The organism is Lacihabitans sp. CS3-21 (genome assembly GCF_024343675.1).
In the GTDB taxonomy this organism is placed as follows: domain Bacteria; phylum Bacteroidota; class Bacteroidia; order Cytophagales; family Spirosomataceae; genus Leadbetterella.
Genome location: NZ_RJUD01000104.1, coordinates 1 through 57,671, shown reverse-complemented (window position 1 = coordinate 57,671; position 57,671 = coordinate 1). Strand labels below are relative to the sequence as shown.

Annotated in this window: 48 protein-coding genes and 2 rRNA genes (1 of these 50 running past the window's edge); 20 read left to right on the top strand and 30 right to left on the bottom strand. The window is 36.8% G+C overall.

The window, feature by feature from the left end; all coding sequences use genetic code 11:
• The 4 genes from EGI24_RS17915 to EGI24_RS17900 form a co-directional block, all read left to right on the top strand.
• Positions 1-310, top strand: the final stretch of a protein-coding gene (locus EGI24_RS17915) for a glycosyl hydrolase family 95 catalytic domain-containing protein (RefSeq protein WP_255049926.1). It extends 2,078 nt beyond the left edge of the window; only the last 310 of its 2,388 coding nucleotides appear in the window; the start codon falls outside the window, past its left edge; the stop codon is at positions 308-310.
• A 10-nt stretch (positions 311-320) separates the two neighbouring features.
• Entirely contained in the window at positions 321-902 is a 582-nt protein-coding gene (locus EGI24_RS17910; protein WP_255049925.1) for a YqjF family protein, read from the top strand.
• Between the two features lie 184 nt (positions 903-1,086).
• A complete protein-coding gene (locus EGI24_RS17905) occupies positions 1,087-2,679 on the top strand; it encodes a DUF1800 family protein (protein WP_255049924.1) in 1,593 nt (530 codons plus the stop codon).
• Positions 2,680-2,682: 3 nt separating this feature from the next.
• A complete protein-coding gene (locus tag EGI24_RS17900) occupies positions 2,683-4,233 on the top strand; it encodes a DUF1501 domain-containing protein (protein WP_255049923.1) in 1,551 nt (516 codons plus the stop codon).
• 66 nt (positions 4,234-4,299) lie between these two features.
• Here the strand turns inward: EGI24_RS17900 and EGI24_RS17895 are convergent, their stop codons facing one another.
• The 3 genes from EGI24_RS17895 to rnr all read right to left on the bottom strand — a co-directional run bounded on the left by EGI24_RS17895 (position 4,300) and on the right by rnr (position 9,093).
• Complete coding sequence (locus EGI24_RS17895) at positions 4,300-5,817, bottom strand: glycoside hydrolase (RefSeq protein ID WP_255049922.1); 1,518 nt, start codon at positions 5,815-5,817, stop codon at positions 4,300-4,302.
• A 47-nt stretch (positions 5,818-5,864) separates the two neighbouring features.
• Positions 5,865-6,644 (bottom strand): hypothetical protein, encoded by a 780-nt coding sequence (locus EGI24_RS17890; protein WP_255049921.1) that lies wholly within the window; start codon positions 6,642-6,644, stop codon positions 5,865-5,867.
• Between the two features lie 172 nt (positions 6,645-6,816).
• A complete protein-coding gene (gene rnr / locus EGI24_RS17885) occupies positions 6,817-9,093 on the bottom strand; it encodes a ribonuclease R (RefSeq protein ID WP_255049920.1) in 2,277 nt (758 codons plus the stop codon).
• Positions 9,094-9,177: 84 nt separating this feature from the next.
• Between rnr and EGI24_RS17880 the strand changes: the two genes are divergently transcribed.
• Both EGI24_RS17880 and EGI24_RS17875 read left to right on the top strand, forming a co-directional pair.
• Positions 9,178-11,490 (top strand): DUF5916 domain-containing protein, encoded by a 2,313-nt coding sequence (locus EGI24_RS17880; protein WP_255049919.1) that lies wholly within the window; start codon positions 9,178-9,180, stop codon positions 11,488-11,490.
• A gap of 12 nt (positions 11,491-11,502) precedes the next feature.
• Complete coding sequence (locus tag EGI24_RS17875) at positions 11,503-13,149, top strand: M28 family peptidase (protein WP_255049918.1); 1,647 nt, start codon at positions 11,503-11,505, stop codon at positions 13,147-13,149.
• Positions 13,150-13,241: 92 nt separating this feature from the next.
• On the opposite strand, the gene EGI24_RS17870 is transcribed toward EGI24_RS17875, so the two are convergent.
• From EGI24_RS17870 to EGI24_RS17850, 5 genes are all read right to left on the bottom strand, one after another.
• Positions 13,242-14,729 carry an alpha-amylase family glycosyl hydrolase gene (locus tag EGI24_RS17870; protein ID WP_255049917.1) on the bottom strand — a complete coding sequence of 496 codons (1,488 nt, stop codon included), beginning with the start codon at positions 14,727-14,729 and terminating at the stop codon, positions 13,242-13,244.
• A gap of 199 nt (positions 14,730-14,928) precedes the next feature.
• Entirely contained in the window at positions 14,929-15,153 is a 225-nt protein-coding gene (locus tag EGI24_RS17865) for a hypothetical protein (protein WP_255049916.1), read from the bottom strand.
• A complete protein-coding gene (locus EGI24_RS17860; RefSeq protein ID WP_409035489.1) occupies positions 15,153-15,542 on the bottom strand; it encodes a rhodanese-like domain-containing protein in 390 nt (129 codons plus the stop codon). Before EGI24_RS17860 ends, EGI24_RS17865 begins: the two co-directional genes overlap by 1 nt.
• Positions 15,539-15,730, bottom strand: a complete 192-nt coding sequence (locus tag EGI24_RS17855; RefSeq protein ID WP_255049914.1) for a DUF6132 family protein — start codon at positions 15,728-15,730, stop codon at positions 15,539-15,541. Before EGI24_RS17855 ends, EGI24_RS17860 begins: the two co-directional genes overlap by 4 nt.
• On the bottom strand, positions 15,727-15,972 hold the full coding sequence (locus tag EGI24_RS17850; RefSeq protein ID WP_255049913.1) for a hypothetical protein: 246 nt from the start codon (positions 15,970-15,972) through the stop codon (positions 15,727-15,729). The genes EGI24_RS17855 and EGI24_RS17850 overlap by 4 nt, the downstream gene beginning before the upstream one ends.
• Before the next feature lie 203 nt (positions 15,973-16,175).
• Between EGI24_RS17850 and EGI24_RS17845 the strand changes: the two genes are divergently transcribed.
• The 4 genes from EGI24_RS17845 to EGI24_RS17830 are packed head-to-tail and all read left to right on the top strand — an operon-like array spanning position 16,176 to position 19,723.
• On the top strand, positions 16,176-16,619 hold the full coding sequence (locus EGI24_RS17845; RefSeq protein ID WP_255049912.1) for an META domain-containing protein: 444 nt from the start codon (positions 16,176-16,178) through the stop codon (positions 16,617-16,619).
• Between the two features lies 1 nt (position 16,620).
• On the top strand, positions 16,621-17,823 hold the full coding sequence (locus EGI24_RS17840; protein ID WP_255049911.1) for a serpin family protein: 1,203 nt from the start codon (positions 16,621-16,623) through the stop codon (positions 17,821-17,823).
• Positions 17,820-19,088 (top strand): LVIVD repeat-containing protein, encoded by a 1,269-nt coding sequence (locus tag EGI24_RS17835; protein WP_255049910.1) that lies wholly within the window; start codon positions 17,820-17,822, stop codon positions 19,086-19,088. The genes EGI24_RS17840 and EGI24_RS17835 overlap by 4 nt, the downstream gene beginning before the upstream one ends.
• Entirely contained in the window at positions 19,085-19,723 is a 639-nt protein-coding gene (locus EGI24_RS17830) for a hypothetical protein (protein ID WP_255049908.1), read from the top strand. Before EGI24_RS17835 ends, EGI24_RS17830 begins: the two co-directional genes overlap by 4 nt.
• 4 nt (positions 19,724-19,727) lie before the next feature.
• Here the strand turns inward: EGI24_RS17830 and deoC are convergent, their stop codons facing one another.
• The 3 genes from deoC to ispE form a co-directional block, all read right to left on the bottom strand.
• Positions 19,728-20,483: a deoxyribose-phosphate aldolase gene (gene deoC / locus EGI24_RS17825; RefSeq protein ID WP_255049907.1), complete on the bottom strand. Its 756-nt coding sequence runs from the start codon at positions 20,481-20,483 to the stop codon at positions 19,728-19,730.
• 84 nt (positions 20,484-20,567) lie between these two features.
• A complete protein-coding gene (locus EGI24_RS17820) occupies positions 20,568-23,744 on the bottom strand; it encodes an NPCBM/NEW2 domain-containing protein (protein WP_255049906.1) in 3,177 nt (1,058 codons plus the stop codon).
• Between the two features lie 220 nt (positions 23,745-23,964).
• Positions 23,965-24,786 carry a 4-(cytidine 5'-diphospho)-2-C-methyl-D-erythritol kinase gene (gene ispE, locus EGI24_RS17815; protein ID WP_255049905.1) on the bottom strand — a complete coding sequence of 274 codons (822 nt, stop codon included), beginning with the start codon at positions 24,784-24,786 and terminating at the stop codon, positions 23,965-23,967.
• A gap of 276 nt (positions 24,787-25,062) precedes the next feature.
• Here ispE and rpsJ point away from each other — a divergent pair, with 276 nt between their 5' ends.
• The 3 genes from rpsJ (at position 25,063) to EGI24_RS17800 (ending at position 27,443) form a co-directional block, all read left to right on the top strand.
• Positions 25,063-25,368: a 30S ribosomal protein S10 gene (gene rpsJ / locus EGI24_RS17810; protein ID WP_255036142.1), complete on the top strand. Its 306-nt coding sequence runs from the start codon at positions 25,063-25,065 to the stop codon at positions 25,366-25,368.
• 149 nt (positions 25,369-25,517) lie between these two features.
• Positions 25,518-26,162 carry a uracil phosphoribosyltransferase gene (upp, locus tag EGI24_RS17805; RefSeq protein WP_255049904.1) on the top strand — a complete coding sequence of 215 codons (645 nt, stop codon included), beginning with the start codon at positions 25,518-25,520 and terminating at the stop codon, positions 26,160-26,162.
• Positions 26,163-26,189: 27 nt separating this feature from the next.
• Complete coding sequence (locus tag EGI24_RS17800; RefSeq protein ID WP_255049903.1) at positions 26,190-27,443, top strand: MFS transporter; 1,254 nt, start codon at positions 26,190-26,192, stop codon at positions 27,441-27,443.
• Here the strand turns inward: EGI24_RS17800 and EGI24_RS17795 are convergent.
• The 8 genes from EGI24_RS17795 to EGI24_RS17760 form a co-directional block, all read right to left on the bottom strand.
• Positions 27,440-28,708, bottom strand: coding sequence for a sterol desaturase family protein (locus EGI24_RS17795; RefSeq protein ID WP_255049902.1), 1,269 nt, complete (start codon positions 28,706-28,708; stop codon positions 27,440-27,442). The genes EGI24_RS17800 and EGI24_RS17795 overlap by 4 nt on opposite strands.
• A gap of 77 nt (positions 28,709-28,785) precedes the next feature.
• Entirely contained in the window at positions 28,786-29,241 is a 456-nt protein-coding gene (locus tag EGI24_RS17790) for a GNAT family N-acetyltransferase (protein ID WP_255049901.1), read from the bottom strand.
• A gap of 91 nt (positions 29,242-29,332) precedes the next feature.
• The gene (locus EGI24_RS17785; protein ID WP_255049900.1) at positions 29,333-30,091 is read right to left on the bottom strand and encodes an SDR family NAD(P)-dependent oxidoreductase; all 759 of its coding nucleotides are present in this window, start codon (positions 30,089-30,091) and stop codon (positions 29,333-29,335) included.
• Positions 30,088-32,127 (bottom strand): putative oxidoreductase C-terminal domain-containing protein, encoded by a 2,040-nt coding sequence (locus EGI24_RS17780; RefSeq protein ID WP_255049899.1) that lies wholly within the window; start codon positions 32,125-32,127, stop codon positions 30,088-30,090. The genes EGI24_RS17785 and EGI24_RS17780 overlap by 4 nt, the downstream gene beginning before the upstream one ends.
• 125 nt (positions 32,128-32,252) lie before the next feature.
• Positions 32,253-33,239 (bottom strand): VWA domain-containing protein, encoded by a 987-nt coding sequence (locus EGI24_RS17775; protein ID WP_255049898.1) that lies wholly within the window; start codon positions 33,237-33,239, stop codon positions 32,253-32,255.
• A complete protein-coding gene (gene murQ, locus EGI24_RS17770) occupies positions 33,236-34,072 on the bottom strand; it encodes an N-acetylmuramic acid 6-phosphate etherase (protein WP_255049897.1) in 837 nt (278 codons plus the stop codon). The genes EGI24_RS17775 and murQ overlap by 4 nt, the downstream gene beginning before the upstream one ends.
• A gap of 31 nt (positions 34,073-34,103) precedes the next feature.
• Positions 34,104-35,483 (bottom strand): dipeptidase, encoded by a 1,380-nt coding sequence (locus EGI24_RS17765; RefSeq protein ID WP_255049895.1) that lies wholly within the window; start codon positions 35,481-35,483, stop codon positions 34,104-34,106.
• Positions 35,484-35,571: 88 nt separating this feature from the next.
• Positions 35,572-37,980: a thiamine pyrophosphate-dependent enzyme gene (locus tag EGI24_RS17760; protein WP_255049894.1), complete on the bottom strand. Its 2,409-nt coding sequence runs from the start codon at positions 37,978-37,980 to the stop codon at positions 35,572-35,574.
• Between the two features lie 239 nt (positions 37,981-38,219).
• Between EGI24_RS17760 and EGI24_RS17755 the strand changes: the two genes are divergently transcribed.
• The 3 genes from EGI24_RS17755 (at position 38,220) to EGI24_RS17745 (ending at position 40,364) form a co-directional block, all read left to right on the top strand.
• Complete coding sequence (locus EGI24_RS17755) at positions 38,220-38,609, top strand: DUF1573 domain-containing protein (RefSeq protein WP_255049893.1); 390 nt, start codon at positions 38,220-38,222, stop codon at positions 38,607-38,609.
• Between the two features lie 97 nt (positions 38,610-38,706).
• The gene (locus tag EGI24_RS17750) at positions 38,707-39,912 is read left to right on the top strand and encodes an acetyl-CoA carboxylase biotin carboxylase subunit family protein (protein WP_255049892.1); all 1,206 of its coding nucleotides are present in this window, start codon (positions 38,707-38,709) and stop codon (positions 39,910-39,912) included.
• The gene (locus tag EGI24_RS17745) at positions 39,909-40,364 is read left to right on the top strand and encodes a hypothetical protein (RefSeq protein ID WP_255049891.1); all 456 of its coding nucleotides are present in this window, start codon (positions 39,909-39,911) and stop codon (positions 40,362-40,364) included. Before EGI24_RS17750 ends, EGI24_RS17745 begins: the two co-directional genes overlap by 4 nt.
• Here the strand turns inward: EGI24_RS17745 and EGI24_RS17740 are convergent.
• From EGI24_RS17740 to EGI24_RS17725, 4 genes are read right to left on the bottom strand one after another with little or no spacing between them, the layout of a single operon-like run.
• A complete protein-coding gene (locus EGI24_RS17740; RefSeq protein ID WP_255049890.1) occupies positions 40,358-41,944 on the bottom strand; it encodes a hypothetical protein in 1,587 nt (528 codons plus the stop codon). The genes EGI24_RS17745 and EGI24_RS17740 overlap by 7 nt on opposite strands.
• Positions 41,938-42,414 carry an NUDIX domain-containing protein gene (locus EGI24_RS17735; RefSeq protein ID WP_255049889.1) on the bottom strand — a complete coding sequence of 159 codons (477 nt, stop codon included), beginning with the start codon at positions 42,412-42,414 and terminating at the stop codon, positions 41,938-41,940. The genes EGI24_RS17740 and EGI24_RS17735 overlap by 7 nt, the downstream gene beginning before the upstream one ends.
• The gene (locus EGI24_RS17730; RefSeq protein WP_255049888.1) at positions 42,415-43,032 is read right to left on the bottom strand and encodes a chloramphenicol acetyltransferase; all 618 of its coding nucleotides are present in this window, start codon (positions 43,030-43,032) and stop codon (positions 42,415-42,417) included. It abuts the gene before it with no gap.
• The gene (locus EGI24_RS17725; protein WP_255049887.1) at positions 43,029-43,721 is read right to left on the bottom strand and encodes an HAD family hydrolase; all 693 of its coding nucleotides are present in this window, start codon (positions 43,719-43,721) and stop codon (positions 43,029-43,031) included. Before EGI24_RS17725 ends, EGI24_RS17730 begins: the two co-directional genes overlap by 4 nt.
• Positions 43,722-43,833: 112 nt before the next feature.
• Between EGI24_RS17725 and EGI24_RS17720 the strand changes: the two genes are divergently transcribed.
• The 3 genes from EGI24_RS17720 (at position 43,834) to EGI24_RS17710 (ending at position 46,553) form a co-directional block, all read left to right on the top strand.
• Complete coding sequence (locus EGI24_RS17720; protein ID WP_255049885.1) at positions 43,834-44,736, top strand: sugar phosphate isomerase/epimerase; 903 nt, start codon at positions 43,834-43,836, stop codon at positions 44,734-44,736.
• Between the two features lie 196 nt (positions 44,737-44,932).
• Positions 44,933-45,967 carry a LacI family DNA-binding transcriptional regulator gene (locus tag EGI24_RS17715; protein WP_255049884.1) on the top strand — a complete coding sequence of 345 codons (1,035 nt, stop codon included), beginning with the start codon at positions 44,933-44,935 and terminating at the stop codon, positions 45,965-45,967.
• A gap of 13 nt (positions 45,968-45,980) precedes the next feature.
• Positions 45,981-46,553 (top strand): hypothetical protein, encoded by a 573-nt coding sequence (locus EGI24_RS17710; protein ID WP_255049883.1) that lies wholly within the window; start codon positions 45,981-45,983, stop codon positions 46,551-46,553.
• A 128-nt stretch (positions 46,554-46,681) separates the two neighbouring features.
• On the opposite strand, the gene EGI24_RS17705 is transcribed toward EGI24_RS17710, so the two are convergent.
• From EGI24_RS17705 to EGI24_RS17695, 3 genes are all read right to left on the bottom strand, one after another.
• Positions 46,682-46,888 (bottom strand): DUF6922 domain-containing protein, encoded by a 207-nt coding sequence (locus EGI24_RS17705; RefSeq protein WP_255049882.1) that lies wholly within the window; start codon positions 46,886-46,888, stop codon positions 46,682-46,684.
• A gap of 66 nt (positions 46,889-46,954) precedes the next feature.
• Entirely contained in the window at positions 46,955-49,054 is a 2,100-nt protein-coding gene (locus EGI24_RS17700; RefSeq protein WP_255049881.1) for a prolyl oligopeptidase family protein, read from the bottom strand.
• Positions 49,055-49,160: 106 nt separating this feature from the next.
• The gene (locus tag EGI24_RS17695) at positions 49,161-50,405 is read right to left on the bottom strand and encodes an aspartate kinase (RefSeq protein WP_255049880.1); all 1,245 of its coding nucleotides are present in this window, start codon (positions 50,403-50,405) and stop codon (positions 49,161-49,163) included.
• A gap of 449 nt (positions 50,406-50,854) precedes the next feature.
• Here EGI24_RS17695 and EGI24_RS17690 point away from each other — a divergent pair, with 449 nt between their 5' ends.
• Entirely contained in the window at positions 50,855-51,661 is an 807-nt protein-coding gene (locus EGI24_RS17690; RefSeq protein WP_255049879.1) for an SdiA-regulated domain-containing protein, read from the top strand.
• A gap of 23 nt (positions 51,662-51,684) precedes the next feature.
• Here EGI24_RS17690 and EGI24_RS17685 read toward each other — a convergent pair whose 3' ends face one another.
• The 4 genes from EGI24_RS17685 to EGI24_RS17670 all read right to left on the bottom strand — a co-directional run.
• Positions 51,685-54,072 (bottom strand): DUF5686 family protein, encoded by a 2,388-nt coding sequence (locus EGI24_RS17685; RefSeq protein ID WP_255049878.1) that lies wholly within the window; start codon positions 54,070-54,072, stop codon positions 51,685-51,687.
• Positions 54,073-54,237: 165 nt separating this feature from the next.
• Positions 54,238-56,529, bottom strand: a complete 2,292-nt coding sequence (locus tag EGI24_RS17680) for a helix-turn-helix domain-containing protein (protein WP_255049877.1) — start codon at positions 56,527-56,529, stop codon at positions 54,238-54,240.
• Positions 56,530-57,041: 512 nt separating this feature from the next.
• Positions 57,042-57,153: ribosomal RNA gene (gene rrf / locus EGI24_RS17675) — 5S ribosomal RNA — on the bottom strand.
• Between the two features lie 148 nt (positions 57,154-57,301).
• Positions 57,302-57,671 (bottom strand): 23S ribosomal RNA (locus tag EGI24_RS17670); the annotation flags it as partial.

Here is a 57,671-nt window from a genome sequence, read left to right as displayed (position 1 = left end):
TTTTGATGCTCATCCACCATTCCAAATTGATGGAAATTTTGGTGGAGCCGCCGCTGTAGCCGAAATGCTTATGCAAAGCACTGTTGACAAAATTTATCTTTTACCCGCATTACCTGACTCCTGGAAAAGTGGTTCTGTAAAAGGACTAAAAGCTAGGGGTGGATTTGAATTAGACATAGTTTGGGAAAATGGGCGATTGGTTTCTGCCAAAATTATCGGAAAACCTGGTGGCGAAACTGAATTGATTTATAAAGGACAAAGCAAAAAGACAATTTTAAAAAATAATCAAGTGTTGGAATGGGCTTTTTAAAGACAAAACAATGAGTTTTCTAAATGCCGAATGGCGAAAATTAGCCATGGTAAATTATCTAGTTAATCCTAAAATATTAGAGAAATATTTACCCTACGGCACGGTTTTGGATCTATGGAAAAACAAGTGCTATGTGAGTTTGGTAGGGTTTATGTTCTTAAACACCAAATTGTTAGGAATAAAAATACCTTTTCATATAAATTTTGAAGAAGTCAACTTAAGGTTTTATGTCAAGCGAGTTGAAAATGGAATTGAAAAGAGGGGTGTGGTTTTTATTAAAGAAATTGTTCCCAAGGCTGCTTTAACTTTTGTTGCAAATACTATTTATAAAGAGCATTATGAAACATTAAACATGAAACACTTTTGGGAGCAAAATACAAATCAAATTGAAGTAGAATACCTTTGGAAAAAGGCAGAAATATGGAACTCAATTAAAGTTTGTGGTGCAAATAAATTGTATGAATTAGAAGCTGATAGCGAAGCTGAGTTTATTACAGAACACTATTGGGGTTATGCACGAATTGACCAAACAAAAACAAACGAATACGAAGTAAAACATCCGAAATGGAAGGTCTATAATATTGATAATTAACAAATTAACGTTGATTTTGAAGCAATTTATGGCGAAGAATTTGGATTTCTAAGCAATGAAACACCTTTCTCTGTAATGCTGGCAGAAGGTTCTAAAATCTCAGTAGAAAACAAAAAAAGAATTGGTTTTTAGTTAAAATAAACCTTTTACAAAAAAATGAGTCTAAACCAAAACTCCCTACTCTATGAAGTCATTTGGACCTATTAGTCATGAAAAATACACTGGCACTTTTGACGACAATGCTTTAAAGCATTTGTTAAAACGCACACTTTTGGGCATAAAAATAGATGATTTCAAAAAGTTTTCTGGCAAAACATTGGATCAAGTTATAGCCGTTATTTTCAAAGAAAGTGCTGTACCTTCCCCTCCAGTAAATCATTACGAAAATGCTACAAAAGACACGACTGGCGTCGCTTTAGGTCAGACTTGGGTGAACAGTGCCTATGGAGACGGCACAATCAATAGCCGAAGACAACAATCTCTAAAGTCTTGGTGGATTCAACAGATGCATTTTCAGGAAACCACTATTCATGAAAAAATGAATTTGTTTTGGCACAACCATTTTGCTACTGAAATAAATGTGTACAACGATGCCCGAATGGCTTTCAAATATTTACAAACTATTCGAAAATATGCTCTTGGCAATTTTAAGGATTTTACGAAGGCAATTACCTTAGAGCCAGCAATGCTACTTTATCTAAATGGCACGCAAAATACCAAAACAGCTCCAGATGAAAACTACGCTCGCGAACTTCAAGAACTATTTACTCTGGGCAAAGGACCCAATTCAAAATACACTGAAGATGATGTAAAAAGTGCTGCCAAAATATTGACTGGCTATAGAATCAATAGAGAACCTATCAATAGCTACTTTCAAGCCGACAGGCACGATGCCACTGATAAAACATTCTCTTCATTTTATGGAAACAAAGTTATAAAAGGCCACCCAGGTGATTTTGCTACAAATGAACTCGACGATTTGCTTAATATGATTTTTGAAAAAGAAGAAGTGAGTCTTTATATCATTCGAAGACTTTATGTTTTCTTTTTTTACTATGAAATTACACCTGAAATTGAAAGCAAATTTATAGTGCCCCTTGCTAAAATTTTTAGAGATAACAAGTTCGAGATACTGCCAGTTTTAAAGGTGATGTTTTCCAGCCAACACTTTTTTGATTTAGAGCTTCGTGGCTGTGTAATAAAAAGCCCAATTGAACACCTGGTAGGAACCACCAAGTTTTTAGAGCCTACTTGGCCAGCATATCAAACCTATATTAATGAATATTATCTTTTGGCCAACGACTTGGCTTCAGTGGCAGACAGAGGCCAGCAGGTGTTGGGCGACCCGCCAAGCGTTGCTGGATGGCCAGCCTATTACCAAGCACCCGTTTTCCATGAGATTTGGATAAACGCTAGTACCTTTCCTGAAAGAACGAAATTTACTGATACCTATATATCGAAAGGTTACAAACGCAATAATCAAAGCCTCCTTTTTGACCCTATAGGATTTGTGAAAAAACTCAAATCTCCATCAGATCCTATTAAATTGATTGACGAATTGGTTTTTTGGCTTTTCGAAATCCCTATTTCTAATAATCTAAAAACAGAGCTAAAAACAGACATACTATTGGCTGGACAAGCATCAGATTATTATTGGACAGAGCTTTGGAACGACTCACAGCAAAAGCCCAATAACAACAATATCAATATGGTTACCTCAAGATTGAAAAGCCTCTTGAGTTATTTTCTTGCACTTCCTGAATACCAACTAAGCTGAGCTATGAAAAGAAGAAATTTTATAAAGAATTCGGTTTTGGGAGCCATGGCACCCACTTTTCTGAATAACCAAAGTCTTTGGGCAATGGGGAATATTGACCAAAAACTTCTAGAAAACGAAAATGTATTGGTTGTAATTCAGCTTAATGGGGGCAACGATGGCTTGAACACAGTAATCCCAGTAAATCAATATAGCAACTACAAAAATGCCCGATCAAATATTGCTTTGGTAGAAAATAAAATCCTAAAAATACCTCAAAGCGAACTAATTGGCCTTCATCCTTCCCTTAAGAACCTTGCTGCTTTAATGAATGATGGAAAAGGAAATATTGTGCAAGATGTTGGATACCCAAATCCAAATTTTTCGCATTTCAGAGCCACCGATATTTGGCATACTGCTTCTAACTCAACAGAAGTATTAGAAAGTGGTTGGGCTGGCAGATTTCTAGCACTTGACCACCCCAATTTCCCAGAAGGTTATCCGTCAGCCAAATACCCAGATCCGCTTTCTATCCAAATCGGCTCTGTGGTTACCACAGCCCTTCAAGGACCTTTGTATAGCATGGGCATGTCAATTTCGGACACTACAAATTTTTATAATTTGATAGAAAATTCTGATGAACCAGTTCCGAATACCCTGGCTGGAAAGGAATTGGATTACCTGAGGCAAATTTCGAAACAAACCAATAAATATTCAGAAACCATAAAAGCTGCAGCTCTGAAGGTAAGTCAGCAAAAAGAATATCCAAATCTTAGTTTGGCATCACAACTCAAAATAGTGGCTAGGTTAATTGCGGGAGGGTTAAAGACCAAGATTTATTACGTGAGGTTGGGTGGTTTTGATACACACAGCGGCCAAACAGCCGCAGATACCAGCACTGGTACACACGCCAATCTTATGGCCAACTTGGGAGATTCAATTAAGGCGTTTCAAGATGACCTGAAGTTTCTTGGCGTGGCAGATAAGGTAATGGGAATGACATACTCGGAATTTGGTCGTAGAATAAAATCTAACGCTAGCTTAGGCACAGATCATGGAGCAGCCGCACCGATGTTTTTCTTTGGCGAAAAAGTTAATCCAACCTACTTTGGGAAACCTACAACTATTTCGGCTAGCGTTGCTAACAACGATAACATACCTATGCAGCATGATTTTAGATCAATTTACGCTTCGATTATGAAATATTGGTTTTGTAGCGATTCTGTTGAAATGAAAAGTGTTTTATTCCAAAATTTTGATACCATTCCTCTCGTATTGGGTAGTGTTTGTGGGTATGTTACAGCAACCGAACCCGAGTTAATAGGCACACGTCTCAAAGCATTCCCGAATCCATTTCAAGAAACAATTAACTTGAATTTCGTGGCTAAAGGAGGCCAAAGTTCCATTCAAATTTTGAATATGAATGGCCAAGAAGTTGCTCCAGAAATCAGTGAAGAATTTGAAGCTGGAAATCATCAAATATCGCTCAACCTGAGTCATTTACAATCCGGAATTTATTTGGCTAGGTATCGAAACGAAGAATATCAAGTAGTGGTGAGAATAATGAAACAGTAAACCATTTTTAAAAATCAATGGTTCTTTTTTGTCATTTGGGAGAATGTTCAAATTTGGAAATTTGCTCTACTTTTTTGTGATGACAATCGTTGTAATTGATTCTTGGGTTAAAATTAAGTTTTTAGAATCTACTTTTTTGCTTTTCAAATTATAATCTTTTGAGGTTACAAAAACCGCTAATTTTTGTTTCTTCCAAATTTTTGGGATTTCAATTATTTGATTGTGAGCACTGTTTACTAGAACTAAAACTACCTTACTTTTTTCTTTATAGGCTGAAGCCAAAACGTTTTTATTCTCCAAATCCACTTTGATTCTTTGCATATATGGCCTGACAAATCTTGAATAATTACCCAATGCCCACATGAGCTTTGAATCCAATATTTCTCCATCAAACTTGTTATTATCAGTTTCACCCATTTTCCCCTTATTAGAGATATAAATGAGACCGTCTTTGTAATCATTAGCACTTACCGAAAGCCACCAATGCCATGCAGAAGTATTGCTCAACGTTAAATCGGCATGAATTACTTTGGCCACGTATAAGGCCGTTTTCATACCTAAATCCATCCCACTACCATTGATTTCACCTGAATTATCACCCAAAACACAATATTCCGATTGCCAATAACTTACATTGTGATGCTTGATTTTTTCACCTAAATCTATTCTTTTCTTAACTAATTCTTCATTGGGTGAAGTTGTAAAATAACTGTGACCACAAATCATTTTTTCAACAGATTTAAGATTCCCAATATAATCCGGGCTTTTTTCATCAAAAAACGCTTGAACTTGGTTATCTTGATTTGCCTCTGTGCGATTCGTCTTGGATTTATACAAATAGTCTATTTGGGCAGTTTCTGCCAAAGTCAGTCGAGTTTTTACGTTTTTTTGAGCAAATTTCTCATCTATTTGTCTTGTAGCCCAAGCCAAATCAGCATTGTTAATAGGGGTTCCCTCTTGTGAGCCAAATCCAGATTTTGATTTTGGGCCCCAGTCCCACTGCGGTTCGTTGAAAGGACTCAAATAATCAAACTTTAGCTTTTCGGAAACTTCAGCCAGAAAGCTGGTAAACTCATCAATTTTAGATTTGTCAAAATTCCATTCGCCCAATTTACCGCTACCTATAGCAATTCCATTTTTTGTCATGGAAACAGGAGCCGAGTTAAGAAAACCCAAAGTAAAATCTACTTTATGACGTTTCGCTGCATCCAAAAACCACTGTTGGCCAGCTTGTTTTGTCCAGTCATATTTTCCATTTTCTAAGAAACTTTCCGCCCTACGCCATTCGTTGGTAATCATACTTTTAGAGCCTTGCTCTGTGCTACCAGCTCCAATATTAAACCTCCACATTGATAATCCTATACCTCTCGGATTTCCAGATTCATCCAACTCTTGGCTAAACAAAAGCTCTGCGATTCTTTCACGTTTTGCTAAAGGATAATATTTGCCCACCATCTGCATCGACCAGCAATCTGATGCTCCAAAACTGTGCATCGTTTGGTAAACTACAGAAGTGTCAATCTTTATTTTTTGAGCAAACGTACTCTCGCAAATAACTAATATTAAGACAATTAATTTCTTCATTTATTTATTTTTCTAAATCTTGCTTTGGCTTTTTTGGAACAAATTCCTCAAATCAATTTATATTTCGAAAATACAAATTTCATGGCAATAGTAAGCACAATATCTACCAGAATACCAATTACGAAAGCCATAGTAATTCCATAAGTCGGCATAAGCACAGCTTGCAAAAACAAGAAAAATGCAAAACCCAATGAACCCGTAAAAAGCCCCATGTATATTTTTCGAACTTGATAAATGCCCTGTGTATAATGCGTAAAAATGGCCAAAACTGTAGTCATGACCGGAAATGGCGTAAGAATTCCACTCCAAGTAGGGCCCAAACGCTCCGCCAAAAATGTGATGGTGATAACAAAAAGTGTTATGATAATCATGCGTAAAGGAATTTCGAATCTAAGAATTTTTACAGAAAAAGACTTATGCTCGGCTACTTTCGGAAAAAAGAATAAACCCAGAAAAAGCACCAATAGACTTAATGCAAACCACTGATAAACATTTAGATAAGAAATAACCGGATTTAAAGATACTCCAACCAAAGTATAAGCCACATAACCCGCCAACACACTAACCAAAGCATTACTTTTACGACCCACCAATACATACACCACACAAAAGAATGACCAGCCAATGATGCCCACCATCACGCCAGGGATAGAGTTTACGGCAAAATCAAGCCCTTGTTCGAGGGCGATAAACAAAATAATAGGCCCAGCCACCCAAGGCAAACCAGCCAAAATACCGCCAATACTATTTCCCCATTTTTTGCTTACAACCGTAACCAAGGCAACCACCGTGGGCATAATGAGGAGTTTTATGTAGAATGAATTCATAAACTTGGTGGAGCGATTTTTCAAATCGCTCAAAGAAATATGTATAATTTTTTATGACCACGATTTGAAAAGTCGTGTTACGTTTAAATACCTATTGAATCAACCAAAAAATCTGTGCCAATCTGTTTAATCTGTGCGGCAGCCATGCTGTCATTTGTGTTCCAAAAAAGAACTACCTCCTCCTACTCTTCTTCCCATCAGCCCTCCCACCTGAAGAACGATTAGATTTTTTGGATTTTGGGAAAGGCAAAGTTTTGCCTGAGTCTTTTATTTTGAAACTGCTACCTTCTACAGAAATCAGCTCCAAGTCCATAGAGCGTTTTTCAAGGTCGGTGGCTTTTATTTTTACCCTTACGGTGTTTCCGAAACCAATAATTTTGCCTTTTCTGCGGCCAACCACTCTGAAATTGTCGGCATCGTATTCGTAGAAATCGTCGGTGAGGTCGGCCAAACGCACCATGCCCTCGCAGCCTGTGTTTTCTATTTCCACAAATATGCCAAACTCGGCCACGCCAGTCACCACACCATTGAAAATATCGGAGCGAGACTGGTAGCTCATGTATTCTACCTGTTTGTATTTGATAGATGCACGCTCAGCCTCGGCTGCCAATTTTTCTTGATCTGACGAATGCTTGCATTTTACTTCAAAATCATCTTCAGGCAGTGATTTACCGCCATCCAGATAATGCTGCAACATGCGGTGGGCCATCACGTCGGGGTATCTCCTTATCGGGGAAGTAAAGTGGCTATAATGGTCAAAAGCCAAACCAAAATGTCCCAAGTTTTGCGTTGAATATCGTGCCTTACTCATGGTTCTTACGGCCAGAGATTCCAAAACATTTTGCACGGGTGAACCTTCTATTTCGGTCATTAAGCCGTTCAATGACTTTGAAAGTGCTGCTGTAGAACCAGTTTTTACGACAAAACCTAGCTTGTTGGCAAACTTTGCAAAAGTCTCCATTTTGGTAGGATTGGGCGGTTCGTGAACTCGATACACCATGGTATAGGCTTCGGCTTCTTTGTCTTTTTTCTTGGCAATATTGTACACAAACTGGGCTACGTGTTTGTTGGCCAAAAGCATAAATTCTTCTATCAGTTTATGGGCATCTTTCCGCACTTTTTGGAAAACACTAATCGGACGGCCTTTTTCGTCTAGATTAAACTTCGTTTCGTTGGTTTCGAAATTAAATGCACCTTTATTGAAGCGTTCTTTCCTCAAAATCAAGGCCATACGATTCAGGTCCTTCAAAATCGGGTCGTAAATCGGTTCTTTATTTTCGGTGTCTTCTATCACTTCCTGTGCTTCTTCATAAGCAAAACGTCTATCAGAATGTATGATGGCTCTGCCAAACCACTCGCCCACTACTTGGGCAGCATGATTCATCTCAAAAACGGCAGAAAACACTAATTTGTCTTCGTTTGGACGGAGTGAACACAAATTATTCGAGAGCTTTTCGGGCAGCATCGGAATGGTTCTGTCCACCAAGTATACCGAAGTAGCTCTTCTAAAGGCCTCCTCTTCAAGCTTGGTATTAGGCTGCAAGTAATGCGAAACGTCAGCTATATGCACACCAATTTCGTAATTTCCGTTTTCCAACACTTTATAGCTAATGGCATCGTCAAAATCTTTGGCATCGGCTGGGTCAATCGTGAATGTGAGTGTTTGACGAAAATCTCTTCGTTTTTTTATTTCATCTTCAGTGATCATTTCACTAATCGCTTCCGCTTCATTATGCACATCATCCGGAAATTTGATGGGTAAGCCAAACTCTGCCATTATAGCGTGCATTTCTGCATCGTTGTCGCCGGCTTTTCCCAAAATATCGATAACTTCACCCGAAGCCTGTACATGATTTTCGGGAAATTTCAAAATTTTAACAATTACCAAATCGTTGGTTTCGGCACCGTTTATATGGTCTTTGGCGACAAAAACATTTTCATGAAAACCCTTATTATCAGGACTTACCAGAGCATAATTGGCAAACACTTTTATTTTGCCCACTACTTCATCTCTTCCTCTCGAAAGCACTTCTACTACCCTACCCTCTGGATTTTTGCCGTTTTTACGTTGTCCAATAATTTTTACCGAAACCGTGTCGCCATCCAATGCTCCATTGAGGTCGTCTGAATTTACAAAAATATCTGACTCGTTTTCATTAAATCTTATAAACGCAAACTTGGGATTTACGAAATCTACTTTGCCAGTCACATGTTCTATTTTCTCGGTATTCTCAAGTTCATATCTTGCTTTACCAGCAGTTTTAAGTTTGCCTTCATCTACTAAATCTTCCACCATCAATTTTACAAACAACTTTTCATCATCATCGAACAAATCAAAATGATTGTATAGGTCATTGAGCGTGTATGGCCTATCGGTATTTATCTTAAAAAATGTGTGTATTTCTTCTTTTTGCGTCAAAATCGCTGACTTTTTTTTCCTTTTTGCCATTTATCACTAATCTTTTTCATATAAAAATATAAATCTACCATATTTGTAGAAAATTTCATTATTCAAACCTATAAATTGTGCTTTATGCGTTCAACGCTAATCCTACTTTTCTGTATATTATTACTAAATATTTCCGACGGCTTTTCCCAAAATAATGATAAAGAAATCCATGTCAAGAAAACCTCCATTCCTGTAAAAATAGACGGAAATTTAGATGATGCAGCCTGGGAAATGGCGGATTTGGCGACTAATTTTTTTCAGAATGCCCCATTTGATACCTCATTTGCTAAGAACCAAACTGAAGTAAAGCTTACTTTTGATGACAAGTTTTTATATGTAGGCATGAAAGCTTATCAACCCAAAAGTGCCTACACAGTTAGCTCTCTCAAAAGAGACTTTGAGAGTGGATCTAGTGATGTTTTTTCAGTGACCATTGACGCATTTAAAGACAAACTCAATGGCATGCAGTTTTCGGTGTCTCCACTCAATGTGCAGCGAGAAGGGTTAATTTCCTTAGGTACACAATCAGATTATTCTTGGGACAACAAATGGTATTCGAAAGTCAAAAACTACGACGAATACTGGACAGCGGAGTTTGCGATTCCATTTACTACGCTACGATATAAGGTGTCTGAAAATTCTAATTCTTGGCGAATAAACTTCGGGAGATTCTTTATGCAAACCAACGAATCGGCCACATGGTCGCCCGTACCAAGAAATTTCAAACCCAATAACTTGGCCTTTACAGGACTATTGATTTGGGACGATGCACCACCAAAACCCGGAGCTAATATTTCATTAATTCCTTATCTGTCAACCAATTACTCAAAGGATTTTCCAAGAAATGAAAACTTGGAGGCTCTAAAGCCAGATGGAAGAACCAAACTTGGAGCAGGAATGGATGCCAAAATTGCCATTACGCCATCGCTCAATTTAGACTTGACGGTAAATCCTGATTTCTCACAAGTAGAAGTGGATGCACAGCAAACCAATTTGAGCCGCTTTGAGTTATTTTTTCCAGAAAAAAGGCAGTTTTTTATCGAAAACTCTGACCTTTTTGGCACTTTCGGCTTTCCTTCTTCAAGGCCTTTTTTCTCAAGAAGAATTGGATTAACACGAAACAAATTTACTGGTTTAGTGGAACAAGTGCCCATTTTAGGAGGTGCAAGACTGAGCGGTAAACTCAACGAAAACTGGAGAATTGGTGTGATGAATATGCAAACAGCCAAACTCAATCACTCGGATAATGAGTTTTCTCCTGCCACAAACTTCTCTGTTGGTGTAGTGCAAAGAAAGGTGTTCTCAAGGTCATATATTGGGGCTATAGTGGTAAATAAGGAGAATATTTTTAAAAACCTACCCGAGACTAGCACCGAAGGCATTGCAAAATATAACCGGATGGCTGGCTTGGAATTTAACTATTATTCACCTGACAATAGACTGGAAACCGAGACTTCCTATCACCAGTCATTTAGTCCAGGAGCTGGAAAAGACGCCAGCATGATTAATCAATATATTGGCTATCATCATCCGCATTTGGATGTCAATTTGGGTATGGCTCGGCTTGGGAAAGATTATATTACTGAAGTTGGATATACTCCCCGACCAGGAGTTTATACTGTTTACAGACCTGTGACCATAATTTTTAATCCTAAAAACCAAAATGTTGCTAAAAAAATTAACTCTTTCGGTTTTGGAATAGATGGAAGCGATGTTTTTGACCTTGAAGGTAAAAGATTGGATACGGAATCGCCAGTTTTCTTTTATGTAAGCACTCCATCTGAGGGGCAGTTGACAACTGGTTATTATATGGCCTATACGCGTCTGCAGTCCCCGTTTGACATAACTAATGCTTCGGACAATCCTGACCCGAATTTTTCTAAAAATGTGGTGCCGTTACCTGTAGATATTTACAAAACAAGGAATTATTTTGTAGAGATTACTTCTCCAAAAAGATTTAATTTCTTTGGGAATTTCTTGATATATGCTGGAAACAATTTTAGAAGTGAAAAAATAAATGAAGGCAAAGTTTTAGGCATAGAATCTACCTTTAATTATAGAATTCAGCCTTACGGAAAAGTTGCAATGGACGTATATTACACCGATATAAAAATGCAGAAACCGTATAATTCTGTGAAATATTGGCTAATCGGCCCAAAAGCAGAAATGTCATTTTCGAAATCGGTGTTTTTGAGTACGTATTTTCAGTACAACTCACAAACCAACAATACCAACATCAACAGCCGATTGCAATGGAGATTTAAACCTGTGAGCGATATATTTCTGGTATATACCGACAATTATTTTGCAGAACAAATTCCGAGATTCGGCATTCAACCTTGGACTCCCAAAAACAGAGCTTTGATATTGAAAATGACTTATTGGTTAAATGTTTAAACTTCAAAAAAAATGAAAATCAACAAATTAAGTATCACATTTTTGCTAATCTCTATTGGCACTTTCGCCCAAGAAGTACCTTTAGAGGTTTTAAAACTCACCGAAAGCATTGATACCAACAAAATCAAATCGCACGTTGCCTATTTGTCGAGCGATTTACTTTTAGGGAGAAAACCTGGCAAACCAGGCTACCAAATGGCCGTGGATTATGTCATTAAAGAATACAAAAGCATGGGGATTTTACCCGCTGGAGAAAACGGTGGTTTTACCCAAAAAGTGATTCTGAGAAACTCTAAATTAGTCAAAGACAAAACGATTTTGAGTTTCACGCAAAATGATGGGACAAGCCAAAAACTGACTTTGGGTGAAGATTATTTGTTTTATGCCAATCCTGAAAAATCAAAAGTGGATTTCTCAGCTCCATTGGTTTTTGTGGGTTCAGGAATTGACGCTCCTGAATTAGGTTTTAATGATTACAAAAATATTGACGTGAAAGGTAAAATATGTGTGGTTTTGCAGAAATCACCTGATAATGTACCGGCCAACGTAAAACTTCACCTCAGATATCCAAGCACTTATCAAGACTATGCCCTTAAACATGGTGCAGTTGGCGTTTTGCTTTGCAACTATGAAAACAACACGGCTCGTTTCAAAGTCGGTGCCAATTTGTCCATTCAAGGCGGAAGCAACGTATCCATAAAACCAGATGGAAAACTGACGCCTTCGGCAAATTACATGGGCGGCAATATCCAGGTAGCAGGTAGCATTACGGTAGATGTTTTGAAAGATTTGATGAAAGCAAATGGTCTTAATTTGGAAGAAATATGGAAAGGTTTAGAAAAAGGAAATTATGTAAGCCAAAACCTAAAAACAACTGCATCAGGCATTTACGAGTCCATTTACAGCGATATTGAAAGTTATAATGTCATTGGAAAAATTGAAGGAACAGACAAAAAATTAAAGAACGAATACGTCATTCACTCAGCACATTTGGATCATTTAGGTGTAGGAAAAGCGATTGAAGGTGACTCTATTTACAATGGTGCTCATGACAACGCCTCTGGCGTTGCTGCTGCTTTGGAAATAGCCAGGACATATAGCCAATTGCCAATCAAACCTAAACGCAGCATGTTATTTTTAATGTGTACTGCAGAGGAAATGGGACTTTTGGGTTCTGCATATTTTGCAAATAAGCCAACCGTTCCGAAAAAAGATATTGTAGTAGATGTAAACACTGATATGCCTACTTTTTTGGCACAATTGGAATCTATTGCACCACTCGGAGCTGAGCATAGCACATTGGAAGAAATTACCAAAAAGGCCGCAAATTTATTGAATTTGAGCATAGAGACCGACCCTGAACCAACCGAAGGCCGTTTTGTTAGAAGCGATCAATATAGCTTTGTAAAGGCTGGAATTCCAGCACTTCACGTAAAATTTGGACATATAAATTCTAACAAAAACTTGGCGGAAGACGTAAAAAAATGGCGTGCGGCCCATTACCATAAACCGTCAGACCAAATAGAAAATGGTTTTGTGTGGTCGGCCAGCAGAAAATATGCACAAGTGAATTTCCTTATCAGCTATATGGCTGCTCAAGACAAAAAACGAGTTTCTTGGAAAAAAGATGATTTCTTTTATTTGAGATTGAAGAAGTGATTTTGTTTTAATTTAAATCGTATTTTTTTTTGAATATAGTTCGACCGCTCTGCGGTCGAACTTTTTTTTTGTGGCTCTACAGTTAATTATCGCTATTTTGAAACAAAAATACCATAAGGACCCAACTTCAACTTTTGCCCTTCTAACTTCGAATCATTGGAAGAGAAGAGTATATCTTCAAACTTATTTTTTATCGAAACCTCCACACTTTCATTCGTAATATTCTGAATTACAAGTACATCACCATCTTGATGTGGTCTAGTGAATGATACTAGTTTTTTATTTACAATACCTGATTTTTGAAGATTAGGTGGACTAATTTGGGCCAAAGCTGGAACAGCTTTTCGCAGGGCAATCATTTTTTTGTAATGATTAAAAAGCGAATTTTCATCCTCTATTTGAAACTTTAAAGGTGTGGTTTTTGAGTCCGTATTGTAGACTGGTTTTCGCCAGTTGGTTCTGTCATTGTCATCTGAGCGTTTATCCCAAATAAATGCTTCTCTGATATTTTCATCCGGCTTTTTTCCTTTCATGCCTATTTCTTCTCCATAATACAAATACGGATTCCCAGGCAATGTAAGTAATAAATTGGCTGACATTTTCAGCTTATCAATATTCCCTTCGGCCACACTTCCAATTCGGTTTTGATCATGATTACTGAGCATCGTTGCATCAATAAATTCAGAATTTTCTTTGGCAAATATTTCATAATTCTGAATCAATTTTGAAACAATATCTTTTGAATCCTTGCCTGTTTTCACAATATCTTGAATGGCAAAACACAAATCGAAGTTGAAATTGGCTTTTAAACCTCTAAAAAATGGAGCAATTTTTTCGGCCGAGGTCCACACCTCTCCTACTATGTAAACATCGGGCTTTATGGCTTCCATTGTCGCTCGAAACTCCTCCCAAAAAACATGACATTTATCGGCCTCCCAATCAGGATAAATGTGTTTGGCTGCATCCATCCTAAATCCATCTACGCCTTTTTCTAACCAAAATCGGCCAATTTCATAAATTTCTTCTCTAACCTTCGGGTTATCCATATTCAGGTCGGGCATCTCGCTCCAAAACATCCCGTAGTATTTCTCCTCGTCACCTTTTTTTGCCCAATGCCATGGATTTGTTTCTGTGCTGTCAGCAGTTTTTTCTCTTTCCGCAATTCCTTTGGCCTTAATTAGATCTGGAGTCAACCAATTATAATAATTCCTATAAGGATTATCTTTCCCCTTTTTGGCTTCTTGAAACCAGTAATGCTGACTGCTTGTATGATTTATGACAAAATCTAATAGGACTTTAATATTGCGTCGGTGAGCTTCCTCCAATAGACGTTCAATATCTTGCATTGTTCCACATTCTGGATCAATAAACTTATAGTCAATTACATCGTATTTGTGGTAAGAATTCGATTTAAAAAATGGTGTAATCCAGATTCCTTCAATTCCAAGGTAGTGTAGATAGTCGAGTTTGGAAGTGATTCCATTTAGGTCGCCTTTGCCATCATGATTAGTGTCACAAAAGGAGCGAACGAAGATTTCATAAAAAACCTTCGGATTATTGTCTTGTTGTTGGTTGTTCAATTGGACGTTATTTTTCTAAAAAAGTATTATCATAGGAACCACAAAGATAGAATTTCCAACAAATAATACCTCTTTCTAGCTTTTTATAAATAGGATTTCTTTTAATAAAACTATGATTTCAAAGAAAAAACAAAGTTTAAAACCCAAAAAAAGTTGGCAAATTATCGCCAACTTTTCTAACATTTATTCAACCACTATATTATTTCTTCTTGATAATAAATACATTAACTGCGGTAAATATCAACCAAAGCCAAGGTGCACCATGCATCAACAGGTCGCCCCAATCCATCATTTGCATACCCTTTGCTCCACCCAAAACCCATCTGATTTTTCCCAAAACATGCGGTTCGGGAACAAAAGGAGCCAATCCCAGGGTCAGTGAAGCCATCAAAGGCGTGAGAAGTGATTTATATTTATCTTTCATTACTTTATTCCTTTTGCAGCCAAACCCGAATATCCAGCTCCGCTTAAATTATAGACTTGTTTAAAACCTGCTTGCTGAAGCAAAGTTGAAGCCTTAGAACTACGACCTCCTACCGCACAATACACAAAAACTGGTTTGTTTTTATCCAATTTACTTGCCTGCTCTAAAAACTTAGGATCGGCTACGCTGATTAATTTTGAAGAGCTAATTTTGCCTTCGGCCCATTCACCAGGAGTCCTAACATCTATCAATTGGGCATTAGGTGTAGCTTTTATTTTAGACACGAAGCCATCCAAATCAAGGGTGTTAACCTGTGAATTGGCATCTGAACAATTTAAAAATCCAAAACCAATCATCAAAACCAATAAAAAACTCTTCACTTTTTTCATCTTTTCTTTATTAAATCATCAATCAATCCAAAAAACAAATATCCCATTACTGCCCCATAAATAGTTGAATTTAAAGGCTTAGAGGTAATCATACAAGTACCTGACGAGCAACCAATCTGCTGCCAATATAAATATCCACCGATTCCGCCAGTAGCAATTCCAATAAGAGGTAATAAAAACTTTTTCATGATTTTTCTGATTTTATTTCCTCAAAATCAATGTTTTCTGTGTCTTTTTGCTCCACTTTAGAACTTTGCACTGTTGCACATGCTGCACATCCTGTATTGGTTATTGCTTGAAAAATAAACAAACCGCCAATAAGTGCAAAAACATAGTTTTTCCCCGTGATACTAGTGACAACAATGTAAGCTCCCATAAACAACCGAAGCCAACGCATAAAATTCCATCCTGTCAATATTGTTTCTTTCATTATGTATTCTTAATATTCAAATATATGAACATTTAATCATATAATCAAATTTAAAAATCAAAAAGTTCAATCTAAAAAAAAATAATTTGGCTTTGCAACCAAAAAACCAAGTTTTGACTCATTGTATTTATAAGGGGTTTAAGGGTAATAATTTGATGGCGAGTGTCTGCAAAGCCTCGCCATTCAAATCAAACTATCAGTTTATGAAGTATATCACTATTATATTTTTATGGGTAATATTTTCATGTAAAAATGGAGAAAGTATAATGCCCGATGACAACAAAACAGCTGGCCTTTCTGTTCCAAACAGCCTACACGCAAAATGGCAATTGGTTGAATACGAAACAAATGAAAAGATTCCATATCAGATTGTGCTAGAGTTTAAAAATGAAAAAAATGAGAAAGGCAACTGGACTTTGAGTGGTAAAAGTTCTGTTAATTTTTATCAAGCTGATTACGATTTTACGGGTCAAAAAATAAAAATCAGTAATCTGATAGTAACTGAAATAGCAGGAAATTTGGCAGCAACAACATTTGAAGAAAAATATTTAGACCGACTCCTTCAAGTTTCTGATTTTAGTGTAAAAAATGCAACACTAAACTTGAGTTCTTCGAAACAAAAAATGATATTTAAACTTACTAATTAATATGAAAAACATAATATTAAGTCTCTGCCTTACCACAATGATATTCACAATGAGCAACTGTGAACAAACCAATCCAGAGGTAAAATCGGTTAATATTTCATCCGATTTTGCTGCAAAAACTTCCAATTTTGCTTTTGATTTTTGGAAAAACCTTCAGGCCGACGAGTCTGTTGACAAAAACTATTTCATCTCTCCGCTAAGCTTGCATATTGCCTTAGGTATGCTTCTAAACGGTGCTGATACCGATACGAAAAAAGAAATTCAAAAGGTTTTAGGATTAGAGAATCAAAGCATGGAAGAAATCAACAAAACCTATTTAGAATTGATAGAAAACCTTCCAAAAGTAGATCCAAAAGTAGTTAATACCATTGCAAACTCTATCTGGCAAGACAAAAATTTCACATCTGAGCAAACCTTCATTGATAATCTTACGAGTAGTTTCAAAGCGAGACTCTACAACGAAGATTTTGGCAATCCAGCCACAGTGGATAAAATAAACAAATGGGCTAGCGACAATACAAATACCAAAATCAAAAAGATTCTGGAGCAGATAGAGCCGAGTCAGGTGATGTTTTTAATAAACGCTCTTTATTTTAAAGGCGATTGGACTAAGGAATTTAAAACTGAAAACACACAAAAAGCGGAGTTTGTTGGCACAAATACTACTAAGATGGTAGATATGATGAATCAAACAACTGAATTCAAATATGCCGACTTGAAAGATTATCAACTAGTAGAACTGCCATATGGAAGCGAAAAATATACCATGAATATTGTTTTGCCCAAAAATACCAGTATTGAAAATGTTGTAAAAAACCTTAACGCAGCAACATGGCAGTCGGCACAAAACTCACTTACCAAAAGAAAAGTAGTGGTAGGTCTGCCTAAATTTAAAATTGAATATTCGAAAAAATTGAATGGTATTTTACAACAAATGGGGATGGTGAAGGCTTTTTCAGACCAAGCAGATTTATCCAAAATAGCCAAGCCGGCAGGAAAACTAAAGGTGGGTTTTGTAAAACAAGATACTTTTGTGGCTGTGGATGAAAAAGGCACTGAGGCAGCTGCTGTGACAACTATTGGCATTGAAGTTACTTCCCTCCCTGTTTATCCTGAAATTATTTGTAATAAGCCTTTTGCATTCTTAATCACAGAAAAAACCTCAAATACAATAATGTTTATAGGTAAAGTTTCGAATTTATGAAAAAAATATTATTAGTCTTAGCTGTGGCATTAGCCAATTGGAGCTGCATTGATGAATGCAATCAAACCCGTACTTACAAAGCCACTGTACCGTTTCAGATTGGGCAGGAGCAGCTCAAAAATGGTATTGTCAACGAAGGGCCACGCGAATTAGAGAAACTTGCAAAAATATACGCTTATGAAAATTATTTAATCATCAGCGAAACTAAAAAAGGTTTGCATATTATTGACAATTCCAATCCATCGAACCCTGTAAAAGTTTCATTCTTAAAAATACCGGGTGTGATAGATATGGCTGTCAGAGATAATATCTTGTATGCTGACAGCTACACGGATTTAGTAGCATTAGACATCACAAATCCAAAGGCCATAAAAGAAGTAGGAAGGATAAAAAACATGTTCAACTACGGACTTGTAGAGGGTATAAGTTGGTATTATGATCCTTACTCAAAGATCATAACCGATTATGAATTTAAGACGGTAACCGAAACCGTTTCGACAAATTGTGGCCAAAATGGATCTGTTTGGCCCGTATATCGTGGTGGAATAGCACAAGACGGAGCATTTAAAAACTCAACATCGGTGGCAAACGGACAAACTGGAACTAGCTCTGGAACTGGAGGTTCCATGGCGAGATTCACTATTTATGAAGATTATCTTTATGCCGCCACTCAATCTGACCTTCTAGTTTTTAACATAAAAAATGGACAAAAACCAGACTCCATCAGCAAGGTAAATCTTGGATGGGGGATAGAAACCATTTTCCCTTATAAAGACAAGTTATTTATTGGCTCCAATACTGGGATGCACATATTTGACAACTCAAGTCCTGCTTCGCCAAAAAGACTATCTATATTTCAACATGCCAGAGCTTGCGATCCAGTGGTAGTTGAAAACGACAAAGCTTATGTTACACTAAGACAAGGCTGGTGCGGAGCAGCACCCAATCAGCTAGATGTAGTAGATGTAAAAAATCTCTCGGCTCCTTTTTTGATAAAATCATATCAGATGGAAAACCCGCATGGTTTATCAATCATAAACAACAAACTCACCGTCTGTGAAGGCAAATTTGGACTTAAATCATTTGATGCCAAAGACCCTTCGGACTTAAAACTTCAGCAACACCTAAAAGACATTCATGCCTTCGATGTAATCCAGTTAGACGACAAACACTTATTAATGATAGGTGAGAATGGATTATACCAATATGACAATACAGACCCTAAAAATTTGAAACTTTTAAGTAAAATCGAAGTTAAAAAATGAAAAAAATATTGATTTTAACTATAATTGGAAGTTTTGTTTTCAATACTTCCTTTGCTCAAACTAAAAAACTTTTCAAATATCCATTTGTAAACCAAACGGAATTTGGCGTATTATTTGGAAGAGTAAAAAACACGAACTACTACTATCCAAATTATTCGAGTTACTGGCCAGGACCTACTACAAATGGATTTACCATCCAAAATATAGCCAGCCTAAGCTTACAAACATTCAATGGACTTAAAGTTAGAAAAATGACTACATTGGGTTTTACTACTGGCTTAGATCTTTACTCCACCACCCTATTAGTTCCGGTGGCATTAGGCGTTCGTCATGTGTTTTATGAAAAAAGCCAGGAGGGGGCAAAATTACAGGCGGGTTTAGATGCTGGCTTTGGTTCAACTATAGCCAATGCGTCAAATAGTTACGAAACCGTAAAAGGTGGAGCTTTGGTAAATCCAACAATTGGCTTCAAATTTCCAACCAAAAATGGGTCTGCTTGGCTCATAAATTTAGGTTACAAATATCAATATTTAGAAATCACTCAGAATATCGAAGCCACTGATATTTACAACATATCTAGTAAAGAAACCAGAAACTTAAAACGTTTTCAGGTAAGATTGGGCTTCGAATTTTGAGTAATCAATAACCAGAAACATCCTTGGTTTGAGATACCGAATTGGTATCCAAACCTAACCTTCCTTTGGCATCTTCTAAAATAGCGATGGTGGCTGTGGCACCTAAACGTGTACAACCCAATTCTCTAACTTTAAGTAGCCCGTCTAAGCTCCTCACTCCACCAGCGGCCTTAATTTGCACATTTGGATCTGCATATTTTCGCATCAATATCAAATCGTGTTCTGTAGCTCCTTTGTAATTATAATCTCCGTTGGCTTGTTTTACATACCCATAACCCGTAGAAGTCTTTATAAAAGCCACACCAATCGTAGAACATATCTTGCAAAGTTTGATTTTATGTTTGTCTTTGGGCAAAAAATCATTCTCAAAAATAACCTTTAAAATGGCTCCATGTTTTAGACATTCTTTGTTTATAGCATTTATTTCTTTTTTTACATATCGCCAATCTTCGCCTAACACTTTACCTGCATTTACCACCATGTCTATTTCAGTAGCACCATCTTTACAGGCCAATCGAGTCTCAAAAACCTTGGCCTGAATTGTGCCATTGCCATGAGGAAAACCTATAACACTACAAACCTTTACGTCCGAACCTTTTAATATCTCAGCGGCTTCCTTTACAAAATAGGGCTTAATACAAACTGCCGCCACATCATATTCTTTGGCTATTTGGCAACCTTCTATTAAATCCTTATCTGTCATTGTTGGATGTAACAATGAATGGTCAATCATTTTAGCAATATCCTGGAGGGTGTACATAATGAAAGTTTTGAGAAATGTTAATTTTAAAATTAAAGCTTAAATTTAGATATTTTACCTGATAATAATTTTCAAAAAATGCAATCAATTGTCACACCCTTGAATTTTTATCACAAAAACACTTTCTGAAACTGAAAATCCTGGTTTCAACAATATTGATTTTCCTGCCAAATATTGAACATTTGATTGATTTGAGATACTATTTTCTGCTTCAATAAACTGAGAAACTTTTTTGGCCAATGTTTGATTGGAGATGTTTTCAGCCTGCGAAATACTCAAGCTTGATGGACAATTATTGATTACATAGGTTTGGCTGACAGATCTATTACCGCTATCATCTTTGGCTTGAACTGTGAAAAAATTATTCGAATTTGCCAAAGTTTGGACTATAAAACTATTAGAAAAAGTGGCCCCTAAATATTGACCATTAAGAAAAACCTCATACTCGACTTGACTATCTATATTATCGGTAACTGAATGCCAAGAAAATAGATAACCACTTGGTTGAGAAATTACCGATAAATTAGCTGGTATATTTGGAGCTGAATTATCATTTGAAACACAACTCTTTAGAAATTTTGCATCAGCCCAATCTCCATGATCGCCACAATTACTATCTCCAGCATCAGATAACACCAATTTTAGCTCACTAACACCTAGCACGCTCACATTTATGGATAATGGCGACGAGTTTTGATTAAGCACTGGACTTTGATAAACCAAAACATTATCGTTGTAAACCCTAAAAATCACTGTTCCGCATACATTTCCTGTTATTTCATCATCTATCCCTACAATGCTACTAAAACTTTCAAAACCCAAACCAGCTATGTTATAAGTTATTTCTGAATTCGCATGTGAACCCAATCCTTTAGAAAAAGTAATACCGTTTAGTCGAAGGGTGTTACCATCATTAGGGTAATATTCACCATTACTTTTGTCTTTTTCAAACTGTCCGTAACCATTAATTGCCGAAGCTTCGTTCAAATCTGACAAATAAGTGATAAAACTTCCGCCTACACAACTTTGATTTGGCGTAAAATCTAAAACTGAACTTTTTGTTTTGTTACCTGCCCTATCTCGTATAACCACAAAAACTTTGAAATTCTTATTTAATATAGAACTTGTAGATTGATAAGTGTATGTTGAAGTGGAGTTGCTCAAGTAGGCAACTCTTTGGGCATTAATAACCAATTCAATATTTTTTACTGCATCATTATCAAAAATTGGATTCCATTGAATCTGGAAACTAGTTGAGGTAATTTGTTCCACTTTCAGGTTGGCAATACTTGGTGGAACTTGGTCAGATGGGTTGCAATTGGGAAATACATCCTTTTGAAAGGTAGTAGAAAGCCCATACGAATCTGTTACCGTCAAAATAAATCTGTAATAATAAGAATTTCCGTCACAAGGCACTGTACCGAATTGGAATATCCCATTTAAACTTGGCAAATTAAGCTCTTGATGCCTATGTTCATTGTGATACAAGAATGCCTCCCATTTATAAGTCAAACCATTGTTGCTTTCCTCATTATCAGAAACTTGGGCATTGAGAGTAACACTTGGTGACCCCAACGAAGCAAAAACCTCTACGTTGTCTATTGTTGTAGAGATAATAGCTGGAGGAGTGTTATTAATAGAAACCGTATGAGATACTAACGAACTCAATCCCTGCGAATCATAAACAATCAATGTTACCTGAAAAGCCTGGGGATTGCTATTATTTGCTACAAACTGATGGGTTGGATTAATTCCATTTGCAGAGGTGCCATCTCCAAAAAACCAAAGATAGGATAAAGCAGAATTTTCTGGATCAAAAGACGAGCTTGCATCAAAGCTGACATTAAGAGGGCTAATGCCGTATAATGGGTTATAAGTAAATTTAGCAAGTGGTGCTTGATTTCCTGATGGAGCATATTTTATCTTTTTTACTACTCCTGTAACTGCCGTGTAGTACAACGACTCATCAAATTTGTTATAAGCAAAACTAATCAAACCAACAATGGCTGGATGAAAGTCCACTTTCGATTGCGGATTGTTGTTGGCATCAAACTTGAAACTCTTAGCCCATTGATTATTAAACTCTGCAAAAAAATAGCTGCCATGATATTCTTCTGGATAACTTTCTCCTTCGTAAAAGACGCCTCCAATAGAACTTCCACCAACAAAGTTTGAATATGGAAAAGAAGAAGATCCAACATCCAAAACATTATCATTTATTACAACTCTCGCCGTGCTATTCGTTCTACCCCATTCTATAGCTGGTTTCAGTGGATTTAATGGATGATAGGGCGGATTGCTTTCATATAAATGATCAATTCCCTCAAATCTTGGCCAGCCAAAATTCTGCCCACCATTGGTTACAATATTTATCTCTTCCTTGGTATCTTGACCTACATCACCAACATACAAGACTCCTGCATTACCATCTTCCAAATTGTGGCTTCCAGTATTGGGTTTTATCGTAAATCTAAAAGGATTTCTGAAGCCCATAGCATAAACTCTAGACTGCGGAGCCCTTGGTTGAGCGGGGTTAAAAAATGGATTGGAGGAAATTCCGTTACCATTGGAAGGATCAATTCTGACAATTTTTCCATTCAGTGAATTCTGGATTTGACAACGCCAAAGCCGACGAGCAACATATTCCTCTTGTGTTATTATCCCATCAGAATAAGCTTGGAGTTCATAATCAGCCCCCGAAGCCCCGTCGCCACAAGACACTAATAATGAACCGTCTATTGCAAACTTTAAATCTCCCCCTGAATGATAAATACCAGTAAGTGGAAAACCAGTAGATTTAGTTTCTCCTATTAAAACAAATCTTGAATTAGGCACGACAGATGCAAAATTATTAGCTGGGTCCAAGGTAAATCTGGTCACTCTACCAATCGTAGCTCCTTGCTCATTTGAATTTGAAGAATAGGCAACATTTCCATAATAAAGTAAATGGTGTCTATCAACAACATAATACAAATAAATATAACCATTATGCTCAAAATCAGGATCTAAAGCAGCACTAAGAAGTCCAAAATCGCCATAAGTGGCAACTTCTTCCCTAATATCTATTAGCAAGTTTTTATGATTATCAGCAAACGAATATACCCTTCCATCTCTTTCCCAAACGTACATTTTGTTTGCGTGATCAAAGCCTACTCCCATCGGCAAGTCCCAAGAACCAAAATTTTCCTCTAGAAAACCTGCTGGGTATTGTGCAAAAGAAAACTGAAAAAAAAGAAGAAACGGGATTAAAATTTTATACATGGTTTATAGCTTTATAGTGGACTTTACAAAGCTATAAACTTTGAAACAAGCAAAGAAAAAAATTTATTAAACGGTATAAATATTAACCTATAAAGTTACAAACCAAAAGATTAAATAAATTGGCGATTTATACGAATTAGAAAACAATATGATTGAAAATTCAAAAATTTAAAATACTTGCCATTTTGAGCATTAATAATAAATAGTGAAATAAGGAATTTCAAAATAGACACTCTCCTTGCCAACAAATGCAATCGTTAAAAATATCTATTGGAAAATTTTCAGCAGATTCAAAAATCCCAAAAACAGTAGAGCCGCTACCTGTCATCGAAGCATAGTTTGCTCCTAATTTATAGAGTAGTTCTTTAACTACTCCAATTTTCGGATGGTTCTCTATGATTTTTTTTTCGAAATCATTTTTCAGAACATTTGCCCAATCATTTAGTGGCGAGGCTATTATTTCCTTTATACCTACAACAGGCATACTAGGCTTCACCCCCGCATAAGCCTCGGCAGTGGAAATATGAATTTGGGGATTTACCAAAATTATTTGCTTTCCCTTTAAATTGAGATTAATTTCTTCAAACTCTGTGCCTTTTCCGAAACAAAATTTTGGCTTATTTTCAATGAAAAACGGGCAATCACTTCCCAATTGTTCGGAAAATTTTTCTAATTGATTAATCGTCAAATTTAATTCAAATAGCTCATTCAACATTTTCAAAGCAAAAGCACCATCAGCCGAACCCCCACCTATACCCGCACCCATCGGTAAGACTTTGTGTAATTGAATACTTACTGATTTGCCAACAATAAATCCTTCGTTTTCTAAAATCCTAAAGGCTTTCAAAATCAAATTATTTTCTTGATTTCCAGGTATTAATAGACCCGAAGAATTAAAAGAGAAACTATCAGATTTTACCATTTCAAGAGCGTCGCACCAGGCTACAGGATAAAATACCGACTCAATGTTATGGTATCCATCAGATCTTTTTTCAATAATATTAAGCCCTAGATTTATTTTTGCATTTGGAAAAGATACCATAAACTAATTTTTTACAAATTTAGGAAAAGAGCGATTGGAATCAAAGATATGTGTTTGTGGGAAAAACATTCTCATCCAATAATAACACAGATTTTGGGGGGATTAAGCACTGATTGTTTTTCTTAGCCTGGTATTTATATTTAATGCTCTAATTTTCATTTGTTTGAAAGCTTTTGCAATTCAAAAAATATTATTAATTTTGCACTCCAATTTTTGGCTTGTCGGAGTAAATGGTTCTTTCGCAAGCTTATTTTTCACCAAAAAAATCTGAACCAAATGTCACAAAAGATCAGAATTAAATTAAAGTCTTTCGACCACATGTTGGTTGACAATTCATCTGAGAAAATCGTTAAAGCAGTAAAATCTACAGGAGCTACAGTTAGCGGACCAATTCCGTTGCCTACGCGTGTTGAGAAATTCACTGTTTTACGTTCTCCTCACGTTTCAAAAAAATCTAGAGAGCAATTCCAGCTTTGTACTTACAAGAGATTGATAGATATCTACTCTGCAAGTCCTAAAACTGTAGATGCACTAATGAAATTGGAACTACCAGCAGGTGTTGACGTTGAAATCAAAGTGTAGTTTTCGTAAGAATCGACATTTTAAAACCTTCTTTTTCTAACGAAAAAGAAGGTTTTGTTTTTTATAGCCTCCAAATTTTGATTTGTTTTTTATAGAAATAGAATCAGAATAAAGTATTTTGCTATTTTTGTTAAAACAATAACATTTCAATGTGGGTATTAGCCGAGCAAAACTCTATCGCCAATAATTTCCTGAGCGAATTGCGTGACAAAGAAATCCAAAAAGACACCATGAGATTTCGAAGAAATCTGGAGCGAATTGGAGAAATATTTGCTTACGAAATTTCAAAGTCGCTTTATTTGGTGAACTCAAAAACCGAAACTTCATTGGGAATAAAAGAAAGCCAAACTCTGAGTGAGTATCCGATAATTGCTACCGTGTTGCGTGCTGCAATGCCGTTACATCAAGGACTATTAAACTTTTTTGATAAATCAGACAGTGCTTTTATAGGGGCATACCGTGGTATTCATGACAAAAAAGAACATTTCGAGATTGAAATGGACTATATCAGCAGCCCAAGTTTGCAAGGAAAAACACTCATCATTTGTGATCCGATGTTGGCAACAGGTAAATCTTTAGAGAAAGCCTATCATGCATTACTTCGGTTTGGAATTCCTTCAAAAACCCACATAGTTTCTGTTGTTGCGAGCGATAGAGGTGTAAGGTATATCAATGCTCGTATGCCAGAATGCAAACTCTGGATTGGTGACATCGACCCAGAACTCAATACAAAATCTTACATCGTTCCAGGTCTGGGAGACGCTGGCGACTTGGCTTTTGGTGTGAAAATATAAACTACCCTAAAAATATAAAACCCTAGAATGAAAAACGAAAAATCAGACCTACAGCATTTGTTCAGTATGCCAGTTATTGTGGCCGCATTGGGCTATTTTGTTGATATTTATGACTTACAACTTTTTGGAATTGTGAGAATTCCAAGCCTTGAAAGTCTAGGACTAAACAAGCAAGAAGTCGATACCATCGGAACTGGTATTATAAATATTCAGATGATTGGTCTACTCATCGGTGGCATCCTTTGGGGAACATTAGGAGATAAAAAAGGTAGGCTTTCGGTACTGTTTGGCTCTATCATCACCTATTCACTGGCAAATATTTTTTGTGGTTTCATACCCCAAATGGACTTTGTAGATAAAGTAGAAGCTTACAAATGGCTTCGGTTTTTAGCTGGAATTGGGCTTGCAGGGGAACTAGGAGCAGGAATTACGCTGGTTTCAGAAGCTTTACCAAGGCATTTAAGAGCCAAAGGAACTTCCCTTGTTGCAGGAGTCGGACTCTTGGGTGCAGTTGTGGCCACATTTACTGTTAAATTATCAGGTGACTGGACCATCGCTTACTTCATCGGGGGTGGTATGGGTTTCTTACTTTTGTTGCTAAGAGTTGGCGTTTTGGAGTCGGGGATGTACAAAAACTTAACTGATAAGGCCCATGTTTCAAAAGGAAATTTCTTTGCATTTTTTACCGATTGGAATAGATTCACAAAATATTTAAGATGTATCGGTATTGGTATGCCCACTTGGTTTTGCATAGGCATTTTGGTATATCTGAGTAATCAGTTTGGTGAAACATTTGGTTTTACAGAAAAAGTTGAACCAGGCTTGGCTATTATGTGGGCCTATGTGGGTATTTCAGCAGGAGATTTCCTGAGCGGATTTCTAAGTCATTGGTTAGCATCTCGTAAAAAGGCGATTGCTTTAATGATGGGCATGTCGCTTCTTGGCGTTCTCTTTTATTTATTTGGAGGCATGCAAAGTGCCTTTACGCTTTATGCCACGTGTGTATGGTTAGGATTTTGGACAGGTTACTGGGCCATGTTTGTTACCGTTGGAGCCGAACAATTTGGCACAAATTTGAGAGCAACGGCAGCCACTACAGTACCCAATATGGTAAGGGGTTCAGTAGCAGGAATGACTACCTTATTTGGCTTCTGGAAACCTGATTTCGGCGTAATTTGGGCTGCGGCATTGGTGGGTTTAATAATTTATATAATAGGTTTCTATTCTACGCTAAGTATAGCAGAAACCCACGATAAAGACCTCGATTATTTAGAAGTTTAGGCAGTTTTGGTTTTCAAATCAAAAACCACTTTAGACCTAAAATAATATATCGAAACCAATGTTGAAGTAATAAAATATGTTAAAAATATTGGTTTAAAAAAAGCTTGCTGCTCAAATAGTGGGTTCCAAAAGTTGGTAAAAGCTATCATGCCGATACCGTAAAGGTTCTTGATGAGTTCAAAAAACAAAAAGCTTGGATTTTTATCCATAAACTCTGTGTAGGCGTAAATATTGAGAAAAATCATCAGCCCATAAAGCAGCAATTGCGTTAAAGAAAGATTCCCAAAATAATAAAACATAATAGTCAAAAAGCCAAGGGTTATAAAAAACTGAACCCAAATCCAAGTTCTTACTCCAACCGAAAATTCAGTTGCATACTTCTGAAAATTATACGGATTTGTAATTTTGTCAACAGGATATTTTTCCTCGAAACCATCTGGACGCCAGCCTGTTGGCATAAACCAAATTCTGAATTTATCTTTCCAAGAATCGGCCCTCCAAGCATCCAAAATCAATAACCATAGATGCTTAAAGTTAATTTTTATTGGGTTCCAAGTGGCCATTGGCCTTGTTATGCCATAAACTGGTTTTAAATTGGGTAATTCTTCTTGAAAAGTACCAAAAAGTTTATCCCAAATAATAAAAATCTGACCATGGTTTTTGTCCAAATATTCGGGATTCAAAGCATGATGAACCCTGTGATGCGAAGGCGTTACGATGATTTTTTCAAGAAAACCCATTCTGTCAATATAGACCGTGTGATACCAAAATTGAGCAAATAGCTGTATAGGAGCCACAATACCAATTACCTCAGGTTTAACCCCAAAAATGGCGGCTGGAATCAAGAAAAACGTAAAAATATTCACAAAGGTAGAAATACTTTGACGCAATGCACACGCCAAATTAAACTCCTCACTGCTATGGTGAATGGCGTGTTTGTTCCAAAAGAAATTAACCTCATGAGCTAAGCGATGTACCCAATAACCAGAAAAATCCAAAGCTATAAAGGCAATAATATAAACCCAAATCGTAGATTTAATCTCGAAAAGTGCCACATGATCATAAAACCATTTGTATGAAATGATGGTAATACTTAATCCCAAAACGTCTTTTAGTGTATTGGAATACCCTGAACTAAGACTTGAAATGGTGTCCATAGTCCGGAATTCGTGCTTAAACCTCAAATATCCGTAAAGTTTTTCGGCCATTACCAAAAACAAAAAAATCGGAGAGGCTATAAGAAGAATCTTTGCGTAAGTTTCCATTAGTATGCAAGCATAATATTATTTATACAAATATAGCAATTATTGCATACTATAAATAATCCAAGAAAAAATTATGCTTATTTCAGCAGTTTTTCGAAACAAATACTGTTTTCAACACCTATGTATTGACCAAAATTTTCAGTAATCTGATAATTATTTTTATGATATAGTGACACAGCTTCTGTTTGTCTTTTACCTGTTTCCAAAACCAATTTTTCGGCATTCAGCTCTTTTGCCCACTTTTCCAATTCACTGATTACCAAAGTAGCTATGCCTTTTCCTCGCATACTTTCTTCCACAAACATTCTCTTTATTTCCCAGACATTCGTTATACCCATCTTTTTGATGGCACCACAAGCAACGGGTCTGTCAATCTCAAAAAAAACGATTACATGATTTATACGGTCAATTTTATTGAATTGATCATAAAATGCATGTTCGTCACCGTCAGTTATGGTCAAGTAGGCATCAAGTTTTTTTACTAAAGCTACAAAATCTTCATTTGAAGAATTGGTACGTAGAATTTCGTGCATAAGAAATAGGAAATTTTAAAGACTTGAAATTTTCTCAAAAATAAAAATAATTGAAATTTCCAGACCTTAAAATATTAGAGGAAGAAGAAATTTAGAATCCAATGGCATTGCCTCCATCTACTCTCAAAGACACACCAGTGATATAAGATGCCGCCTCTGATGCCAAAAATACTGCCGCGTGGCCAATATCTTCGGGTTTGCCGAATTTTGCCATTGGAGTACGTCCCAAGGCTTTGTTCATACGGTCTGGATCGGAGCTCATGGCGGTTTGCATCATGGCCGTTTCAATGAAGCCCGGAGCTATGGCATTTACTCTCACGTTAAATTTCGACCAATCAGAAGCCAAGGCTTTTGTAAGGCCTTCAATACCACTTTTTGAAGCGGTGTAAGCAGGCACTCTGTCTATTCCATAATATCCCGCCATTGAAGAAATCATGATGATAGATCCCGATTTACGTTCAATCATTTTTTTTGCTACCTCTCTGCTTAAGGCAAAAACTGATGTTAAATTGGTTTGAATAATATTGTTAAACTCCGCATCGGTAACATCAACAGCAGGTTTTTTCATATTTATACCTGCGTTATTTACCAAAACATCTATCTCACCATATGTCTCCGTAATGTTTCCGACCAGTTCTGTAGTTTTGCTGAGATCCGTAACATCGTTTACCATGTAAAATACATTTTCCCCAATGGCCTTTACAGCTTCTTGTAACATGTTTTCTCTACGTCCGGTAATGATTACTTTAGCACCTGCGTCTCTTAAACAACGGGTTATTTCAAAACCAATACCAGAGCCTCCACCTGTTACCAGTGCAATTTTATTTTCTAATGAAAAAGGATTTGTCATTTTTGTTTATTTGCTAATTCTAAAGCACTTGTTGTAATATAATATTTCAAAAGCATATTGGGCACTTCCCAATCAGGCAAGTTTTTTACTTTGTAAAATTTCAAATATCGTTCCATCACTTCCCCAAAATGAGCCTCATGCCCCGTTCTGTATTTTGTGGGAATATCCACTATATAGTCAGTTCCAGTCTTAACTAAACTTATACCTGGGTATTTTGCCTTCAATTTTTCAAATTCTGCATTCAAATTTGCCTCAGAAATTTTAGAATTCTTGATATATAAAGTCGGCATATATTTTTCTTCTTCCCCTTGTTTGATTTCAATATTTCCAAGAGAGCCTTTAATAATAGAATAGTGTGTATCGCCACCTTTGTCAGTACTATAATTCCAAAGTACTTTTACTTTAGAATGGACATTTTTTACTTTGAAATCTATTTCGCCGTTGGCAAATACATTCAGTGTATTGGCATCTTTTAAGTCTTTTTTTAAGAAGTCGGGGAAAGTTTTAGCCCCAGTTATTTTTCCAAATTCTTCCAAAGTCATTTCTGTCGGCCAACGCTTAGCAGCCAAAATATGGGCATCTTTTACGTCCAAAGGTGTTTCTGGAAATGCAGCCCAAAGGGCTAAATCTACCAAGTGGGTAGTCACATCTACAATGCCTTCGCCTTGTTGTTTGGTATCCATAAACCACTGTGGGCGAATCAATGGACTACCTGAAACGTACTTGAAGAAATGGTGAACACTTTCTTTGATAATTGATGGGTCTTCTGGAGTTCCCGGCAATAAATCTCCAAAAATACCTTTCATCATAGAGAGCTCTCTTTGCAAGGTAGTAGTAATTTCTGACCGCTCAGTCATGATATCGTATAACAGAATATTTTTTTCTTTAGCAACTTTAAAGGCTGTTTTGAGTTTTTCATAACCTTCCGTGTTTATACACATGGGCTTGTCGGCCAAAACGTTCATTCCTGATTCTACTGACTTTAATATTGCATCTGTTTTTGTGGCATTGTTTCCTGCCATCACCACAATGTCTCCTTTTTTCTCGGAAATCATTTTCTCGAAATAATCAGAACCAGTGTAGGTACTTGTTTTCCAAGAAGTTGGGGCTTCATTACGAGTATTGTAAGAGTTTATTCTTTGCAAATGTTGGTTCAAATCCTCTCCGGCAGGTGCATAAATTTGCACCTCGGAATCAAGGCCAGCCAACATAGTTTTCTGTACCAAAGCGGCATGAAAATGTCCAGGATCCAAAGTAATTATTCTCGCAGGTGCTTTCTCAAATTTGGCGTTTTTCGAATAATCTAACATTTTATTTTTACCGATAGCGTATGTAATTCCTCCAAAAACATGTTGCATAAAAAGCGGATCTTCAAAATCCTTCTCGCTGTGTCCACCTGCGGTGTAAAATGAGCGTCCACCTTCAAAATCATGATACCAGGCGTTGGGATAATTTTGCGTGTGAACATTCGACTTAAAAGTTGTAGAATCTAAAACCATCAAAACATTCAATTTGTTGGTCATTGGAGTAAAGAAATACCATTCGTCAGTTCTTTTCCATTCATTGGGAAGCATTTTGGTGGAAGGGTGCTTTTTATCAATCACTTTGACTGTTCCGTCTTGGTAGGGTGGGTGCACTTTGAAAGTCGCCCCAAGCATCTGATTGAACCATTTCCAATTTCGCTCTACACCCGACGACGAATGAATACCCACAAATCCACCTCCTGCACGAATATAACGCTGTAAAGCGGCCTCTTGGTCAGCATCAAAAATATCCTGATTGGCACTTAGAAATACCAAAGAACTATATTTTTGAAGGTTTTCGTCATTAAACTGACTGGCATCTTCAGAAATATCTGCATTTATGCCTCTTTGTTCACAATATTCTTTGACTTTTTTTGCTCCAAATTCTATGGAAGCATGCCTATATGCCCAAGCTGCATTTTTTGAAAATATGAGTATTCGTTTTTCAGTACGATTTTTTTGTGCAAATGATATTTGAACAAACAATAAAGAAAGAAGAAGTATTCGAAACATTTATATTAAGGTTGTTAATACAAACCTATAAAATTTTCGAATGCCTTTTTAGGTATTTTATTCGAATTGTAATATTATTTTGACGATTTTGCGAAAAAAGAAGAAAAATATCACACAATTGAGGATTAATCTTCTAATATATTCCCCAAAAAAGTAAATTTTAAAAATAATGAAATCAAAAAGAAGAGAATGGACCAGTTGAGATATATGTAGTAATAATCAGATACATCTTTGATGCCTTGGTCTTTAAATATTGTTTTTTCAAGTAGATTTATACGACTAAAAATTTTTGATAAGGCATCATTGTCTGTCGCTCTAAAAAATTGTCCATCTGCTTTTTCAGCTAACATTTTTAAAGTTTTCTCATCAATTACTTCCTCTCCTGAGTTTTTTCCAATCGCTATTGTATAGACTCTTATACCAAAGGTTTTGGCCAATTCTATAGCTATTTCTGGAGCTATGGAACCAGTAGTATTGTCTCCATCACTAATAATAATCGCTATTTTTGATTTACTAGGGACATCACGAAGCTTGTTTATACACGACGCCAATGCCATACCTATTGCTGTGCCTGAAGTTTTTATAAGGCTTGTATTCAGGCTGTTCAAATATTCTTTTAATAACTCATAATCGGTTGTAAGTGGACTTAAGGTGGTGGTTTCACCAGCAAACGCTACTAAGGCAATCCTGTCGTTTGCTCTGCCATCCACAAATTCCTTACCTATGTTTTTTGCTGCTTCCAGTCTGTTAGGTTGTAAATCTTTCGCCAGCATCGAATCTGAAATATCAATAGCCAAAGCTATATCTATACCTTCTGCATACTTTTCTTTGTTTTGATTGACTAGCTGCGGCCTTGCCAAAGCCAGAACAAGGCAAATTATTCCTAAAATATAAAAGAAAGGCACCAAATACCTCAACCATACGAACAAAGAGGCTTGAAAGGAGAGATTGCTAACAGAAAGGACAAGACTTTGTTTTCTTTGAGATTTAAAAACCCATTTTAGAAAAAACAAAGCGGGAATAAGTAGAAATAGCCAGAAAAAATAAGGATTTGCCCACTCAAACTTACGCAAAGTGGCCACGGAAAACCAATTAAATGAATACCATATCATTGGTTATTGTTTTGATAAAAATCAACAGCTTTTCTTACACTTCCATGTGTTTTCAACAATTCTTGAGCAAGCCCATATTCTACTTCAATCTCATTCATGATCATTTTTATGCCCCTCTCAATCAATTTTTCATTGCTAAGTTGCATATCCACCATTTTGTTGCCACGCACTTTTCCGAGTTTTATCATGATCGAGGTAGAAATCATGTTTAACACCAGCTTTTGAGCCGTTCCAGATTTCATCCTTGTAGAACCAGTTACATATTCTGGCCCAACAACTACTTCTATAGGAAATTGTGCTTTAGCCGCAACTGCACTATTGGCGTTACAAACCACACAACCTGTCAAAAGACCATTTTTGTTGGCCGATTCTAATCCTCCAATTACATAAGGCGTTCTTCCTGAGGCAGCTATGCCAATTAATATATCATTAGCATTTACATCAAAAAGCAGCAAATCTTTCCACGCTTGTTCGGCATCGTCTTCGGCATTTTCTACCGCTTTTCTGATGGCCGAATCTCCACCAGCAATAATTCCTACTACCAAACCATGTGGTACGCCATAAGTTGGAGGGCATTCAGAGGCATCCACAATGCCCAATCTGCCACTTGTGCCCGCCCCTATGTAGAACAATCGACCCCCTTTTTGCATTCTTTCCACTGCTTTTTCTACCAAAACTTCTATCTGTGGCAATACCTTTTCTATGGCATAAGGCACTGTTTTATCTTCCTCATTTATGCCTTTTAGGATTTCCAGAACTGTTTTTTTTTCTAGATTATCGTGGTTTGAGGAAGCCTCCGTTGACAATCCAGCAAGATTTAATTTATCGCTCATAATTTAATTAGTGCATTATGAAATACAACTACTATTTACTCAACTCTCGGAAGTATTTATAAAACAATGGAATGGTTTCTATGCCTTTCATGAAATTGAATATGCCGTAATGCTCATTCGGAGAATGTAAAGCGTCAGAATCTAATCCGAATCCGAAAAGTATGGATTTTAGTCCCAGTTCTTGTTCAAAAAGTGCTACTATTGGAATGCTTCCTCCTCCTCGTGTTGGCACAGGCTTCTTGCCAAAACTTTCTTCTAAAGCCATAAATGCGGCTTTATAGCCTATTGAATCTGTAGGTGTAACATATGGCTGGCCTCCGTGGTGTTTTTTTACAGAAACCTTTACTGTAGGAGGAGCTATTGCTTTGAAGTGCGTCATAAACAAGTCGGATATTTCTTCCCAGTCTTGGTCAGGCACCAATCGCATCGAAATTTTGGCGAATGCTTTTGAAGGCAAAACGGTTTTTGAACCTTCGCCTGTATAGCCACCCCAAATTCCGTTGACATCTAGCGTTGGCCTTATGGCTGCTCTTTCTCTGGTGGTATAGCCCTTTTCTCCAGTTACTTCAGCTATTTTAAGGTCTTTTTTGTATTCTTCCAAGTCAAAGGGAGCTGCTTCCAGTTCGTCTCTCTCTATTTGGCTCAGTTCAACTACTTTATCATAAAATCCTTTGACAGTGATTTTGCCGTCGGCATCGTGCATAGAGGCGATCATTTGCGACAAAACATTGATAGGATTTGCAACGGCACCGCCATAAACGCCCGAGTGCAGGTCACGATTGGCAGCCTCCACTTCTACTTCCATGTAAGCCAAGCCTCTTAAGCCAGTTTCTACAGAAGGAATGTCGTTGCTGATGATAGAAGTATCGGATATAAGAATGATGTCTGCTTTGAGTTTTTCTTTGTTGTTTTTTACAAAAGTTCCTAAATTTTCAGAACCTACTTCTTCCTCGCCCTCAAACATCACTTTTACGTTACAAGTGAGTTCTTTGTGCAAAATCATAGCTTCAATGGCCTTCACGTGCATGTAAATCTGGCCTTTGTCGTCACAAGCACCACGAGCGAAAATAGCTCCTTGTGGGTGACTTGGTGTTATGATAACAGTTGGTTCAAAAGGCGGGCTATTCCAAAGTTCGATGGGGTCAGCGGGCTGCACATCGTAGTGCCCATATACCAAAATTGTGGGCAAACTTGGGTCAATAATTTTCTCAGCAAAAACTATCGGATGGCCATCTGTTGGGCAAACTTCGGCCTTATCGAGACCAGCAACTAATAATTTATCTTTTACCCATTCGGCAGCAGTAATCATGTCAGGAACGTGTTTGGAGTCCGCACTGACCGAAGGAATCCTTAAAAAATCGAAGAGTTCGTCTAAATATCGTTGTTTGTTTGAAGCTATATAATCTTTCATCGAGGCATTTTAAAATAATACCAAAATTAGGCTATTTTTTTGGAGGAAAAAAATAGAGGTGACCTTTCAATTTTTCAAATTAAATTACTCAGTACAACTCAGGATACCTAGCAGGATTTACCTCCGACATGATTTGGTAGGCGGCATCAAAAATGGTCTCCACACTGGGTTTAGAGAAATAGTCGCCATCCGTACCATAGGCTGGGCGATGGGCTTGTGCACTGATGCAAACGGGTTTGGAGTCGAGGAAATGGTAGGCACCGTGCTCGTCAAGGACTTGCTGCATCATGTAGGCTGTTCCTCCTCCTGGCATATCTTCATCAGCAAAAATCACACGATTCGTCTTTTTTACAGATTTCAGAATCATTTTGTTGATATCAAATGGTAGGAGCGATTGTACATCTATCACTTCCACACTTATGCCCACTTTGCGGAGATCTTCGGCAGCTTCCACTACTATGCGGCACATGGAGCCATATGTCACGATGGTTATGTCGTTGCCTTCATTTAATATTTCTGGTACACCCAATGGCTCACATATTTCGTGCAGATTATCGGGCAGTTTTTCTTTAAGTCTATAACCATTCAGACTTTCTATGACTAAAGCTGGGTCATCACCTTTGAGCAATGTATTATAAAAACCTGCAGCTTTTACAAAATTTCTTGGCACTAATACATGCATTCCTCTTAAAGCATGAATCATCACAGCCATAGGCGAGCCTGAATGCCAAATGCCTTCCAAACGATGTCCACGTGTACGTACAATCACTGGAGCCATTTGTTTGCCGAAGGTTCTATAACGTAGCGATGCCAAGTCGTCGGTAAGTGTTGGCAAAGCATAATATATATAATCGAAATATTGAATCTCAACAATCGGCCTCAAACCACGCATCGCGGCACCAATTCCTTGGCCAATGATGGTGGTTTCTCTGATTCCTGTATCGGTAATTCTTAGTTCGCCATATTTTTCTTGTAGACCAGCAAAACCTTGATTTACATCACCAATTTTTCCGATATCTTCTCCCACAGCAAATACCAAAGGATTTTTAGAAAAAACATAATCAAAAAATCTGTTTACAATCTCTCTACCATCTACCATCGGGCTTTTATCAGAGTAAACGGCCTTTATGGGTTTTACTTTGAGTGGCGAGGTTTCAAACTCAGAATATAAATGACTGCTGTATCGATGGGTATTTTTAGCTTGAAGATTCTCTATCAATTTCCCAATTTCCTTTCTTATCTTTTCTCCAGAAACTATCCTTGAAAGCAGTTTCAAGGTTTTGAGTCCATCTTTTTTCTGTGGATTGGTGTTGCTATCAAACTGTTTCTTTAACTCAACTACTTCCGCATCGGCCTTACTACTTTCTACAGCCTCTACTAATAACGCTGAAACAAGCGTATTGTCTGCACTGATGGCTTCTTTACAAGCATCCCAAGCTTTTTTACGTGCATCTTTGGCTACATCCTCCGCTTTTTTCTCAACGGCTTTCAGCTCAGCTTCGTCTGCTATGTTGTTTTTGAGAATCCAATCTCTGAAAATCAAATTGCAATCATATTCTATTTCCCATTCCAGCCTTTCTTTTGATTTATATCTTTCGTGCGAACCCGAGGCCGAATGCCCTTGAGGCTGCGTAACTTCTACTACATGCACTAACACGGGCGTGTGCTCATCACGAGCGATTCTAGCGGCTTTTTGGTAGGCTTTTATTAAAGCGGGATAATCCCAACCCTTTACTTTTATGATTTCTATTCCGTTGCCATCCGTTTTTTCAAATCCTGCCAAGGCTTCTGAAATACTTCCTTTGGTGGTCTGATACTCAATAGGAACTGATATTCCGTAGCCATCGTCCCAAACAGAAACTACTAATGGAATCTGTAAAACGCCAGCAGCATTGATGGTCTCAAAAAACATTCCCTGCGAAGTAGATGCATCTCCAATTGTTGCAAAACAAACCTCATTTCCTCCGTTAGAAAAAGTCTTGAATTTCTTTAGATATGGGTTTTTGCGGAACAACTTTGAAGCATACGCAAGACCTAAACTGCGAGGCATTTGACCTGCAGTAGAAGAAACATCTACAGCCCCATTGAACATCTCAGTTTGGTCTAACCAATGACCCTTTTCGTCTAGCCAATGGTTTCCATAATGGGCGTTCATAGACCTCCCTGCAGTAAAAATATCATGATTGATGTCGGCGTGTGCATACAGTTGTGCAAAAAACTGTTGCCATGTAAGCCCACCCGTAGCAGCTACAAGGGTTTGATCGCGATAATATCCAGATCTGAAGTCACCTTTCCTAAAAACTTTGGATAATGCAATTTGGGCAAGTTCTTTTCCATCGCCAAAAATACCAAATTTTGCACGACCCATGAATACATCTTTACGCCCCATTAAACTCACTGCTCTACTCTCACAAACCAATTGATAATCAGCCAAAACCTCTGTTTTTGATAGAATTACCTCATTTGATGTATAAAAACCAGTAAGCAGTTCACTCATGATTTAATCAGTATTCAGATTGAAAAAGTGTAATAATTCGTAAATTCAATGATTGAATTCGGAGTGAATATACAAATCTTTATGTAAAGTTAATTCATATTTTAATACAAATCACTATTTGCGAATCGAAAATTGGATTGTTAATACATTGTTAAAAGTTTTTAATATATCTAATGTTGGTATTTACTTTGTATAAGTTTTAAGTAAGAATCAATTTTAAACATTTAATATTCAGTAACATGAAAAAATTATTTTTCACTCTAGTAAGTGTTCTTTTATTTGCAGCGGCTACAAACGCTCAAGGAGTTTTGAAGTTCAATAAAGAGACACACGATTTCGGAAAACTAACCGAAGGTCCATTGGCTACTTACTCATTTGAAGTAACTAATACAGGAACTGCTCCAGTGGTAATCACTAACGCTCAGGCTTCTTGTGGATGTACAACGCCAGAGTGGTCAAAAGACCCAATTATGCCAGGTGCTAAAAGTGTAATCAAAGTGGGTTACAACACTTCGGGTCGTCCTGGTGCATTTACAAAAACTATCACTGTAGTAAGTAATGCTGAGAATGGTACGGTTATATTGACAATCAAAGGTAACGTAACGCCGAAAGCGACTGGAGGAAAATAAATTTCTTCATTCAGATATTTAGAGCCATCCAAAATAATTGGATGGCTTTTTTTGTATTTAAGCTTAAAAGCTTATTTTTCGAAAAAAATATATTGAGATGACTATACTTTGTATCTGTACATACTTCAAAGGTGTGGAATTTCTGAAGGCCGCCAAAGAGGAAGGCAACACGGTTTTTTTGTTAACACACAAAAAAATAGAACATAAACCATGGCCAAGAGAAAGCATCGACGAGTTTTTTTATTTAGAAAACAACGACAATTCTTTCGATACTTACCAGACACTTTTGGAAGGCACTGCACATCTGATGCGTACACGCAAAATAGATTTGGTGGTTGCTCTTGATGATTTTGATGTAGAAAAGGCTGCTTTAGTTCGGGAACATTTCAGAATACCGGGCATGGGACAAACCACAGCCCGATATTTTAGAGACAAACTGGCTATGCGTGTTCAAGCTGAGGACAACCAAATACCGGTTCCTGGGTTCAGTGCTTTATTTAACGATGTGGAGATTACCCATTTTCTCGAAAACTCAACAGGGCCATGGTTAGTAAAACCTCGCTCTGAAGCGTCGGCTTCAGGAATAAAAAAAGTATATTCAAAAAACGAAGCTTGGGATTGGATACACGGATTAGGCGATAGTCGTCATAATTTTCTAATAGAAACTTTTAAGCCCGGAGACGTATATCACATCGATTCACTGATCATTAACAAAGAAGTTGTTTTTGAAAGATGTAGCCAATATTTAAGCACACCTTTTGACGTAGCTCATGGAGGGGGAATCTTCCGTTCAGTTACAGTAGAATTTGGCTCACTAGACCAACAAGCACTTTCGCTGATCAATCACCAAGTGATGAAGGCCTTCGGCATGAAGTTCAGTGCCTCACATACTGAGGTAATAAAATGTCATGAGGATGGCAATTACTACTTTTTAGAAACTGCTTCCAGAGTTGGAGGAGCTCATTTGGCAGAAATGGTAGAAGCTTCGTCAGGCATAAATATTTGGAAAGAATGGGCAAAAATAGAAACTGCAGTTGCAGAGAAAAAACCATACATATTACCAAAAATAGAAAAGAAATATTCTGGTATTCTGATTTCGCTTTCGTCGCACCAATGGCCCAATATGGATGTTTTTGACGATAAAGAAATTTTCTGGAAAATGAACGAAGAATATCATGTGGGGCTTATAGTAAAAGCCGATAGCCGCGAGCGAGTGATAGAATTGCTAGACAAATACGCCAAAATGGTGTTTGACCTTGGCCTTCACGCCTCCGCTCCTGCCCCAGACAAACCAACGCATTGAAAGATTTGAAAAAAGAAAACATTATAGCCACAGCCCACAAGCTACTGAATTCGAAATTAGTGGAACTCGAAAAAGCGATATTCAACGTTCAAAATGCCGCTAATGAGGAATCTAAGAGCAGTATGGGTGATAAATACGAAACTGGTAGAGCCATGGCACAAAATGACCGGGCGATGCTCGAAAACCAGAAAAATGAACTGCTCAAAGACATAAGCACTTTTGAAAACATCAACTTTGAGCAAGAGACAGAATTTATCAAAAATGGCAGTTTAGTCCATACGACCATAGGTTATATTTTGATATCGGTCAGTTTAGGCAAAATAGTAGAAAGTGGAATAACTGTTATGCTTATTTCTTCGGCATCACCACTTGGAACTGAGCTTTCTGGTAAAAAGACCAAAGACAGTATCACGATAAACGGCCGCCAACTACAAATTATAGGAATTTATTGAAACTTAGTAAGTAAGTTCGGCTTCACCCATAAATATCTTTTTTGAGCTTCGAACTGGTTTATTTGGACATAGCCAGTTTTCTTATGTAAACTATCTACAAATGCTCTCGTAGCTGGTACTTCGAGGTCTAGCCTATAGATGCTTATCACATCAATATTATCAGATTTCACTTTGTCCAAAATCATTTCACTTGATGGGTTCCAACCTATTCTTTCGAAGTTTAGACCAAAATACTGAAATCCAAAGTTATCGTTCGATAGCATTTTTAGTCGCTTATCTATTTTGATTTTATTCAAATAATTATAGAAATCTACATTGTTGGGATGATTCGTCTTTATTGGATATTTCATGATAATTCCAGTAAAAATTGTTAACAGAACTACCGAAAAACTAATTTTTGAAAATATGTTTTGACGAAGTTTAATTAATTTCAACAGATGTCCCAAACCTAAAAAAATAAAAGGTAAAAGCAACAACACAAAATGCTCTCTTGGGAAAACCACTAAAACCAGCAACAAACATGGGAAAAGGAGCCAAACGATAAATTTAAACAAAGGTTTTGGAGAAGAAATGATTTTTTTTAATTCTGAAAAAGAATTCTTAAAATCAATAATTAAACCTAAAATTAGAATCAGGGCTAGAATAAAATATTTTGTTTTACCCGAAAAAATACCCACAAAAACATCATAAAACGTGCTTTTAAATACTTTTAAAATACCCAAAATAAGGTTTTTTAAATTATTTAAACTGTGTTTCAGTAACAATCCCGAATTTGCGGTAAAAACCTGATAATCTGACTCCACTTTCCCAAAAATGTTATTAAATTGACCAAATTCGTCAGCCAAGTCAAAATGTCTTCCTGTCCAGACTTCATAGTTATCAAAAAAATGCTGAATAAAAATTTCTTTTAAGTAACCTGATGGATAAATTCCGCCAGCAAGCCAATAAATGAGGACAATAGCTAAGAAAAATCCTACTAGAGATAAAGTCTGGGAAACTTTTGGAATGTGTTTGAAATGCGTAAACAGCATAATTAAAATTACAGGGACCAAAAACCAAACGAATTCTGGACGGGCCACATAAGCATTTGCCAACATACAAACGGCAATAACGAAATAATTCTCGAAGGCGAGTTTGCGAAAATCGAGCAAATAAAGACCTAAACAAATAAAAATAAAATTGAGATAAGTAAGCTTAGGAACTAATAAAAGCTGGAAGTCGGAAAACAGAAAACAGGTACTTAAAAAAAAAGCAATATAAAAAGAACCCATGTACTTTCTGAGAAGGAGAAACAAAGAAAAATAGACCAAAATCGATAGCATAAAATAACTTAAAAACATAGCTATCAAGGAATTGGCAGTAACTTTTGAAACTACCCACAGAAAGATATAATAACCAAAATTGCCAAATTTTTGCAATGGCAAACCTAGATTAACGGCACTAAATAAGTGAACGTCGTCTTCTGATGAAACGATGTCAACTTTGCCAAAAGAATAAAAATAATAGGCTAAAATCATTACAAAAAGCAAGATTGTTTGGACATTCCTGATTTCTAAAAAGCCATATAATTTTTTTAGCATATCTTCCTATTTTCTATTAACTCATTCATTTCCAAAAGATTCAAGTCTTTGTCAAAAACCGCATCGAAAATGAACTTCTGCTTTTTTAGGGCATATTCATAAATGTGCCAATCGGTTTTTGGAGTTGGAATGTTCAAGATGTCATCCGCATTTATCCATTTCAAAGTGCCTTCATTACATGCAGGAGCATCCTGATAATCGATTTCTGCTATGTAGACATAGCTCGTCCAATTATATTTGGTGGGCGAGGTTTCAGTTAAAATCCCACAAAAATCCATAGCGTCTACCATTATTCCTGACTCCTCCAAAGTTTCTCTTTTTGCGGCATCCAAAGGTGTTTCGAAAGGGTCTATTTTACCACCCAAAGGTGTAAATAAGTCCTTATTGGGTTCTTTTAACCTTTCCAAAAGCAAAAATTTATCTTGGTGCTTCAGAATACAAATAACCGCTACCTTTTTTAATCCTTCCATTTATTCTGCATTCAAAATTTCCTGAAAAGCCTCTACGAACTGTCCAACATGAAAACCGTCCATCAAAGCATGATGCACATGAATAGACACTGGCATTTGTTTGGTTTCAGATAGTTTTCCAAAAGACATCTTTGGACAACTATCTTTAAATGAGAAACTTCTAGCATGTGAAATAGCTGTAAAGTTTATCCATGGAAGAGATGAATAATGAATAACATTCTGACCAGAACCTGCAGGAATGAGCCCCCTACTATTCTGAACTCTTTCAATTTCTACTTGAGCAGCGGCATTAAATTCTGCAAAATCTTCGAAATAATCCATATAAGCAAAGCCAAAGGTACCATCAGGCCGGTTAATGGTTGGTGAAGCATTTACTTGGTCATAAATCCAAACTTCATCATCCGATATTCTGTATTTGAAAGGCTCTATATGGTTGGCTACCACCAAAGATGCATGAAGATATTTCAAGAAAAATGAATGCCCGTTTAACTTGGCATTTTCATAAGCTTTTGAACAATCTACCTCCACACAAACCCCGAAAAAGGGTTCTTCAAATTGAGAAAAAAACTTGAAATGATCTTTTCTTGGCCAGTTTTCTAACGCTAATTTTTGTTTCACACTGCGAAATAATTTAGAATTTCACCCAATCTTGAGATGTGGTAAAAATTTGGGTTTTCAATCTTTACATCCACCACCTCATGAGCCCACGTGGTATGATATGGTAAATGAACACCCACCCCACCAAGCTCCAAAACTGGCAGAACATCTGATTTTAATGAATTCCCAATCATCATAAACTCGTTTGGCTGAATGTCCAAATGCTTGATAAGTTTCTGATAATCTTTCACTTGTTTATCGCTCATGATTTCTATATGGTGAAAATATTTTTCCAAACCAGACTTCATTAACTTTCTTTCTTGATCTAACAAATCGCCTTTTGTTGCGACCACAAGCCTATAGCTTGGGTTTAGTCTTTTCAAAACGTCTTCTACATCTTCCAACAATTCAATCGGTTTGTTGATGAGTTCCTTTCCAAATTCAATTACTTTTTCAATCAAATGAATTGGAGCAGTATTGCTGCTAACTTTCAAAACTGTTTCAACCATCGACAGAATAAAGGCCTTTGCACCATAGCCGTATAATTCGAGGTTATCCATTTCCACTTTAAAAAGCTCTTTAGCTACCGAATGATGTGGTAAGAAATCCTCTAATAATTCACAGAATTTCTTCTCAATTTCCTGAAAATATGGCTCATTAACCCAAAGGGTATCGTCAGCGTCAAAAGCAATTACTTTTATGTTTTGCATAAATCTTGTATAAAATTTAAAATTAGCTAAAATCCTTTTAAAATTTATTTTTCGTAAATAGAAAATGCCTAATTTTAAAGTGCGTTAATTTTCAACCATAAATATAAAACTAATGAATAGAAGAGATTTTGTAAGCAATTCTGCCAAAGCACTTGCTGGTACGATGCTATTTTCACAAAACGTATTTGCAAAGAAAAAAGCCAAACATACAGTAGGCATTCAGTTATATTCTGTCCGTGAAGACATGAAAAAAGACCCAATGGCTACCTTAAAAAAAGTGGCTGAAATGGGTTACAAAAACGTTGAACATGCAAACTATGTCAACGGCAAATTTTATGGCTGGACAGCCTCTGAGTTCAGAAAAATATTGGACGACCTTGGCCTAAAAATGCCATCTGGCCACACGGTTTTTGGAAAAGGGCATTATGTCGAAGACAAAAAACAGTTTACCGACACTTGGAAAAAACTCGTAGACGATGCAGCTATTTGTGGGCAAAAATACGTTATTAGCCCTTGGCTAGATATTGCCTACCGCAAAGATTTTGATCAACTAAAACGCTTCATGGAAGTGTTTAACAAAAACGGTGAATTGTGCCAATCCGCTGGGATGAAGTTTGGATATCACAACCACGACTTTGAATTTAGTTTGAAACTTAGTAGTGTGAAAGTCTATGACATCATGCTTCAAAATACCGATCCTAAACTAGTGGCTCAGCAATTGGACATCGGAAATATGTATGGAGGTGGAGGAAGAGCAGCCGAACTTTTAGCACAGTATCCGGGCAGATTTGAACTCATGCACGTAAAAGATGAAATAAAATCGACAGGCGAACATGGTGGCTGGGAAAGTGCGATATTGGGTGTCGGAGTAATTGGCGTGAAAGACATCATTGATATGGGCAAAAAGTCTGGCGGCACCACTCAGTTTATCATCGAGCAAGAGTCTTACCAAGGCAAAGCACCGTTAGATTGTATAAAAGAAGATTTGGCGATGATGAAAAAGTGGGGTTATTAACCAACTAGAAAAATAAGTCAAAGAGGACTAGATTATTCTATTCCTCTTTTTTTTCTTAATAGTTGTGGTTTTTTGCGGAAATTTGCAAAAACCTTGTTTTGTGAATTATTATTTGTAAATTTGATTTATATAAGTATTTGCTGTTTAGCAACTTAATAGACCAATTTGCCTAAAAAATCTATAAATCAAAATACACATGAAGGCCAAAGCCCCAACTTTAAAAGATATAGCCCAAGAGCTAGGCTTATCAATTTCTACCGTTTCTCGAGCCTTGAGAGGCATGCCAGAAATAAATCCTGATACAAGAGAAGCAGTATTAGCACTTTCTAAAAACAAAGCTTATAAACTGAATGCTAACCACAGCTCTTCAGTTCCAAAAAGCAATTTACTAGGGGCCATTATTCCTTGTAATGATTATTATTTCTCTCAGATTATTGAGGGAATGGACCATGCAGCTTTGGATTCAGGATACACATTAATTGTAAGCAACTCTGGTGAATCTTTTGGAAGAGAGGTGAGTATAATTCAAAGGTTGCTACAGGTAAATGTTGACGGGTTCCTTATTTCAAAAACCAATGAAACAAACAATTATGACCATTACAACAGAATTATTAGTGCAAACAAACCACTGGTAATGTTTGATAGGGAATGTAAAGACTTAGAAGTTCCACAAATGCTCATTGACAATTATGAAGGTGGGTATTTGGCCACCAAACATTTGATAGAAAAAGGATATAGGAAAATTTGCTTTCTAGGAGATAAACCCAGCGATTCATTATCAAAATTTACTAAAGAGAATGGCATTTTCGAAGCATTGGTTGAAGCAAAAATTGAAAATTACGAAAAGCAAAAATTCTATGGCATTCATAATATTGAGAAGGCTTTTGAAAAAACAACCGAAATATTAAGAATGAATGACCGCCCTGACGCCTTTTTTGCGGCCAATGATCAAATAGCCATCGGCGTTTATCGTGCAATCGAAGAAGCTGGATATAACATACCTAAAGACATCGGCATAATTGGTTACTACGACGAACCCGTTATGAATTCCTTATCTCCATCACTTTCTAGTATGTTCGTACCTGCCTACGACTTAGGTAAAGCAGCCATAAATTGCTTAATTTCACAGATTCATTTGGAACAAACCACAAAAGCAACTTTGCAAACCTTGAAGGTCCAGCTCTCACAACGAGAGTCAACCAATCAAACCAAACGTTTTTTCGGAATATAATAATTTAAAATAAATGACTTTCAACCTTTTGAAATCTGTAAAATGGCCGCTGCTTATTTTGGTGCTTACCATTTGTTGTAAACCTGAAGAAATAGATGAACCTACAGTTTACAATATAGATACTTCTCTAGCAAAATACGTTGACAAATTTTTTGAAGAAGCCAATAGCAGAGGCATTAAAATCTCTAAAGAGAATCTGATTGTTAAGCCAGGCTCTAATACATCAGATTTTACTGACATTTGTGGTAAATGTACCCAAAATACTAAATTCCCTCAACTTCAACGGACAGTAGAAATAAATATGGCGAGTTCGCCATGTTGGAAAAATATCTCTGAAAATGATAAAGAAGCCTTAGTTTTTCACGAAATGGGACATTGCCTCTTAAATCGAATAGCTCATAAAAACGATACTTTTGCAGACGGATCACCCAAAAGCATAATGGTTGCTAACAACACCGATCTTTATGGACCATGTATTTACGTCTTTGACGAAAACCCTACGCTTTGCAATAAAACCAACCGTCGAAAATATTACATCGATGAGCTCTTTGATGAGAAAACGGCCGCTCCCAGCTGGGCGAAGTAAAGAAAAATTAACATTTTGACTATACAAACAGACTGAATAATTCTAGTAAAGAAAAAGTGCCGAATTCGACTGTTTAAAGGTCTATCATCTGAAATCAATAAAGGTCTATCTATTGCAGCAGCGGCCAACTACATTCTGAGTTCCAGTAAAAACTTGGTGTTTAGCAATGCTTCAGTTACTTTCTCCAGGCCATAATGTTTGAAGCAATTTCTGATATCTGGCACATCGCCACGCTCAAATACACGCTCAATCTCAAAATTGGCTTTAACGTCATAATCGATATTCGCTAATACCACATCCCTGAAAATGCGTTTGTTGGAAGTTGGTTTTTCCATTTAACCAATTTAAGTGGTTTTGGGAGAAAATGAATTCTCCCAAAAAAATTAAAATCTCCTATTTCTTCACAACTCCCTCACCCCCATATTCCAAAAAATAAATCCATAGATATCTGCCATGGTTTCGATGTTCTTTTTGGTATTGGAGGCTCCGTGTCCAGAGTTGGTGTCTATGCGTATCAACAGAGGATTCTTGGTACTTTCGCCTGCTTTAGCTTGAAGCTCAGCGGCGTATTTAAACGAGTGTGCTGGAACTACGCGATCGTCGTGGTCGGCTGTGGTTACCAAAGTTGCTGGGTAATTTACACCAGACTTGATATTATGCAATGGCGAATATCCGTAAAGCACTTTAAATTCTTCAGCATTGTCAGCTGAACCGTAATCTGCAATCCAGTTCCAGCCAATGGTGAATTTGTGGAAACGTAACATGTCCATTACGCCTACTTGCGGAATAGCCACTTTGGCCAAATCTGGCCTTTGGTTGATAACAGCACCTACCAAAAGTCCACCATTAGAGCCACCACGAAGTGCCAAATGCTCTGAATCACAATATTTGTTAGCTATCAGATATTCTCCTGCAGCGATAAAGTCGTCATAAACATTCTGTTTTTTAAGTTTCATTCCTTGTTTGTGCCATTTTTCGCCGTATTCAGAGCCACCGCGAAGGTTAGCTTGTGCATATACACCGCCATATTCTAGAAAAGGAATCAACAATGGACTAAAGGCAGGATTGAGACTCACATTAAATCCACCATACCCATACAATAAGGTTGGGTTTTGTGAATTGAGTTTCAAGCCTTTTTTATAGGTAATAAACATAGGTACTTTTGTACCGTCTTTTGAAGTATAAAAAACTTGTTTAGTTTCGAATTCATCGGCTTTGAAATCTACCTCTGGATTTCTGAAAACTGTGCTTTTCTTTGAGGCAATTTCATACCTATAAATAGTTGGTGGGAAAGTGAAAGATGTGAATGAATAGAAAACAAATTTATCGTCGCTCTCACCTCCAAAACCACCTGCTGTGCCCAATCCTGGCAATTTTACTTCGTTTTCAAGTTTGCCATTTAGGTCATAAACGTAGATACGTGAGGTTACATCTTTCAGATAATTTAAGAAAAGCTTACCGCCCGCTGTTCCAGCTCCTTGCAATGGCTCGGGTTTTTCGGCTATGAAATCCGAGAATTTATTGGTTTTCGGATCAAATAAAAGCAGTTTTTCATTTGGGGCTTTGTCGTTGGTCTGTATTATGAATTTATCCTTAATATTATCAATAAATGAATATGTAGAATTTGTAATTTCTTTCACTACTGGCAAAAATTCTTTGTTGTCTTTTGTTTTATAAAACAATGCATTACCATCCAATCCTTTGCCCCTATCACTCAGATAAAGAAACGCAAACTGTTCATCTTCTGAAGTTGAAAGTGTATGGAATCTTTGGCCGTTAGCTGGGTCTTGGTACACCAATTGGTCTTTTTCTTGGTCTGTGCCTACGGTATGAAACCAAACTTGATGGTTTTCATTTTTGGCGGCCAAAGCACTTCCTTCGGGTTTTGGATAGCGACTATAGTAAAAACCACTTCCTTGCCAAGCTAAGCCCGAAATTTTAACCCATTCTAGTTTATCGGTCAATGTTTGCTTCGTCTTAGTATCCATTACGAAGACCTCCATCCAATCTGAACCGCCTTTTGAAAGTGCATAAGCTGCATAATTACCGTCTTTCGAAAGGTTAAATTGCATCAACCTAGTAGTGCCATCTGGCGAAAGTTTGTTAGGATCCATCACCAGTTCAGGAGTACCATCAAGTCCTTTTTGACGGTATAATACAGATTGATTTTGCAGTCCATTGTTTTTATAAAAATAAAACCATTCGTGCTTTTTTGATGGGGCAGAATATTTTGGATAATTAAATACTTTTTCTAGTCGCTCCTGCAGTTGCTTTCGATAAGGAATTTTAGATAAATAATCAAAAGTTACATCGTTTTGGACTTTTACCCATGCACCTGTTTCGGCAGACTTATCATCTTCTAGCCAACGATATGGGTCTTTTACTTCTGTTCCGTGGTAATTGTCAGTTTGAGAACCTTTTTTGGTTTCTGGATATTTTATTTGAGCCATTGAAAAATATGGAATTAATGCAAATGCAATGAGTTTGATTGATGATTTCATAGTTTGAATAATGGTATTAGATTGTAAATTTAGAAAAGTAAATTTTAAAAACGCCGAATTTATCCCAGATTGATGCTAGAAAAGTTTATAATTAATTTCCAGTTTTTTACTTCACAACTATTTGAGCGGTACTTCTACTCAATTGCTCCAAGATTACTATTTTCCCCTCCAATATTTTTTGCAAAATATTAGCGTCGTAGTGTCTGATAGTATAGAGCGACACATTCTCATTATATTTTACTTTAAACAACGTCTCAAGAGATTTTATCAATTCCTCAAACTTCATCTCGTCAAAATCCAAGCAAACAGTAAAACTAAGTGCAGAGTTTTGGCTAACGTTGCATTTGAGATTTAGTTTGGCAAAAATCTCATAGATATGCGAGATATTTAGCTCAGATATAAAAGAAAAGTCCTTTGTCGAAATCGAAATTAACAACTGGTTATTTTTAACAATAATAGCCGGAATGTTTTTTTGTAAGAACTCTCCATCATTTATTACTGTTCCAGCTTCTTCCGGATGCAAAAATGGTTTGACAAATAATGGAATGTTCGAATTTTGTAGTGGCTTGATGGTTTTTGGGTGTATAACCGTGGCACCATAATAGGTCATTTCTACAGCCTCTGAATACGACAATTGGTCAAACTTTTGGTATTCGGTAAATAGTCTGGGGTCGGCACTTAACACCCCCGGTACGTCCTTCCAAATCGTTACAGATTCAGCATTCAAGCAATGAGCAAGAATTGAAGCAGAATAATCAGAACCTTCTCTTCCGAGTGTGGTAGTTTTGTTGTCAGAAGTTCCGCCAATAAACCCTTGAGTTATAAACAAATTGGCATTGGGCTCCAACAAATCTAAGCTACTTTGGGTGGCGTCCCAATTAACCTTTGCTTCTCTAAAAGTACTGTCGGTTTTTATGTATTTTCGTGCATCTAACCATCTGTTTTTGATCCCTTCTTGGTTAAGGTAGTTACTGATAATGAGCGTTGATAGCAACTCTCCATGTGAAATAATTTGATCATAAATTTCATCATATTTCTGTTTGTCAATACTTTCTAGATAATCATTGATCATTTGCATGTGTGTTTTCAATGAAGTTGTTATTTCTGTTTTGTCTTGAAATAACGCGTCTATCAATGCCTGATGATAGTTTTCTATTTCTAGTATCTTTGCAGTGTATTCTTCTTTTTTGTAAAACAATTTCACAACTTCCTCCAAGGCGTTGGTCATCTTTCCCATGGCAGACACCACAACAAGAATAGCCTGATTTTCATATAGTTGGATAATACTTTTGAGGTTCATAACCCCTTCAACATCCTTTACAGAAGCACCGCCAAATTTGAATACGAGCATATTTTAAATTATTTTGATTGCAATATAAAGATTGGATTCAAAAGAATAATTTGTCTTTAGAAAATTTACATTTTGATCCCCTTGTATTTATTCAACAACAAAACCTCAAAATCATTTTTTAAATCTTGAGGCAAAAAACTATTATGCACCACTTCCAGCATTTCGTACCGACAGTAATAAAAGCTCTCAAGAGATTTATCCAAAAGTTTTTGAGAAAGATTAGAAAATTTGTAAGCTGCTAAAAAATCCTCGCATTATTGGGTGTTTTTCTTATATATATGATATACTAAATAATACACAAAAGAATCTCCGTTGACTGTATCAGCAATTTTCTCCAACATTTCACAATTATATATTTAGAAAATTTTATCCTTTCCTATTTCTACAAATACATTAGCCAAACTAATGATTATTTTTGCTGTTTACCAAAATCAAAAAATATTGTGAAGATGATTGCTTTCTTAATTATTGCACTACTAATCAGTTTGCTGTTGTTTGTCTATTTCTTAAAGAAAAACAAAACAACCACTCAATATAAGCTTGATAAGCCTGATTTTCAACAGTATTTATCGAAAAACTTGAAAGAAATTTCAGGAATTTCGCATTACGCAGAAAACCAAGTTATTTGTGTAAATGATGAACATGGGCAGTTATTTATATACGATTTTAAAAAACAAGAAATTATAGACACCCTTGATTTCGACACAGAAGGTGATTATGAAGCAGTGGAGTTTGTAAACAACATAGCCTATGTATTGCAAAGCACTGGCCAAATAATAAGTTTTAATGTTTCAACCAAAGACTTGAAAACATTTGACTGTCGACAAGATGAGGTAGAAGAATATGAAGGTTTGGGATATGAGCCAAAAACCAATTGTTTGCTTTTGGCAGCTAAAGAAATGAAGGGCGACAAAACCATTTATCAGTTTGATCTCAAAAATGAAAAATTAAGCGAAAAATTTAAAATTTCGAAAAACGATATTTCGAAAAACGGTAAAGATGGCAAAGAATTTAAACCTTCGGGTATTGCTGTTCATCCCATTACTGAAGATATTTATGTTTTAGCATCTGCAGGCAAAAAGCTTTTAGTATTTAATTCTGTAGGGAAAATACAACTTCAATATAACCTCGACAAAGATCAGTTTCCGCAACCCGAAGGAATCTGCTTTACTCCATCTGGTGAACTAATTATAGCCTCTGAAGGCAAAAATGGACAAGCCTCCATTTCTTATTTTAGTTTCTTCCCTAAAAACTAAAGGAAATTTGATTACTCCAGAAATTAAAAACTCCAGGTATTTCGGTCTTGATTATAAGGTTCAATAGAAAACTTGACACCATTGCGAATACCAAAATCGTTGGATTGGGCTATGACATAATATGAACCTAGTCGGATACGCTCTCTACCTATTTTAACCACTCGATTGAAGCCAAAGTAAACCTCAGCATATTGAAACTTACGCTCTGGTACGTACATAAAACCCGCACCAGCCATCTCTCTGATTTTGGTTTTATTTAGCAATGGTACTTTTGATGTAAAAAAGCCATTGAATTGGTGAACAAAGTGCGACTCAAAATACCAGTCAAAAGTCGGGAAAGTTTTTGGGATGAGCTGAAAAGTATACATTGCAGGCGAAAAGAAATAATTGTCGCCACCACGTTGATACCTGTAATCCATAACCGCCATACGAGTCGTGTCCAAGAATTTGCCAACATTAATTCGGTATTCCGAAGTACCAAATGTGCCAATGTTGAAAGTTTGACGAGCCGACACTGATAAATAACTAAAGTTACTTGTGATTTTACCCGTCATTGGCCAAGCTTTTTCAAAATTCAGATTAAAAGTTGGATATTTTGAACCCAGAATCTGCTTTTGATTAGGCTCTCGCAAATACAGCTGCCTTGGAGTATATTCTATTCCAAAATTGGTTTTGTACATGTAGCTCGTGGAAAAAGTTTGAAGGTTGTTATTGCTGAAGAGTTTATCGCCGAAAGCGGATAACTTATAGTTTGAAAGATCGCTCCTAATTTCGTAAAGTAGATTAGAATTGAGGTAAAAGCCATTGAAAACCTCCGTTCGGTGACGAAAATCGATAAATTTATTCTGATAAAAATTGCTTCTGCGAGCAATGTCACTGATAGTAGCCGATCCATTGATGACATTAAAGCCCGAACCTATTCTCAAGTTCAAACTTGAATTTCGGATAGGATTGTAGAAATAATTAAAGTTAATCTGACCTTTCAAATCTTGATTACTAAAACCATAAGTAAGGTTAACGTTTGAAGAAAACTGCTTCCTGTTTTCATATCTTTTGTAATAAGCCACTCCGTATCTAATACGCCAACCCCCAATGGCAAGAGGATCCAGAAAACCTAGGGCTGGTTCAAAAAACCAAGTTTGCTTTTTAGTTCTATTGATGTGCCCAATGCCCGAATATATGATTTTTGGAATCGTGATTTTGTTATAAACTTTATCGATGGAGTCTAAATACACTTTCGAATTCATCAGAATCTCCAGCCGCTCTTTTTCTTTGATTACCTTTTGTTCGTCTTTACTCAATGGAACCGGCCGAATACTCTCCCAAAAAGTAGAATCTCTTTTATATGCATTCTCTGTAGTTATACCAACTTCAGCACCAAAAAACCTCTTGGGAAGCTCCAAATCAAACTCAAAGTCTGACTGTTGAACTTGGGTTTTACCACTTTTCTTTGTGGAGCCTTCTTTAACCTTCCAATTGTAGGTGGTTTTTACAGCCATCCAACGACTATCAATTTTCTCAAATTCTTGTTTAAAACTAAACTCATCATATCTAAGCAAAGCCCTTTTGGTTAATTTTAAATCAGCAGTTTTCAAAACCCATTCGTCTTCAATTACCTCAATAATTCCCTCATAAAGAGCATTCCCCAATTCTCTAGGACTTACTTTTATCTGATAAATTTTATTATTTCCTTCAAAATAATATTTTAGCAATTGAAATTTATAATTGAGAAATGTCAAATCACTGAAGGGAGAAACAATATCATTGTCTCCGATTTTGGCTAATTTTTGGTGGTTTTTATACAAATTAAACTCCCCGTCGGTAACTGATTTATAGAAAAGCGTACTTTGATCACCAATTTTCTTTACAGCTTCCTTCTCCTCTTTTAGTTGTCCTTGAGCATTTTGATGCAGTATCAAAGAGCATTCAAAGATATTTAAATTCGGAATGGTGTCTTTCACAACGGGCTTTTGATCCAATAATTCTCCCTGATTGTCTTTCTCATCATCTTCTTTCTTTTTTGGTGGTTTTTTGTCAACAATCTCTACGCTTTTAATATAGGTCTTGCTTCGAAAATTCTGATATTGACTCAATACATTGGCCTTATTATCAATCACATGCCTGATTACTTCATAGGAATAATCTTTCTTTTTTACCTTTATTACGAGTTCGTTGAGTTGTTTTTGGTCTATTTTAAGAAATACATTCTTTACTATATCTTTCTCCAATATTACATCAAAAATATCAGTAACATAGCCAGTTGACGAAATCGAAATTCTATTTAAACCTTCAAGAAGCTTAATCTCATATTTGCCATTTTGATCGGATGTTGTGCCTGTGTTTTGATTTACAACCCTGACACTTGCCATTGGAATGGCTTCGTTGGTCTCGGAATAGATAAAACCTCGCAAAAAATAGAAGTTTTGGCTAAAAGAAATAAATGGAATACAAATAATAAATAGGGACAATTTCTTCAAAAATGGCTTGGAATTTAGAGATAAAACGGCCAAATGACCTCAATTAGTACTTCTAGATACGATTTTAAAAGGAAGAAAAAATTCCAATGTCGGACATATCTAATTAATAAAACTCTTAGCAACCAAACTAGCTTTAAAAACCCTCAATTCTTCCCAAGTTATGGATTCATCCAAAACCGCTTTAATATCACCTAGTGGAGTGTTCGGGTCAAAACCTTCAAATGCCGTAGCGATTTCCATTATTCTATCTGGGCTCATTATTTCGGAAATTTCTATTCGTTTTAGTTCTACTAACTTAGAGAAATGGGTATAGATAGTCCCAACTGAAAGTACCCTTGACTTAGCAATTTCCTCAATAGTCATCTTTTTTTGCCAAAGCTCAAAAGTCTCCTCCGTGGTTGGCTTTTGATTAAGCTTCTTCTTGGGTTTTGGAACTTCATAATAAGAAACGTCATCCAACTCTTTTATGAGCTCCTCACTTTCTTCTGTAAATTTAGCTAAAGAACTATCCAAGATTCCCCGTTTGTAGCTTTTTTGGCTTTCAGTTATGAGATTTTCTTTCGTAATTTCTATTTGCATAAAAATACATTCAACAAACCGCTCAACTTTGAAAATTTGTAAAATCAGGGAAGTCAGATAGCTGTCTATTTCCATCAATTCTTCAAAATAGGTTTTCGAACGCTTAGATCTTTTTACCAACTGAATTCTCAGAAGCAAAGTCATGTGATGTTCTTTCAAAAGCGGTAAAAAATACATTACTGCAGCATCAACTCGCTGTTTAATATAAGCAAAATCAAAAGTTTGAGTTTGAAAAGCAAAATTAAGCTGTTGCGTAAACTTTAAAGCCAAAGCCGAAAGTTCCATTTGTTTAGCCAAATAAGCCTTTGCCCATTCTATTTCTTTTGACTTGGAGGTTTTGTCTAATTCATCTTGGTAACCCACCAACTGGTTTCTAACAAGCTGCTCAAAATTGGCCCAATTGAAACTTTGCACCACATAATCTTTTACATAAACCAGCTTCTCTTGAGCCAAAGATTCTCTTATTTGCTCTTCATCTGCTTTGTTGTTGGCATACTGAATTACATCATAACTCGACTGTATCCCATTTAAACGAATCGGTTCGGTCAAAACCATGCCTTCCAAAGTCCTCAGACGCGAAAGAGCAACATACAATTGCCCAGGAACGAACACCTGAGACACATCCAAAATGGCCTTATCAAACGTTAATCCCTGACTTTTGTGAATAGTAATGGCCCAGGCTAACTTTATGGGATAATGCACAAAAGTTCCCAGTGTTTCTTCCTCAATTTCCTTTGTATTTTCATTTACCGAGTATCTGATATTTTTCCATTCATACTTTTCAACTTCTATGGTTTTGTTTTCTTGAGGAAATCTAACTTGAATTTCATTTTCAGAAATAGATGAAATATAGCCCATTTTACCGTTGAAATAATCCTTCTCCACACTCAAGTCATTCTTAACAAACATCACTTGAGCTCCTTTTTTGAGCTCTAATTTTTCTTCAAGAGGATAAATTCTTTCAGGAAATTCGCCAGTAACTTCGGCAAAATATTTCAAAGTTTTGCCATCCAATTCTTTTAAAGCCTTTTTGTTGATTTCGTCGGCCTTGTGATTATGTGTAGTCAGCGTTATAAAACCTCCATCAGGCGGAGCTACAAATTCAGGATTGAGGTTTTCGTTAAGTTTTTTATGGTCTTCTTGGGTGATCTGGTTGTTTCGAAGGTTGTTCAAAATATCAATAAAAACCGGATCTTGCTGCCTAAAAATCTTGTCTAATTCAACATAAATAGGTGGTTCTTTTAAAATAGCATGGGCATGAAAGAAAAACTTGCCCGAATAATACTTCTTTAGAACCGCCCATTCTTCATTTTTGATAACTGGAGGCAACTGCATTAAATCACCAATAAAAAGTACTTGCACGCCTCCAAAGCTCTTTCTATTTCTTCGAACTCTTTGCAGCATATAATCCATGGCATCCAACACATCAGGCCGCAACATACTTACCTCGTCAATAATCAGAAGCTGTAGCTCTTGAATCACATTTCGCTTAACTGTACTCATCCTAAAGTGACGAGTGAGCGATAGTTTTGTCTCGAATCGAACCGACTCAGAGAAATGCTCGGGGTCAATTTCTTCTGGAATAAAACCAGCAAAAGGTAACTGAAATAGACTATGAATCGTAACGCCTTTGGCGTTAAGTGCAGCAATACCCGTAGGTGCAACTACTACAGTATTTTTATACGTAGAACCAACAATATGATTGAGCAAAGTTGTCTTACCAGTACCCGCCTTCCCAGTCAAAAATATGGATTTTTGTGTTTGATTTACAAAATTGATGACGTTTTGGGCGATGGGTGAGATTTCGGTCATTAGTAGCTAAGGTAAATTAGAACATAATTAAACCACAAAAATAACTGTAAAACACGGAAGTAAATAGCAGTGAATATCTAAATTAATAATATCCACCAAACGTGAGATTTCGATATAACAACTGGATTATATATGGAATTACGTACGCACTTAAAACGAATAAACCTCAACACTTTCGCATTGAGGTTTATTTACAATAAAAAACTGGCGTCTATCGAAACGTCGAACCGCTACTCTCCCGCGTTTGATCCAAGTACTTTATAAAACAAAAAAAACCAAAATTTAAATGTTGAGGTTTAATTATAATAAAAAACTGGCGGGCACGCCTAGTGATCAATCAGAATGCCGCACCACTCCCGCAGCTAGCCGCCAGCGATTGAACCAAGTACCATCACCGGTGCGGTAGGAATCAATTCCGACAGGAACGGCATTCAGATATAAACGATCTATTCAATTACGTATAAAACAAAAAAAACCCCAACATTTACATGTTGAGGTTAATTATAATAAAAAACTGGCATCTACCTACTCTCCCGGGTTTGATCCAAGTACCATCGGCGGTGCGGGGCTTAACTGCTCTGTTCGAAATGGGAAGAGGTGATCACCCGCCCTATTGACACCATGAATATCTTCTGGTTGTCTTTTGGACATCTAAATTCTTTTGACATTAATGTTTCTCTATTCACTCCCACCTTTCGGTGTCTGAGCTGCTCCCTGAGCGTAGTCGAAGGGAGTCGAAGAAACATTGTGATTGAGAAAGACTGAAAATTAAAATTTAAGAGCTCTCGGTTCATTAGTACTACTCGGCTGCATACATTACTGCACTTCCACCTGTAGCCTATCTACGTCATAATCTCTAACGTTCCTCAAGGGAAGTCTCATCTTGAGGTGGGTTTCACACTTAGATGCTTTCAGCGTTTATCCCGTCCCGACTTAGCTACTCTGCCGTGCCCTTGGCAAGACAACAGATACACCAGCGGTCAGTCCAATTCGGTCCTCTCGTACTAAAATCAGAGCCTCTCAAACTTCCTACGCCCACCACAGATAGGGACCGAACTGTCTCACGACGTTCTGAACCCAGCTCGCGTGCCACTTTAATCGGCGAACAGCCGAACCCTTGGGACCTTCTCCAGCCCCAGGAT

Bases quoted from the DNA above. Each gene is read 5' to 3' on its own strand.
- EGI24_RS17910 (WP_255049925.1), top strand. From the start codon at position 321: ATGAGTTTTCTAAATGCCGAATGGCGAAAATTAGCCATGGTAAATTAT.
- EGI24_RS17905 (WP_255049924.1), top strand. From the start codon at position 1,087: ATGAAGTCATTTGGACCTATTAGTCATGAAAAATACACTGGCACTTTT.
- EGI24_RS17900 (WP_255049923.1), top strand. From the start codon at position 2,683: ATGAAAAGAAGAAATTTTATAAAGAATTCGGTTTTGGGAGCCATGGCA.
- EGI24_RS17895 (WP_255049922.1), bottom strand. From the start codon at position 5,817: ATGAAGAAATTAATTGTCTTAATATTAGTTATTTGCGAGAGTACGTTT.
- EGI24_RS17890 (WP_255049921.1), bottom strand. From the start codon at position 6,644: ATGAATTCATTCTACATAAAACTCCTCATTATGCCCACGGTGGTTGCC.
- rnr (WP_255049920.1), bottom strand. From the start codon at position 9,093: ATGGCAAAAAGGAAAAAAAAGTCAGCGATTTTGACGCAAAAAGAAGAA.
- EGI24_RS17880 (WP_255049919.1), top strand. From the start codon at position 9,178: ATGCGTTCAACGCTAATCCTACTTTTCTGTATATTATTACTAAATATT.
- EGI24_RS17875 (WP_255049918.1), top strand. From the start codon at position 11,503: ATGAAAATCAACAAATTAAGTATCACATTTTTGCTAATCTCTATTGGC.
- EGI24_RS17865 (WP_255049916.1), bottom strand. From the start codon at position 15,153: ATGAAAGATAAATATAAATCACTTCTCACGCCTTTGATGGCTTCACTG.
- EGI24_RS17860 (WP_409035489.1), bottom strand. From the start codon at position 15,542: ATGAAAAAAGTGAAGAGTTTTTTATTGGTTTTGATGATTGGTTTTGGA.
- EGI24_RS17855 (WP_255049914.1), bottom strand. From the start codon at position 15,730: ATGAAAAAGTTTTTATTACCTCTTATTGGAATTGCTACTGGCGGAATC.
- EGI24_RS17850 (WP_255049913.1), bottom strand. From the start codon at position 15,972: ATGAAAGAAACAATATTGACAGGATGGAATTTTATGCGTTGGCTTCGG.
- EGI24_RS17845 (WP_255049912.1), top strand. From the start codon at position 16,176: ATGAAGTATATCACTATTATATTTTTATGGGTAATATTTTCATGTAAA.
- EGI24_RS17840 (WP_255049911.1), top strand. From the start codon at position 16,621: ATGAAAAACATAATATTAAGTCTCTGCCTTACCACAATGATATTCACA.
- EGI24_RS17835 (WP_255049910.1), top strand. From the start codon at position 17,820: ATGAAAAAAATATTATTAGTCTTAGCTGTGGCATTAGCCAATTGGAGC.
- EGI24_RS17830 (WP_255049908.1), top strand. From the start codon at position 19,085: ATGAAAAAAATATTGATTTTAACTATAATTGGAAGTTTTGTTTTCAAT.
- deoC (WP_255049907.1), bottom strand. From the start codon at position 20,483: ATGTACACCCTCCAGGATATTGCTAAAATGATTGACCATTCATTGTTA.
- EGI24_RS17820 (WP_255049906.1), bottom strand. From the start codon at position 23,744: ATGTATAAAATTTTAATCCCGTTTCTTCTTTTTTTTCAGTTTTCTTTT.
- ispE (WP_255049905.1), bottom strand. From the start codon at position 24,786: ATGGTATCTTTTCCAAATGCAAAAATAAATCTAGGGCTTAATATTATT.
- rpsJ (WP_255036142.1), top strand. From the start codon at position 25,063: ATGTCACAAAAGATCAGAATTAAATTAAAGTCTTTCGACCACATGTTG.
- upp (WP_255049904.1), top strand. From the start codon at position 25,518: ATGTGGGTATTAGCCGAGCAAAACTCTATCGCCAATAATTTCCTGAGC.
- EGI24_RS17800 (WP_255049903.1), top strand. From the start codon at position 26,190: ATGAAAAACGAAAAATCAGACCTACAGCATTTGTTCAGTATGCCAGTT.
- EGI24_RS17795 (WP_255049902.1), bottom strand. From the start codon at position 28,708: ATGGAAACTTACGCAAAGATTCTTCTTATAGCCTCTCCGATTTTTTTG.
- EGI24_RS17790 (WP_255049901.1), bottom strand. From the start codon at position 29,241: ATGCACGAAATTCTACGTACCAATTCTTCAAATGAAGATTTTGTAGCT.
- EGI24_RS17785 (WP_255049900.1), bottom strand. From the start codon at position 30,091: ATGACAAATCCTTTTTCATTAGAAAATAAAATTGCACTGGTAACAGGT.
- EGI24_RS17780 (WP_255049899.1), bottom strand. From the start codon at position 32,127: ATGTTTCGAATACTTCTTCTTTCTTTATTGTTTGTTCAAATATCATTT.
- EGI24_RS17775 (WP_255049898.1), bottom strand. From the start codon at position 33,239: ATGATATGGTATTCATTTAATTGGTTTTCCGTGGCCACTTTGCGTAAG.
- murQ (WP_255049897.1), bottom strand. From the start codon at position 34,072: ATGAGCGATAAATTAAATCTTGCTGGATTGTCAACGGAGGCTTCCTCA.
- EGI24_RS17765 (WP_255049895.1), bottom strand. From the start codon at position 35,483: ATGAAAGATTATATAGCTTCAAACAAACAACGATATTTAGACGAACTC.
- EGI24_RS17760 (WP_255049894.1), bottom strand. From the start codon at position 37,980: ATGAGTGAACTGCTTACTGGTTTTTATACATCAAATGAGGTAATTCTA.
- EGI24_RS17755 (WP_255049893.1), top strand. From the start codon at position 38,220: ATGAAAAAATTATTTTTCACTCTAGTAAGTGTTCTTTTATTTGCAGCG.
- EGI24_RS17750 (WP_255049892.1), top strand. From the start codon at position 38,707: ATGACTATACTTTGTATCTGTACATACTTCAAAGGTGTGGAATTTCTG.
- EGI24_RS17740 (WP_255049890.1), bottom strand. From the start codon at position 41,944: ATGCTAAAAAAATTATATGGCTTTTTAGAAATCAGGAATGTCCAAACA.
- EGI24_RS17735 (WP_255049889.1), bottom strand. From the start codon at position 42,414: ATGGAAGGATTAAAAAAGGTAGCGGTTATTTGTATTCTGAAGCACCAA.
- EGI24_RS17725 (WP_255049887.1), bottom strand. From the start codon at position 43,721: ATGCAAAACATAAAAGTAATTGCTTTTGACGCTGACGATACCCTTTGG.
- EGI24_RS17720 (WP_255049885.1), top strand. From the start codon at position 43,834: ATGAATAGAAGAGATTTTGTAAGCAATTCTGCCAAAGCACTTGCTGGT.
- EGI24_RS17715 (WP_255049884.1), top strand. From the start codon at position 44,933: ATGAAGGCCAAAGCCCCAACTTTAAAAGATATAGCCCAAGAGCTAGGC.
- EGI24_RS17710 (WP_255049883.1), top strand. From the start codon at position 45,981: ATGACTTTCAACCTTTTGAAATCTGTAAAATGGCCGCTGCTTATTTTG.
- EGI24_RS17705 (WP_255049882.1), bottom strand. From the start codon at position 46,888: ATGGAAAAACCAACTTCCAACAAACGCATTTTCAGGGATGTGGTATTA.
- EGI24_RS17700 (WP_255049881.1), bottom strand. From the start codon at position 49,054: ATGAAATCATCAATCAAACTCATTGCATTTGCATTAATTCCATATTTT.
- EGI24_RS17695 (WP_255049880.1), bottom strand. From the start codon at position 50,405: ATGCTCGTATTCAAATTTGGCGGTGCTTCTGTAAAGGATGTTGAAGGG.
- EGI24_RS17690 (WP_255049879.1), top strand. From the start codon at position 50,855: ATGATTGCTTTCTTAATTATTGCACTACTAATCAGTTTGCTGTTGTTT.
- EGI24_RS17680 (WP_255049877.1), bottom strand. From the start codon at position 56,529: ATGACCGAAATCTCACCCATCGCCCAAAACGTCATCAATTTTGTAAAT.